General features: G+C 67.9%; 48 protein-coding genes (2 of these 48 cut by a window edge). 30 read left to right on the top strand and 18 right to left on the bottom strand.

Annotated features, from left to right (window positions below; translation table 11 throughout):
* The 10 genes from FOB72_RS31925 to FOB72_RS31880 form a co-directional block, all read left to right on the top strand.
* Positions 1–1,189 carry the 3' portion of a methyl-accepting chemotaxis protein gene (locus tag FOB72_RS31925; RefSeq protein WP_150377209.1) on the top strand. The gene continues 8 nt to the left of window position 1, outside the view, so 1,189 of the gene's 1,197 nt are visible here — the last part of the coding sequence; the start codon falls outside the window, past its left edge; it ends in the stop codon at positions 1,187–1,189.
* A 20-nt stretch (positions 1,190–1,209) separates the two neighbouring features.
* Positions 1,210–1,578, top strand: coding sequence for a response regulator (locus FOB72_RS31920; RefSeq protein WP_150377208.1), 369 nt, complete (start codon positions 1,210–1,212; stop codon positions 1,576–1,578).
* Positions 1,575–1,859 carry an STAS domain-containing protein gene (locus FOB72_RS31915; RefSeq protein ID WP_150377207.1) on the top strand — a complete coding sequence of 95 codons (285 nt, stop codon included), beginning with the start codon at positions 1,575–1,577 and terminating at the stop codon, positions 1,857–1,859. The genes FOB72_RS31920 and FOB72_RS31915 overlap by 4 nt, the downstream gene beginning before the upstream one ends.
* Positions 1,856–3,868: a chemotaxis protein CheA gene (locus FOB72_RS31910; protein ID WP_150377206.1), complete on the top strand. Its 2,013-nt coding sequence runs from the start codon at positions 1,856–1,858 to the stop codon at positions 3,866–3,868. Before FOB72_RS31915 ends, FOB72_RS31910 begins: the two co-directional genes overlap by 4 nt.
* Positions 3,853–5,508 carry a methyl-accepting chemotaxis protein gene (locus FOB72_RS31905; RefSeq protein ID WP_150377205.1) on the top strand — a complete coding sequence of 552 codons (1,656 nt, stop codon included), beginning with the start codon at positions 3,853–3,855 and terminating at the stop codon, positions 5,506–5,508. The genes FOB72_RS31910 and FOB72_RS31905 overlap by 16 nt, the downstream gene beginning before the upstream one ends.
* Before the next feature lie 17 nt (positions 5,509–5,525).
* A complete protein-coding gene (locus tag FOB72_RS31900; RefSeq protein ID WP_150377204.1) occupies positions 5,526–6,068 on the top strand; it encodes a chemotaxis protein CheW in 543 nt (180 codons plus the stop codon).
* A gap of 13 nt (positions 6,069–6,081) precedes the next feature.
* Positions 6,082–6,888 (top strand): CheR family methyltransferase, encoded by an 807-nt coding sequence (locus tag FOB72_RS31895; RefSeq protein ID WP_150377203.1) that lies wholly within the window; start codon positions 6,082–6,084, stop codon positions 6,886–6,888.
* Complete coding sequence (locus tag FOB72_RS31890; protein ID WP_150377202.1) at positions 6,885–8,012, top strand: chemotaxis response regulator protein-glutamate methylesterase; 1,128 nt, start codon at positions 6,885–6,887, stop codon at positions 8,010–8,012. Before FOB72_RS31895 ends, FOB72_RS31890 begins: the two co-directional genes overlap by 4 nt.
* A gap of 69 nt (positions 8,013–8,081) precedes the next feature.
* Entirely contained in the window at positions 8,082–8,495 is a 414-nt protein-coding gene (locus tag FOB72_RS31885; protein ID WP_150377201.1) for a PaaI family thioesterase, read from the top strand.
* Between the two features lie 68 nt (positions 8,496–8,563).
* Complete coding sequence (locus FOB72_RS31880) at positions 8,564–10,261, top strand: FAD-dependent oxidoreductase (RefSeq protein WP_150377200.1); 1,698 nt, start codon at positions 8,564–8,566, stop codon at positions 10,259–10,261.
* 6 nt (positions 10,262–10,267) lie between these two features.
* Here the strand turns inward: FOB72_RS31880 and FOB72_RS31875 are convergent, their stop codons facing one another.
* From FOB72_RS31875 to FOB72_RS31845, 7 genes are all read right to left on the bottom strand, one after another.
* Positions 10,268–10,981, bottom strand: a complete 714-nt coding sequence (locus FOB72_RS31875) for an isochorismatase family cysteine hydrolase (RefSeq protein ID WP_150377199.1) — start codon at positions 10,979–10,981, stop codon at positions 10,268–10,270.
* Positions 10,982–11,088: 107 nt separating this feature from the next.
* Complete coding sequence (locus tag FOB72_RS31870; protein WP_150377198.1) at positions 11,089–11,670, bottom strand: TetR/AcrR family transcriptional regulator; 582 nt, start codon at positions 11,668–11,670, stop codon at positions 11,089–11,091.
* 88 nt (positions 11,671–11,758) lie between these two features.
* Positions 11,759–12,589, bottom strand: a complete 831-nt coding sequence (locus tag FOB72_RS31865) for an enoyl-CoA hydratase (protein ID WP_150377197.1) — start codon at positions 12,587–12,589, stop codon at positions 11,759–11,761.
* 19 nt (positions 12,590–12,608) lie between these two features.
* Entirely contained in the window at positions 12,609–14,024 is a 1,416-nt protein-coding gene (locus tag FOB72_RS31860) for an aldehyde dehydrogenase family protein (RefSeq protein ID WP_150377196.1), read from the bottom strand.
* A gap of 9 nt (positions 14,025–14,033) precedes the next feature.
* Positions 14,034–14,819 (bottom strand): enoyl-CoA hydratase/isomerase family protein, encoded by a 786-nt coding sequence (locus FOB72_RS31855; protein WP_150377195.1) that lies wholly within the window; start codon positions 14,817–14,819, stop codon positions 14,034–14,036.
* 2 nt (positions 14,820–14,821) lie between these two features.
* On the bottom strand, positions 14,822–16,963 hold the full coding sequence (locus FOB72_RS31850) for an acetate--CoA ligase family protein (protein WP_317889550.1): 2,142 nt from the start codon (positions 16,961–16,963) through the stop codon (positions 14,822–14,824).
* Entirely contained in the window at positions 16,956–17,957 is a 1,002-nt protein-coding gene (locus FOB72_RS31845; RefSeq protein WP_150377194.1) for a Bug family tripartite tricarboxylate transporter substrate binding protein, read from the bottom strand. Before FOB72_RS31845 ends, FOB72_RS31850 begins: the two co-directional genes overlap by 8 nt.
* Positions 17,958–18,085: 128 nt before the next feature.
* On the opposite strand from FOB72_RS31845, the gene FOB72_RS31840 reads away from it, so the two are divergent.
* On the top strand, positions 18,086–18,991 hold the full coding sequence (locus tag FOB72_RS31840) for a LysR family transcriptional regulator (RefSeq protein ID WP_150377193.1): 906 nt from the start codon (positions 18,086–18,088) through the stop codon (positions 18,989–18,991).
* A 114-nt stretch (positions 18,992–19,105) separates the two neighbouring features.
* Here FOB72_RS31840 and FOB72_RS31835 read toward each other — a convergent pair whose 3' ends face one another.
* From FOB72_RS31835 to FOB72_RS31825, 3 genes are all read right to left on the bottom strand, one after another.
* Positions 19,106–20,836: a PepSY-associated TM helix domain-containing protein gene (locus FOB72_RS31835; RefSeq protein ID WP_150377192.1), complete on the bottom strand. Its 1,731-nt coding sequence runs from the start codon at positions 20,834–20,836 to the stop codon at positions 19,106–19,108.
* 70 nt (positions 20,837–20,906) lie between these two features.
* A complete protein-coding gene (locus tag FOB72_RS31830) occupies positions 20,907–21,839 on the bottom strand; it encodes a helix-turn-helix transcriptional regulator (protein ID WP_191002329.1) in 933 nt (310 codons plus the stop codon).
* A gap of 16 nt (positions 21,840–21,855) precedes the next feature.
* Positions 21,856–22,860, bottom strand: coding sequence for a Bug family tripartite tricarboxylate transporter substrate binding protein (locus tag FOB72_RS31825; protein WP_191002328.1), 1,005 nt, complete (start codon positions 22,858–22,860; stop codon positions 21,856–21,858).
* Between the two features lie 266 nt (positions 22,861–23,126).
* On the opposite strand from FOB72_RS31825, the gene FOB72_RS31820 reads away from it, so the two are divergent.
* The 9 genes from FOB72_RS31820 to FOB72_RS31780 all read left to right on the top strand — a co-directional run bounded on the left by FOB72_RS31820 (position 23,127) and on the right by FOB72_RS31780 (position 32,341).
* Positions 23,127–23,972, top strand: coding sequence for a sulfurtransferase (locus tag FOB72_RS31820; protein WP_191002327.1), 846 nt, complete (start codon positions 23,127–23,129; stop codon positions 23,970–23,972).
* Complete coding sequence (locus tag FOB72_RS31815) at positions 23,969–25,765, top strand: FAD-dependent oxidoreductase (protein ID WP_191002326.1); 1,797 nt, start codon at positions 23,969–23,971, stop codon at positions 25,763–25,765. The genes FOB72_RS31820 and FOB72_RS31815 overlap by 4 nt, the downstream gene beginning before the upstream one ends.
* Positions 25,766–25,848: 83 nt before the next feature.
* Complete coding sequence (locus FOB72_RS31810; protein ID WP_150377187.1) at positions 25,849–27,234, top strand: LLM class flavin-dependent oxidoreductase; 1,386 nt, start codon at positions 25,849–25,851, stop codon at positions 27,232–27,234.
* Between the two features lie 15 nt (positions 27,235–27,249).
* The gene (locus FOB72_RS31805; protein WP_150377186.1) at positions 27,250–27,795 is read left to right on the top strand and encodes a carboxymuconolactone decarboxylase family protein; all 546 of its coding nucleotides are present in this window, start codon (positions 27,250–27,252) and stop codon (positions 27,793–27,795) included.
* Positions 27,796–27,821: 26 nt separating this feature from the next.
* Entirely contained in the window at positions 27,822–29,066 is a 1,245-nt protein-coding gene (locus FOB72_RS31800; RefSeq protein WP_150377185.1) for an ABC transporter substrate-binding protein, read from the top strand.
* Positions 29,063–29,863 carry an ABC transporter ATP-binding protein gene (locus FOB72_RS31795; RefSeq protein WP_150377184.1) on the top strand — a complete coding sequence of 267 codons (801 nt, stop codon included), beginning with the start codon at positions 29,063–29,065 and terminating at the stop codon, positions 29,861–29,863. Before FOB72_RS31800 ends, FOB72_RS31795 begins: the two co-directional genes overlap by 4 nt.
* The gene (locus tag FOB72_RS31790) at positions 29,860–30,603 is read left to right on the top strand and encodes an ABC transporter ATP-binding protein (protein ID WP_150377183.1); all 744 of its coding nucleotides are present in this window, start codon (positions 29,860–29,862) and stop codon (positions 30,601–30,603) included. Before FOB72_RS31795 ends, FOB72_RS31790 begins: the two co-directional genes overlap by 4 nt.
* Positions 30,600–31,469, top strand: a complete 870-nt coding sequence (locus tag FOB72_RS31785; protein ID WP_150377182.1) for a branched-chain amino acid ABC transporter permease — start codon at positions 30,600–30,602, stop codon at positions 31,467–31,469. The genes FOB72_RS31790 and FOB72_RS31785 overlap by 4 nt, the downstream gene beginning before the upstream one ends.
* Entirely contained in the window at positions 31,466–32,341 is an 876-nt protein-coding gene (locus FOB72_RS31780) for a branched-chain amino acid ABC transporter permease (protein WP_150377181.1), read from the top strand. Before FOB72_RS31785 ends, FOB72_RS31780 begins: the two co-directional genes overlap by 4 nt.
* Here the strand turns inward: FOB72_RS31780 and FOB72_RS31775 are convergent.
* Positions 32,326–33,912, bottom strand: a complete 1,587-nt coding sequence (locus FOB72_RS31775; protein WP_150377180.1) for a hypothetical protein — start codon at positions 33,910–33,912, stop codon at positions 32,326–32,328. The two genes, FOB72_RS31780 and FOB72_RS31775, sit on opposite strands and share 16 nt — an antisense overlap.
* Positions 33,913–34,050: 138 nt before the next feature.
* Positions 34,051–34,434 carry a hypothetical protein gene (locus FOB72_RS31770; protein WP_150377179.1) on the bottom strand — a complete coding sequence of 128 codons (384 nt, stop codon included), beginning with the start codon at positions 34,432–34,434 and terminating at the stop codon, positions 34,051–34,053.
* Positions 34,435–34,665: 231 nt separating this feature from the next.
* Here FOB72_RS31770 and FOB72_RS31765 point away from each other — a divergent pair, with 231 nt between their 5' ends.
* Positions 34,666–34,938, top strand: coding sequence for a hypothetical protein (locus tag FOB72_RS31765; protein WP_150377178.1), 273 nt, complete (start codon positions 34,666–34,668; stop codon positions 34,936–34,938).
* 41 nt (positions 34,939–34,979) lie between these two features.
* Here the strand turns inward: FOB72_RS31765 and FOB72_RS31760 are convergent, their stop codons facing one another.
* The 4 genes from FOB72_RS31760 to FOB72_RS31745 all read right to left on the bottom strand — a co-directional run bounded on the left by FOB72_RS31760 (position 34,980) and on the right by FOB72_RS31745 (position 39,075).
* The gene (locus tag FOB72_RS31760) at positions 34,980–37,271 is read right to left on the bottom strand and encodes an IPT/TIG domain-containing protein (protein WP_191002325.1); all 2,292 of its coding nucleotides are present in this window, start codon (positions 37,269–37,271) and stop codon (positions 34,980–34,982) included.
* A 138-nt stretch (positions 37,272–37,409) separates the two neighbouring features.
* Entirely contained in the window at positions 37,410–37,694 is a 285-nt protein-coding gene (locus FOB72_RS31755; protein WP_150377176.1) for a hypothetical protein, read from the bottom strand.
* Between the two features lie 41 nt (positions 37,695–37,735).
* Positions 37,736–38,503 (bottom strand): alpha/beta fold hydrolase, encoded by a 768-nt coding sequence (locus FOB72_RS31750; protein WP_150377175.1) that lies wholly within the window; start codon positions 38,501–38,503, stop codon positions 37,736–37,738.
* Positions 38,504–38,730: 227 nt separating this feature from the next.
* Entirely contained in the window at positions 38,731–39,075 is a 345-nt protein-coding gene (locus tag FOB72_RS31745) for a DUF4148 domain-containing protein (protein ID WP_150377174.1), read from the bottom strand.
* 174 nt (positions 39,076–39,249) lie between these two features.
* Here FOB72_RS31745 and FOB72_RS31740 point away from each other — a divergent pair, with 174 nt between their 5' ends.
* The 4 genes from FOB72_RS31740 to FOB72_RS31725 all read left to right on the top strand — a co-directional run bounded on the left by FOB72_RS31740 (position 39,250) and on the right by FOB72_RS31725 (position 43,655).
* Entirely contained in the window at positions 39,250–41,082 is a 1,833-nt protein-coding gene (locus FOB72_RS31740; protein WP_150377173.1) for an ABC transporter ATP-binding protein, read from the top strand.
* Positions 41,083–41,185: 103 nt separating this feature from the next.
* Positions 41,186–42,256 carry an acyl-CoA/acyl-ACP dehydrogenase gene (locus FOB72_RS31735; RefSeq protein WP_150377172.1) on the top strand — a complete coding sequence of 357 codons (1,071 nt, stop codon included), beginning with the start codon at positions 41,186–41,188 and terminating at the stop codon, positions 42,254–42,256.
* A complete protein-coding gene (locus FOB72_RS31730; RefSeq protein ID WP_150377171.1) occupies positions 42,253–42,936 on the top strand; it encodes a class I SAM-dependent methyltransferase in 684 nt (227 codons plus the stop codon). The genes FOB72_RS31735 and FOB72_RS31730 overlap by 4 nt, the downstream gene beginning before the upstream one ends.
* Positions 42,933–43,655, top strand: coding sequence for a glycosyltransferase (locus FOB72_RS31725; RefSeq protein ID WP_150377170.1), 723 nt, complete (start codon positions 42,933–42,935; stop codon positions 43,653–43,655). Before FOB72_RS31730 ends, FOB72_RS31725 begins: the two co-directional genes overlap by 4 nt.
* An 82-nt stretch (positions 43,656–43,737) precedes the next feature.
* Here FOB72_RS31725 and FOB72_RS31720 read toward each other — a convergent pair whose 3' ends face one another.
* Positions 43,738–44,733, bottom strand: a complete 996-nt coding sequence (locus tag FOB72_RS31720) for a LacI family DNA-binding transcriptional regulator (RefSeq protein ID WP_150377169.1) — start codon at positions 44,731–44,733, stop codon at positions 43,738–43,740.
* A gap of 208 nt (positions 44,734–44,941) precedes the next feature.
* Here FOB72_RS31720 and FOB72_RS31715 point away from each other — a divergent pair, with 208 nt between their 5' ends.
* Together FOB72_RS31715 and FOB72_RS31710 are read left to right on the top strand one after the other, a co-directional pair.
* Positions 44,942–46,093 (top strand): L-talarate/galactarate dehydratase, encoded by a 1,152-nt coding sequence (locus FOB72_RS31715; RefSeq protein WP_150377168.1) that lies wholly within the window; start codon positions 44,942–44,944, stop codon positions 46,091–46,093.
* A gap of 40 nt (positions 46,094–46,133) precedes the next feature.
* Complete coding sequence (locus tag FOB72_RS31710; RefSeq protein WP_150377167.1) at positions 46,134–47,111, top strand: Bug family tripartite tricarboxylate transporter substrate binding protein; 978 nt, start codon at positions 46,134–46,136, stop codon at positions 47,109–47,111.
* A 43-nt stretch (positions 47,112–47,154) separates the two neighbouring features.
* Here the strand turns inward: FOB72_RS31710 and FOB72_RS31705 are convergent, their stop codons facing one another.
* Entirely contained in the window at positions 47,155–48,171 is a 1,017-nt protein-coding gene (locus FOB72_RS31705; RefSeq protein WP_150377166.1) for a 1-aminocyclopropane-1-carboxylate deaminase, read from the bottom strand.
* 148 nt (positions 48,172–48,319) lie between these two features.
* Here FOB72_RS31705 and FOB72_RS31700 point away from each other — a divergent pair, with 148 nt between their 5' ends.
* The 3 genes from FOB72_RS31700 to FOB72_RS31690 all read left to right on the top strand — a co-directional run.
* A complete protein-coding gene (locus FOB72_RS31700; protein ID WP_109583084.1) occupies positions 48,320–48,829 on the top strand; it encodes an Lrp/AsnC family transcriptional regulator in 510 nt (169 codons plus the stop codon).
* A 29-nt stretch (positions 48,830–48,858) separates the two neighbouring features.
* Positions 48,859–50,058, top strand: a complete 1,200-nt coding sequence (locus FOB72_RS31695; RefSeq protein ID WP_150377165.1) for an NAD(P)/FAD-dependent oxidoreductase — start codon at positions 48,859–48,861, stop codon at positions 50,056–50,058.
* 496 nt (positions 50,059–50,554) lie between these two features.
* A protein-coding gene (locus FOB72_RS31690) for an Ig-like domain-containing protein (protein ID WP_150377164.1) crosses the window boundary here: on the top strand, positions 50,555–57,671 show its 5' portion. Its footprint extends 4,007 nt past the window's final position; only the first 7,117 of its 11,124 coding nucleotides appear in the window; the start codon lies at positions 50,555–50,557; its stop codon lies off the right edge, out of view.

Raw genomic sequence — 57,671 nt, 5'->3', positions numbered from 1 at the left:
CACAGCCCGGCTGTTCCAGCCTGCGTATTTCCCCGCCGCGTTCGGCGCCTTCGGCGCGCTCGTCACGGTGGGTGCATCCGGCGGCAGCATCGCCGGCATCGTCGGCGCGTTGCCCCTCGTCGCGATCGGCACCGCCGCCACATGGCACGCACGACGTCAGCAGGCCAGCGACATGGCCACACGGCGCGCGCTGCTCGCCGACATGCACGACTTCAGTGCCGCGCTGTCGCCAGTGTGGGCCGCCCACATCGAATCCTCCCGCAGTCAGATGGAAGACGCGATTACCGCGCTGAGCGCGCGTTTCGCGGGCATCGTCACGCGCCTCGGCCAGACGCTGCAACAGTCGGGCAGCCACGACGGCGGCACCGCCGACGGTGCCGCGCAGGCCGTCTACACCGCGAGCCAGCAGCAGTTGCAGGGCGTGGTCGACTCGCTGCGCGAGGCGATGGCCGGCAAGGCGCATATGCTGACGAAGATCCAGGATCTGCAGGCCTTTATCGGCGAACTGCAGGACATGGCGGACGGCGTCTCGCGCATCGCGCACCAGACGAACCTGCTTGCGATCAACGCCACCATCGAGGCCGCGCACGCCGGCGAACTCGGCAGAGGCTTCAGCCAGGTCGCGCAGGAAGTGCGCGCGCTGTCGCGCATGTCCGGCGAAACCGGCCGGCAGATTGCCAGCAAGATCTCCGTCATCAATGCCGCGATCGAAGAAACGCGCAAGGCCGCCGACGCGTCGCGCACGCAGGAGGACCACGTCATGACGGACTCCGAGCAGCGGATTCAGGATGTGCTCAGCCGCTTCGATGGCCTGACCCACACGCTGGCCCAATCGGCGGAAATGCTGCGCGAAGAGAGCCGCGGCATCCAGGTGGAAGTCAACGAGGCCCTCGTGCAACTCCAGTTTCAGGATCGCGTGAGCCAGATCCTGAGCCATGTGCGCGACAACATCGATCGCGTGCCCGCGGTCGTGCAGGAACACGTGGCCGATTGCGAGCGCGGCGAGGATGCACCGCTGCGGGCGGACGGCCTGCTGCGGGAACTCGAGGCGACCTATGCGATGGCGAGCGAGCGCGCGGTCCATCACGGCACCAAGAATTCCGGCGGCGCGACCGCTGCCGCACCCGCATCCGCACCGGCCGCGGCCGCGGCCGCGGCCGCGCAGCACGACGACATTACTTTCTTCTGAAGCACCAAGGACCACACACCATGGCAAAGACCATCCTGATCGTTGACGACTCCTCCTCGGTTCGCCAGGTCGTGGGTATCGCACTGAAGGGCGCGGGCTACGCGGTCATCGAGGCCAGCGATGGCCGCGACGCGCTCTCCAAGCTCACGGGCCAGAAGGTGCATCTGATCATCAGCGACGTGAACATGCCGAACATGGATGGCATCACGTTCCTGAAGGCCGTCAAGGCCCTGCCTGCGTATCGCTTCACGCCGGTGATCATGCTCACCACCGAAAGCCAGGAGGCGAAGAAGCGCGAAGGCCAGCTGGCCGGCGCCAAGGCGTGGGTCGTCAAGCCGTTCCAGCCGCCCACCCTGCTCGGCGCCGTCGAGAAGCTCGTGCTGCCATGAGCGACGCCCTGCGCTTCGCCCTGGATGGCGAACTGACGATCTACCGCGCTGCCGAATTGCGCGAAGCCCTGATGGCGGCACTGCCCGCCCCGCCCGCCTCGATCGTCATCGATCTTGCCGAGGTCAGCGAGATCGACAGCTCGGGCGTCCAGCTGCTGGTTGCCACGCAACGGGCGGCCATCGCGGCAGGCGTGGCGCTCGCCTTCTCCGATGCCAGTCCGGCCGTGCGCGACGTGCTCGGTCTGTTCAATCTTTCGACGGCGCTGGGGGTCCCCGCATGAACATGGATCAGGCCCTCCAGGCCTTTATCGTCGAGAGCCGCGAGCTGCTCGAGGATATGGAATCCGCGCTGCTGCGCGTGACGCATGAAGCCGATCCCGGCGACTCGATCAACGAGATCTTTCGCGCCGCGCATACCATCAAGGGTTCGGCGGGACTCTTCGGCCTCGACTTTATCGTCGACTTCGCGCATGTCGCGGAGAGCGTGCTCGATCGGGTGCGCGATGGCGCGCTGCCGATCGACGAGGCCGTGGTATCGCTGCTGCTTGCCTGTGGCGACCATATCGCCCGCCTCGTCGGCGTTGCCGCCGAAGGCCGCACCGAATCCACGCCGGAACTCGACGCCGATGCGGCCCCGCTGCTCGCGCAACTGCATACCTACCTCGACACGCCCGCGGACGAAACCGGCAAGGCCGAGCGCGCCACGCAGGGCGCTCCCGCTGACGACGGCATGACGCACTGGCGCATCGCGCTGCGCTTCGGCCCCGACGTGCTGCGCAACGGCATGGACCCGCTGTCGTTCATACGGTATCTGGGCAAGCTCGGCACGATCGTGTCGATCGAAACGCTGACCGACGCGCTGCCGCCGCTCGCGGACATGGATGCCGAGTCGTGCTATCTCGGTTTCGAGATCGTGCTGGCCAGCGACGCGGGCCGGGCGGCGATCGAAGGCACGTTCGAGTTCGTGATCGACGATTGCGAAGTGGCGATCGAACCGGCAGGCGCGCCGGAAGCCGCCAGCGTGGCGACTGCCAATGCCTCGGCCGAGGCCGCGATCGATACCAGCGCCACGGCGTCGGCCACGATCGAACGCCCTGCCGCCCGCGCGGGCGAACGCCAGTCGGTGCGCGTCGATGCCGACAAGCTCGACCGCCTCGTCGACCTCGTCGGCGAGTTGATTACGGCGTCCGCCACCGCGATGCAGGCCGGCCGTTCGCTGCACAGCTCGGCACTGCACGAAGCGCATTCGACGCTGATCGGCCTCGTGCAGGAAGTTCGCGACAACGCGCTGCAACTGCGCATGGTCAAGATCGGCGGCACGTTCAGCCGCTTCCAGCGCGTGGTGCATGACGTATCGCGCGAGATCGGCAAGGACATCGTGCTCGAGATCAGCGGCGAGGATACCGAACTCGACAAGACGGTCGTCGAGAAGATCGGCGATCCGCTGACGCACCTCGTGCGCAACAGCATGGACCACGGCATCGAGTCCGCGGAGGTCCGCGCGGCGCGCGGCAAGCCCGCGCGCGGGACGGTGCGCCTGAATGCCTATCACGACTCCGGCAGCATCGTGATCGAGGTCGGCGACGACGGCGGCGGCCTCTCGCGCGAGAAGATCCTCGCCAAGGCCATCGACCGCGGGCTCGTGGAAGCGGGCAAGGTACTCAGCGACCAGGAAATCTACGCGCTGATCTTCGAGCCGGGCTTCTCCACGGCCGAACAGATCACGAACCTGTCGGGCCGCGGCGTCGGCATGGACGTGGTCAAGCGCAATATCACCGCGCTGCGCGGCACCGTGTCCATCGACAGCGATCCGGGCGTGGGCACCACGGTGTCCGTACGGTTGCCGCTGACGCTGGCCATCATCAACGGCTTCCAGGTGTCCGTCGGCAACTCGGTGTTCGTGCTACCGCTGGAGGCGGTGGAGGAATGCGTCGAATTCCGCGAGGACACCGGCCACGACTTCATGGAACTCCGCGGACAGGTGCTGCCGTTCGTGCGGCTGCGAACGCTGTTCGATATTCAGGACGCCGCCGCCACGCGCCAGAGCGTCGTGGTCGTACGGCATGCGGGACAGGGCTTCGGCATCATCGTCGATCGCCTGCTCGGCGAAGCGCAGACCGTGATCAAGCCGCTCGCGCGCATGTTCGCGCATCTGCAGGGCATCAGCGGCTCAAGCATTCTCGGCAGCGGCGACGTCGCGCTCATTCTCGACGTCCCCGCGCTCAACCAGATTCTCAGCGTCTCCCCTCGTACCGAAATCAACAAGGAAAGATCATGTTCACCAACATGAAACTCGCGACGAAGCTCTTCGGCTCGTTCGTCATCGTGCTTGCCCTCATGATAGGGCTCGGCACCTATGCCATCGTGCAGTTGTCCACGGTGAACGCCTCCACGGTGGATATCGCCACCAACTGGATGCCCAGCGTCAAGGACGTGCTGTTGACGCGCGGCAACCTGCACCGCGTGCGTGTGCTCGAGTTGCGCACGATCCTGACCGACGATGCCAACGAGATCCGCGACGCCATCTCGGAGTCCAGCGACCGTATCGCCTCCATGCGCAAGACGTGGGAAGAGTACGGCAAGCTCCTGTCCTCCCCTGAAGAGAAGCAGCTGTACGATCAGGCCAAGGCGGATCTGGACGGCTTTATCGCGGAACACGACAAGATCGTCACGCTGGGCGCGGCGAACAAGAACGAGGAAGCGCGTAACGTGCTGAACGGCACCTCGCTCAAGCGCTACAACGCATTCCGTACCGCCACCGACAAGCTGACCGAGATCAACGTGAACGGCGCCGACGGCGCCGCGCGCACGGCCGCCGAAGTGTTCGCCAACGCGCGCTCGTGGGTCATCGGCACGCTGATCGGCTGCTCGATCCTCGCACTGGCCATGGCCTTCCTGATCACGCGTTCGCTCGTGCGCCAGCTCGGCGGCGAGCCGGCCTACGTGGGCGAGATCGCCAACAGCGTATCCAATGGCGACCTGACGCTCGACATCCAGACGCGCGCGGGTGACAACACCAGCGTGCTGGCCGCGATGAAGAACATGGTCGGCAAGCTCTCCCATATCGTCAGCGAAGTCAACGGCGGTGCCGAAGCCCTCGCCGGCGCATCGGAGGAAGTGAGCGCCACGGCGCAGTCGCTGAGCCAGGCGTCCAGCGAGCAGGCATCGGGCGTGGAGGAAACGAGCGCATCGGTCGAACAGATGACGGCCTCGATTTCCCAGAACACCGAGAACTCGAAGGTGACCGACAGCATTGCGACCAAGGCGGCCACCGAGGCTTCCGAAGGCGGCGAGGCCGTGCGCGCCACGGTGTCCGCGATGAAGCAGATTGCCCAGAAGATCGGCATCATCGACGACATCGCATACCAGACCAACCTGCTCGCGCTGAACGCGGCGATCGAAGCCGCGCGTGCCGGCGAGCACGGCAAGGGCTTCGCGGTGGTGGCGGCGGAAGTGCGCAAGCTCGCCGAGCGCAGCCAGGTGGCCGCGCAGGAAATCGGTGACGTGGCCGGCTCCAGCGTGGAACTCGCGGAACGCGCGGGCAAGCTGCTCGACGAGATGGTGCCCAACATCCGCAAGACGTCGGACCTCGTGCAGGAAATTACCGCCGCGTCCGAGGAACAGTCGTCGGGCGTGAGCCAGATCAACGCCGCGATGACGCAGCTGAGCCAGACCACGCAGCAGAACGCATCGAGCTCGGAAGAACTCGCGGCCACGGCCGAAGAGATGAGCGGCCAGGCCGAGCAGCTGCGCAACACCATCAGCTTCTTCCGCATCTCGGGCATGGCCGATGCGCGCCGGACGCGCGCCACGGCACGCAAGCCGGCCAAGACCGCCGCCCGCAAGGCTACGCCGGTGCTGGACCTTGCGATGGCGGATGGGGACATGATGGACGGCGGCATCGACGAGCGTTCGTTCGCCCGTTACTGAGCGAGCGGAGCGGAACAATGACCAACGCGATGACCGGCGTCGTGGCATCGACCGGTGGCCTGGCCGAGACCACCCAGTATCTGACCTTCCAGCTTGGCGGGGAGATGTTCGCCATCGGCATTCTCGCCATCAAGGAGATCATCGAGTACGGCACGCCGACCGTGGTGCCGATGATGCCGCCCACCGTGCGCGGCGTGATCAACCTGCGCGGCGCGGTGGTGCCCGTCATGGACCTGCAGGCGCGCTTCGGCCAGCCGTCCAGCGCCGTGGGCAAGCGCACCTGCATCGTGATCGTCGAAGTGCCCGCCGGCGAGGAGTACCAGGTGGTGGGCGTGGTGGTGGACGCGGTGAATGAAGTCGTCGATATCGGCCCGTCCGACATCGAGCCCACACCGTCGTTCGGCGCGCGTATTCGCACGGACTTCATCGAAGGCATGGGCAAGGTCAAGGGCAGGTTCGTGATTCTGCTGAACCTCGAGCGCGTGCTGTCGCTCGAGGAAATGGCAACGCAGCTGGCAACGCAGCTGGCAACGCTCGCGCAGCAGCCGGTGGAAGCCTGATCGCGCACGCATCATGCAACAGTTCATGCTCACCGATCAGGACTTCGGCAACTTCCAGCGCTTTATCTTCGAGGCGGCGGGCATCACGCTCTCCCCCGCGAAGAAGGCGCTGGTGTGCGGCCGGCTGGCCAAGCGCGTGCATGCGCGGCAACTGGGAAGCTATGCGGCGTATTTCGACCTGCTGCGCAGCCGCCGCGACCTCAGGGAAGTCCAGGTCGCGGTGGATCTGCTGACGACCAACGAGACCTACTTCTTTCGCGAGCCCAAGCACTTCGATCTGCTGCGCGAAGTCGCCGCGGCGCACGAGGGCGGGCGGCCGTTCCGGATCTGGAGCGCCGCATGCTCGAGCGGCGAGGAAGCCTACAGCATGGCCATGGTGCTGGCCGACGGCATGACGGGCCGGCCATTCGAGGTGGTCGGCACCGATATCAGCACGCGGATGCTCGCGCGGGCGCGCACGGGGCACTATCCCGACGCGCGTGCCCGGCTGATTCCGCCCACCTACCTCAAGCGCTTTTGCCTCAAGGGCCAGGGCGAGCACGAAGGCACGATGCTCGTGGACCGCAGCGTGCGGTCCCGCGTGCAGTTCACCCATGCGAACCTCAACGATCGCCTGCCCGATGTGGGCATGTTCGACATGGTGTTCCTGCGCAACGTGATGATCTATTTCAACGGCGCGACCAAGCGCCAGGTGGTGGCGCGCGTGCTGGGTCAGTTGCGGCCGGGCGGCCATTTCTGCATCGGCCATTCCGAGACCCTCAATGACGTGAGCGACGCGGTGGAACAGATCGCGCCGTCCGTCTATCGCAAGCCGCTATGACCGCGCCCGCGACGAAGGGGCTTCCCGGGAACGCCGCGCACCCCATTCGCGTGCTGGTCGTCGACGACTCGGCCGTCGTGCGGCAGGTACTGGTCGGCCTGCTGGCCGGTGCGCCGGGTATCGAGGTCCTGCACGCGGTGGCCGACCCGCTGCTGGCGATGGAGCGCATGCGCGTGCAGTGGCCGGACGTGATCGTGCTCGATGTGGAAATGCCGCGCATGGACGGCATTACGTTCCTGCGCAAGATCATGGCGGAGCGCCCTACCCCCGTGGTCATCTGCTCCACGCTGACCGAGAAAGGCGCCAGGACGACGATGGAGGCGATGGCGGCCGGCGCGGTGTCCATCGTCACCAAGCCGAAGCTAGGGCTCAAGCAATTCCTGCAGGAAGCGGCCGACGAGCTGATCGCCACGGTGCGCGCGGCCGCGCGCGCCAATGTGCGCAGGCTGGTGCCGCGCACGGGTCCGGCGGCACCGGTCGCGCCGACGGCCAAGCATTCGGCCGATGTCATTCTGTCGGCGGGCCTGCCGCCCGGCGCGACGCGCGCGATGGCTCAGACTACCGAGCGCGTGGTGGCCATCGGCACGTCCACCGGCGGCACGCAGGCGCTCGAACAGGTGCTGACGGCCCTGCCGCGGGTCTCCCCGGGCATCGTGATCGTGCAGCATATGCCCGAGAAGTTCACGGCGGCGTTCGCGGCGCGACTCGATGCGTTGTCGGCCATCAGCGTCAGGGAGGCACAGACCAACGACCGTGTGGTGCCCGGCCGGGCGCTGATTGCGCCGGGCGGACGGCATCTGCTGCTACGCCGCAGCGGCGCGCAGTACTTCGTCGAGGTCGTCGATGGCCCGCTCGTGAACCGTCACCGGCCCTCGGTCGATGTGCTGTTCCGCTCGGTCGCCAAATGCGCCGGGGCCAACGCGCTGGGCATCATCATGACGGGCATGGGCGACGATGGCGCGGCGGGGCTGCTCGAGATGCGCACCGCGGGAGCGCGTACGGTGGCGCAGGACGAGGACAGTTGCGTGGTGTTCGGCATGCCGCGCGAGGCCATCAAGCGCGGCGGCGTGGATCGCACCGTACCGCTGTCCGGCATTGCCAGAGAGATCGGTGCGGCTGGCTAGCGGCGCGCTGCGTCGCGCGGCGCAGGCGTTTGCGTCAGAATAGCGGCCTGGGCCAGTTGCCCATTACTCATGACGACCCAAGCCGTGACCTACCCCACCGACAATCCCCTGCTCGACGACCTCGGCATCCGCCTGACCAGCGTCACCCATGGTGCCTGCACGCTCGAACTCGATATCGAACCCCGCCACCTGAACCGCCAGGGCTCGCTCCAGGGCGGCGTGAGCGCCACGCTGCTCGATGCCGCCTGCGGTTACGCCGGCCTGCAGGGCGAGGACGGCAAGATGGGCAACGCGGTCACGCTGATGCTGACCATCAGCTATCTGGGCCGCGTCAGCACCGGCCGTGTCCGCGCGACCGCGCACGTCACCCGCGCGGGCCGCAGCATCTATTTCTCGTCGGCCGAGCTCACGGCCGAGAATGGCGACCCGATCGCCACCGCGCAAGGCACGTTCAAGCGCTCCCGCGAGGCCGCCGGCACCTGACCCGGCGCTTCTCGCCTATATTGACTGAGGGCCGACGGACGGCCCCCTCAGTCGGGAGAACGCTGGCGATGCGCGAGGAAACGCAGGATGACCGACCGGACGACGAGAGCGTACGCAACCACCCGCGCTATGCCCAGATGTTTCCGGTGCTCACCGAGGCCGAGCTCGATCGCGTGCGGCGTTTCGGCACGCTGACTCACCACGCCGCCGGCGAATATCTCTATCGCGCCGGTAACCTGTGTCCGGGCGTATTCGTGTTGCTTGCGGGCAAGGTGCGCATCATCGGCCGCGATGGCCTGGGTCACGAGCGTGTGGTGCATACCTATACGCAGCGGGGCGAATTCACGTCCGACGTCACGCAGTTGTCGAGCAAACCTGCCGTGGTCGATGCGCACGTGATCGAGGACGTGCAGGCGATGCTGCTGCGCCCCGACGAACTGAGCGCGCTGATGATCGGCGAGGCCGATATCGGCGAGACGCTGATGCGCGCGCTGATCCTGCGCCGCGTGCTCGTCATCGAACGCGGGCATGGCGTGATTCTCGTAGGCTCGGGCGAGGATGCGCGGCTCCAGGCACTGCAGAATTTCCTGCGGCGCAATGCGTTTCCCTACGTCACGCTCGACGCCACGCACGAGTCCGATGCCATTGCGCTGCTGGAACGGCTGACGCCCGCGCCCGACGACTTCCCGATCGTCGTCTGCCCCGACGGCTCGGTCATGCGCAATCCCGATGCGGGCCAGCTGGCATCGTGCCTCGGCCTGATTCCGGAGTTCGATCCGAGCCATGTCTACGACGTGACCGTGGTGGGCGCCGGGCCGGCCGGACTCGCGACGGCCGTGTACGCGGCGTCCGAAGGCCTGTCGGTGGCCGTCTTCGACTGCCGCGCGCCCGGCGGGCAAGCGGGCACCAGCGCGCGTATCGAGAACTACCTTGGCTTTCCGACGGGCATTACCGGCCATGCCCTGGCCGGGCGCGCGTTCGTGCAGGCGCAGAAATTCGGCGCGCATATCGGCATCCCGTGCGAGGTCCGTGCGCTGCACTGCGACCGCTCGCCTCTTGGCATCGAATTCGACGATGGCTGCCATATCCAGTCCCGCACCGTCGTCATCGCCTGCGGCGCCGAATACCGGCGGCCCGGCGTGGCCGATCTCGAACGGTTCGAGGGCAATGGCGTCTACTACTGGGCCACGCCGATCGAGGCGCGGCTGTGCCGCACGGAGTCCGTGCTGCTGGTCGGCGGCGGCAACTCGGCCGGCCAGGCCGTCGTGTTCCTGTCCGCGCACGCCGAGCACGTGCATATGTTCATCCGCGGCGGCAACCTCGAACACAGCATGTCGCGCTACCTCGTGGAGCGCGTGCGCGCGTTGCCGAACGTCACGCTCCACATGGGCGTCGAACTCACGGCCCTCGAGGGGACGACGCGTCTCGAGCGCGTCCACTATCGCGGCGCCGGTGGCATCGAGGGCAGCATGACCACGCACCATCTGTTCGTATTCATCGGCGCCGACCCGAATACGCGCTGGCTGCGGCCAAGCGGCGTGCTGTTCGACGACAAGGGCTTTGTGCTCACGGATTACAACCTGCCCGCCACGGCATCCGCGCCCAGCGGTCCGCCGTTGCTGCTGCAGACCAGCGTGGAAGGCGTGTTCGCGATCGGCGACGTGCGCTCGGGCTCGACCAAGCGCGTGGCGTCGGCGGTCGGTGAAGGCGCGGCCGTGGTCGCGCAGCTGCACCGTTTTCTTGCCATGCAGCGCGCGCCCGGGTAGACGGGTTCAGCCTTCGAGCCGCTTCACCACCTCGTCCGTGGTCCACAGGCCGTTGGCGATAAACCGGAAGTTGATCAGCGCGGCCAGATAGCCATCGCCCTCCGGCACCTTGGGACCCGCGATCGCATCGCGCACCACGCCTACTTCGAAGCCCTGCTCGAGCAGATCGCGCAGATGCGATTCCACGCACAGGTTGGCGGCCATGCCGGTCAGGATGACCTGATCGACATGGCGCTTGCGCAGTTGCAACGTCAGATCGTTGACCTGCGGGCCATACAGCTTGTGTGTCGAGCAGATGATGGTCTTGCCGTCCTCGATATAAGGCTTGAGCTCGGGCAGGAAGTCGGCGCCCGAATCGCGAAACCCTTCCAGCGTCAGCGCACCGGGGCGATCGAACATGCCGAGCCCGTGCTGGAGCACCTCGCCCGGGCCCTGGAACGCGCCCTCGTGGTCATGCGGGTAGTAGTAGTGCGGCGACACGGCCACGGGCAGCCCGGCCTGCTTGGCGGCACGGAACAGGCGCGCGAGGTTCGGCACGAGGTTCTGCTCGGTCACGCTCTCGCCCACGAGGGGCCACGCGGCGCCCTGGGGGCTCATGAAGTCGATCTGCGGATCGATCACGACGAGCGCGGCGCGCTTCGGATCGAGTTTCATCGTGTGCTTCGGCAGCGCGGCGTTGGCGGGGTCGGCGTACTGAGGCAGCTTGGGCGTATTGCACATGGTGATTCTCCGGTGAAAAGACGGGTCAGTTTATAGATGACCAGTCGCTTTATTAAAAGGCAAAAAAAGAGACGTGCCCCAAGGCGCGTCCCGGTGGTACCTCGTCGTCAGGCCAGCAGTTTCGGCAACACCATCCGCTCGAAGCGCAGATACGGGTCGCGATTGCGCTGCACCTTTGCGCGCAGCACGGCGCCTTCCCAGGCCTCGATCAGCACGCCGGCCACATCGTGGGCGCGCTCGCCGGTACCGATATGCGACAGCGCGGCCACGCAATCGGCCAGCGCATCTTCCCAGCGCTGGAACAACTGCATCAGCCGGCGCCGGGCGTCGTCGCTTTCGGTCGCGAGTTCGAGGGACAGGTTGCCGACCAGGCAGCCCTGCGCGAAGTTATGCTGGCCGTGGTCGTCGGCCAGTGCGCGGAAAAACCGCGCCAGCCGCGCGGCGGGCGCCTGCGACGTATCGCGCAGCAGCGGGAAATGCCGGGTCTCGATGCCGAGCCAGTACTGCTCCAGCAGCTCGATGGCGAATGCCTCCTTGCTGTCGAAGTAGTTGTAGAACGAGCCCTTGGGCACACCGGCGGCGGCCGTGATGTCCTGCACGCCGGAGCCGTTGAAGCCGCGGCTGTGGACGACCTGCCCGCCGGTGGCGAGCAGCCGGGCGCGCACGTCGGGGTTGGGGGGTCTTGGCATGGGATAACCGGCGAATGGCTAACGATGGTTAGAAAGATAGTCGGTCATCTATTTATTGTCAACACCCGCGTGCAACGCCGCGCTCCGCCTATCGCCCGGTGAAGCGCGCCGGCCGCCGCTCGATAAAGTGCGCGACGCCTTCCGTGAAGTCTTCGCTCTGGATGCTCTCGAACATCTCGGCGTTGGCCACGCGCGTGGCGTCGGCCAGCGACTGGAACGGCTGCTCCCACAGCTGGCGCTTGATCACGCCTATCGACCGTGGCGACACGTTCTCGGCAAGGTCGTCCGCATAGGCGACGGTCTCGGTCATCAGCGCATCCGCGTCGTAGACACGATCGACGAGGCCCATGCGCAGCGCTTCGTCGGCCAGCACCTTGCGCGCCGAGTACAGCAGGTCGGCCGCATGGCCGGGTCCCACCACACGCGGCAGCATCCATCCGATGCCATGCTCGGCGATCAGCCCGCGTCGCGCGAACGCCGTGCTGAACGCGGCCTTCTCGCTGGCAAATCGCATATCGCTATAGAGCGCGAATACAAGGCCGAGGCCGGCCGCGGCGCCGTTGATCGCGGAGATGATGGGCTTTCGCAGCGCGGGGAAGTAACCGTAGCGCGTCTGGTAGTCCGCGCGCCGGTTCATGTCGAATGGACGCATCCAGCGCGCCGCGCGGATATCGTCGGGCGGCAGGATCTCCAGCGCGTTGATGTCCATGCCCGCGCAGAACCCCTTGCCCGCGCCCGTGAGCACGATCACGCGGACTTCCTCGTCGCGGTCGAGCGCTTCCATCGCATCGCGCAGTTCGGTCTCCATGACCTGCGTGAGCGCATTGAGCTTGTCGGGGCGGTTCATCGTGACGATGGCCACGCGGCCGCTACGGCCGGCCAGCGTGACCGTCAGTTCCTGATATGTTTTCTGGCTCATCGTTCGGTTCCTCTTTCCTTTATGGCAACTGCACCGCGCGCGGCTCGACGAACTCCTCGAGCCCAAAGACACCGCCCTCCCGGCCCATGCCGGACAGGCCAAACCCGCCGAACGGCGCCGCGGGGTTGAAGCGCGCACCGTTGACGTCCACCTGCCCCGCCCGCAGCGCATCGGCCACGCGGGCCCCCGTGGCATCGTCGGCCGCCCAGACCGTAGCGGCCAGGCCGTAAGGCGTGCCGTTGGCGAGCGCGATCGCTTCTTCGACCGTGTCATAGCACTGCACCGCGAGCACCGGGCCGAAGACTTCCTCGTTGGCCAGGCGGCTATCGGCGGGCACGTTGCCGTAGACCGTGGGCGCGACAAAGAAGCCGTGCGCGGGCACGGGCGCATCGGGACCGCCCGCGATACGGTCGAATCCCGCGCGTTCGGCTTCGGCCAGATGCGCGTGCACACGTTCGCGCTGCGTAGCCGAGAGCAATGGTCCGATGCGCGTGTTCGCGCCGGCCGGATCGCCGAGCGTCATGGCCGCTACCGCCTGCTCGAGCCATGCGCGGCATTCGGGATAGGCCTCGCGGGCGACGATCAGCCGCGTGGTCGCGCTGCATGTCTGTCCCGAATTGAGGAAGCACGATGCCACGGTAGCCTTGACCGCCTTTTGCAGATCGGCGCCGGGCAGCACGACGGCCGCGGACTTGCCGCCCAATTCCATCGACACGCGCTTCATGTCGCCGGCGGCCGTGGCGGCGACCTTGCGGCCCACGGCGGTCGAGCCCGTGAACGACACCATCCGCACGTCGGGATGCGACACCAGCGCGGCGCCGAGCGCGGCGCCGCCGGACACGATATTGAGTACGCCGGCCGGCAGTTGCGCGGCCTCGCACGCGGCAATCAGATGTTGCGTCGCGGACGGCGCGAGCTCGGACGGCTTGAGCACGACCGTGCAGCCCGCGAGCAGCGCCGGGGCGACCTTGCCCGTGATCTGGTGCAGCGGATAGTTCCACGGCGTGATGGCGGCGACCACGCCGACGGGCGCCATCGTGATGCGGGAATGGGCGACCTGCCGGACGAACGCGAAGTCGTCGGCGAGCGCGGCGGTGGCGCGCCATGCCGCGATTGGCGCGTCAACCTGAATGCGGCGCGACAGTTTCAGCGGCATGCCGACTTCACGCGAGATATCCTCCGCCAGCTCGGATGCGCGCGATTCCAGCGCATCGGCCAGCGCAAGCAGGTATTGCGCGCGCGCGCCGGGGCTCAGCGTCTGCCATGCGTGCGCGGCCTTCGTTGCGGCGCGCACGGCCGCGTCCGCGTCGGCTGCGCCGCCGAGCCGCACGTCCACGCGCGGCGCCTCGGTGGCGGCATCGAGCACGCGCACGACCTCGCCGCCTTCGATCGACCGGCGCGCGCCGTCGATATAGTGTTCCGACAATTGCTTCACATTCACTCCCTACCTGGTGTTGCGTTGTTCGAGAAACCGCGCCATGACGCGCTGCGGTTCGCCATCGGCGTAGCATTCGAGCTGGGCGCGGATACCTGCCACGGCGGCATCGTCGAAGCCCGGCTGCGTCATCGCGCGCAGGCGCTGCTTGGAGAGGCGCACCGCCGTGGGTGGCAGTGCAGCGAGCGTGCGCGCACGGGCCAATGCGGCCGGCATCAGATCCGCTTCGGCGTGCAGGGCCGTGACCAGTCCCATCTCGTAGGCGCGCTGGCCGCTGACCAGTTCGCCCGACAGCGACATCTGCACGTTGTGCGTGTGGCCGACGTGCAGCGTCATCAGGTACGACCCGACGATGCTGGCGAGGCCGGCCTTCACCTCCGGCTGTCCCCATCGGCTCTCCGGCGTGGTCAGCCGGAAGTCCGCGCAGAGTGCCACCTGGAAGCCCGCGCCGGCGGCCACGCCGCGCACGGCCACGACGGATGGCTTGTCGAGGTCGCGCACGGCCTGGTACATCGCGCGCTGGCGTTCGAGCCATGGCACGATCTGCTGCCACGAGACTTCGGCGGCCTCGTCGAGGTCCTGCCCCGCGCAGAATGCGCGCTCGCCCGCGCCGGTCAGGACCAGCGCGCGGATGCCGGTATCCGCGTTGAGCGCGCCCAGCGTGTCGATGAGCGCCTGGCGCAGCGCGCCGTTCACGGCGTTCATGCGCGTGGGACGGTTCAGTATGACGATGGCGATATCGCCGTCGCGTTCGACGCGCACCACGTCATGGCTGTCTTGCTTTGGATCGCTCACGATCAGGTCTCCTCGTGCAGTTGGACGACGGCATCGACAGCAACTACGCCCTCGCCGGCCGCCATCACCATCAGGGGATTGATATCGACCGAGCGCAGCGTGTTGCGATGGCGCAGGGCCCAGTCGCCGAGCGCCACGGCGGCGGTGGCGAGCGCATCGAGGTCGAGCGCCGGGATGTCCCGATAGCCCGCGAACAGCGGGGCCACGCGCAGCCGCGCGCAGGCCGCCCTGGCGTCGTCGACCGTGAACGGCGCGAGCAGGGTCACGATGTCCTTGCGGAGTTCCAGCAGCGTGCCGCCCTCGCCGATCATCACGAGGGGGCCGAACATCGGGTCGACGGAGACGCCGAGCGCGAATTCGTGCCGGCCCTTGACCATTTGCGCGACCACGACTTGCGGTTCTGTGACCTCCAGTGTGCGCAACGTGTCGAGACACGCGTGCGCGGCGGCTTCGACTTCTGCCGGGGTGCTCAGGCGCAGATGCACGAGGCCGTGCTCGCTCTTGTGCGGCACCGATGCCGCACAACCCTTGACCACGACGGCTCCGGCGCCATCTGCGCGCATCGCCTCGAACGCGGCGACGGCCGCATCGGCACTCGCGCAGCGGCGGTACGACACGGTCGGCACACCGGCCTCGGCCAGCAGCGCGAGACTGCGCGCCTCGTCCTGCAGACCATGGCCGTCCAGCGGCGGCGGCGCGGACGGGACGGGCTTCATGACGACCCGTGCGCTGCGCTGCCGGTGCATCGCATACTGCGCCAGCGCCGCCACCGCATCCGCCTCGGTCACGAACGTCGGCACCCCGTGCCGCGTAAATACTTCCCGCACACCCTGCTGCGGCGCGCTGGCCACCAGCGGCTTGCGGTGCGCCGCGCTGAACGCCGCCGCATCGCGCGCCAGCGCTTCCACGTCGTAGCCGGGCCCCGCCACCGGGATGCCGATCATCACCATGTCCGCCGCAGGATCCGCGCCCAGCGCGTTGAGCACCCGCGGGAACATGTCGCCCTTGCCGAGCAGCGCGGCCGTCATGTCCAGCGGATTGTTCGCGGTGCCGAACTCGGGCAGGATCTCGCCGAGCGCCCGCAGCGTGTCGTCCTGCAATGCCGTCAGCGGCAGCGCATGCCGCTCCGCCAGATCGGCCGCCATCACCCCCACCGCGCCGCTATGGCTCATCACCACCGTGCGGCCCTGCCCCGGCGCGTGGTCCTGCAGATACAGCGGCACCGCGCGCACGAGTTCGCCGATATCGCCCGCGCGCCAGATGCCATGCGCGACGAGAAACGCATCGATCGCCGCGTCGTTGCCGACCAGCGCGCCCGTATGCGAGGCGGCCGCCTGCGCCCCGCGCGCACTATTGCCGGCCTTGATCGCAACGATGCTCGCACCGCGCGCCCGCGCCGTGGCCGCCGCACGCGCCAGGGCTTCGGGATTCGAGATCGTTTCCAGATAGACGAGAATCAGCCGCACCTCGGGATCGCCCGCCACCGCCGCCGCGATCGCACACGCATCGAGGTCCGCATCGTTACCGGTGGCCACGAGGTATCGCACGCCGTGCCCGGCCTGCCGCAGCAGCGCATACGGCATCACGCTGGCCGCGCCGCTCTGGCTGATGATGGCGATGGGGCCGTCCTGCGGCGCCACCTCCATGAACATCGTCGAAAAGTTGAGCACCGCGCCACTGGCAAAGTTCGCGGTGCCCTGCGCGTTCGGGCCGACCAGACGCATGCCGCCCGCATTGGCGATGCGCACGAGTTCCTGCTGGCGCGCACGCCCGGCCGCGCCGGTCTCGGCGAAGCCCGAGGCCATGATCACGGCCGCCTTGACGCCCGCATCGGCACAAAGCTTCACCTGCTCGCGCGTGGCGTCGCCCGACACCGCGACGATGGCCGCTTCAGGCGTCTTGCCGAGCGCCACGAGGTCGGCGAGGGTCGCGTGCGCGGGCAGGCCCTGAATGACGTGACGCCCCGGATTGACCGGCAGGATCTCGCCCGTATAGCCAAACGCGCGCATGTAATGGATGGGCCGGCCGCCGACCTTGTTGGGATTGTCCGAGGCGCCGATCACGGCAACGGAGGCCGGGTGGAACAACGCCCCGAACGTGTCGTCCATCGCGTCCTCCAGCGGCGCAAGCAGGGTGTCAGTCAACGGTCGCTCCCGATTGCTTCACCACGGGGCCCCACTTGGCCGCGTCGTGCTGGATCAGCTTTGTGAAATCCGCGGGCGTGCCCGGCAGCGGACGCGCGCCGAGCGCGGCCAGCTGCGTCTGCACGTCCGACTGTCCGAGCACGGTCTGCAGCTCGGCATTGAGGCGCTTGATCGCATCGGGCGGCGTGCCCTTCGGCGCCGAAAGGCCGAACCAGATCGTCACGTCGAAACCGGGCAGCCCCGCTTCCGCGACGGTCGGCACCTTCGGCAGCGCCTCCGACCGCGTGGTGCCGGTGACGCCGAGCGGCTTGACCTTGCCGCTGCCGATGTACTGCACCTGGCTGGATACCGTGTCGAACATCATCGAGATGCGCCCGCCGAGCAGGTCCGTGAACGCCGCGGCCGAGCCCTTGTAGGGCACGTGCACGATATCGATGCCGGCCATCGACTTGAACAGTTCGCCCGACAGATGGTTGGAGCTGCCGTTGCCTGCGGAGCCGAACGTCAGCGAGCCGGGCTTCTGCTTCGCGAGCGCAATCAGCTCCTTCACATTGTTGACGGGCAGGCTGTTCGGCACCACGAGCACGTTGACCGTGGCGGCGACGGAGCCCACGGCGTCGAACGCCTTGACCGGGTCCACCTTGAGGGCGCGGTACAGCGACGGATTGATGGCCATCGTGCCCGTGGTCGAGAAGAACAGCGTGTAGCCGTCGGGGGCGGACTGGGCCACCGCTTCGGTGGCGATCGTGCCGCCCGCGCCGCCGCGGTTGTCGATGACGACGGGCTGGCCCAGTTGCTGCGACAGGTGCTGGCCGATCAGGCGCGCCATGGCGTCGGTGGGACCGCCGGCCGGGAACGGCACGACGAGGCGAATCGGTTTGCCCGGGTATGCACCGGAGGCGAAGGCGCTGCCGGCGGCCAGCGGCGCGGCAGCAATCAGCAGGGCGCAGAGCGGTCGGCGCCATGCGCGAAGCATGTGGGTAAAGCGCGGCATGTTGTCTCCATATTGTTTTTTGCCCTTCTTTGCGGTCCGAAGGGATGACGTCAGTGTATGGAGTCTCTTGGCAATGCAAAAGCGTACAATCCGCGATATCTGATATCTATTTTCTGGATGGATAGTTCATGAACCTCAAGCAGCTGGAAACGGTCGCGCTGGTGGCCGAACTCGGCTCCCTGTCGCGCGCGGCGCGGGCGCTGGGCATCGCGCAGTCGCTGGTCAGCCGCGCGATTGCGCAGATCGAGGGGGAATGGGGAGACCGGCTGTTCGAGCGGACGGGGCGCGGTGTGGTGCTCTCGGAATTCGGGCAGCGGATCGTGCCGCATGTGCGGCTGCTGCTCGATCAGTCGGCGCGATTGCAGGACGAGGTCAAGGATGCGGCGGGCATTCCGGTCGGGCTCGTCAAGATCGGGGTATTACCGTCGATGGCGCCGCGGCTGGTGCCCGCGCTGTTCGAGGATCTGCGGTCGCTGGCGCCGGGAGTGCGGCTGCACGTGGCGGAAGGGTTCAGCGGGCAGCTCGACGAGGCGCTGGAGTCGGGGCGGATCGATCTGGCACTGATCAACCGGTATAGCCCGGGGCCCCGGCAGGACGAGGATGTGCTGGCGCAGGTGCCGACCTATCTGATCTGCACGCCGGCGCATCCGTTTGCGAGGTTGTCGCAGCTGGCGTTTCGGAAGCTCGATGGCATTCCGCTGGTGTTGCCGCCGTCGCCGAACGGGTTTCGGTCGATTCTCGACCAGCATGCGCGGCGGCTCGGCATCTCGCTCGATGTGGCGCTGGAGGTGGAATCGCTGAGCACGATGAAGGAGGTGGCGCTATCGGGCTGCGCGCTGACGATTCTGCCGCGGCTGGCGGTGGCACAGGATATGGAAGCCGGCCGGCTGGCGGCCGTGGAAATCGTCGATCCCCGCATGCCACGCGATATCGCAATGGGCGTGACGCGCCACCACCCACTCTCGCGCGCGGCGCGGCTCGTGTTGTCGCGGCTGCACGACCTCGTACCGCGTGTGGCTAGCGGTGCGCTGTGACGAGGGGCGGTCCGCCAGCGGACGCGCGGCGCGAGGTCGACGCAAGCCGCGCGAGTCGCGAAGGCCATGCGCCTTGGGCCGTCGTGAGCAGTGGGCCGCTCGACTGTGGGCTCGTTATGTGGCCAGGCGGCGGGTCTGCCGCAGCATGACACCGCGGTCGAGTAGCCATACCGCGAGCATCGTGGCGCCCATCATCGGGAAGATCGCGCCAAGGAGCCCGAGGCCGATGACCCACGCGCGCATCGGCGGGACCGCGGAGGGATAGCTCGGCGCCGCGAGCGCGCGGGCGGGCCGGCGCTTCCACCACATCACGAAGCCGCTGATCGCGAGCCCCATCAGGCCGAGGGAAATCGCCGCGCATACGATCTGGTTGGCCATGCCGAAGTAGCGGCCCATATGCAGCGAGGTGCCATACGACACCGCGCGCGCGACTGGGCCGTAGTCCGCGTAAGAGATATCGCGCACGATGCGGCCGTCGTGCGGGTCGATATGCAGCGTGCGTTCGGCCTGCGGGTCGGCGGGGAAGCACGACACGGTATAGACCGCGTTGGGCCGGGTCGGCAACGCGACCTGGCAACCGCTACCGGCCCCGCGCGCGGCGGCGATCTGGACGACCTGGTCGAGTGTCAGCGTTGCGGGCTGGCCGCTGGCGTTGGGCACTTGGGTCAGGCCCGTGGCCCACGGTAGCTCGGATAGCGGCAGCGATTCCATCGTCTGCCCGGCGGCACCGGTCATGGCACTACCGCCCGCGCCTGCGGCACGCGGGCCGTTGCCATCGGCGATGGCTTGCCCGCCGGTCGTGGTGCCCGCATGGCCAGTGTGGGTCATGGCATTGCCGCCCTCGCCTGCGGCGCGCGGGCCGTTGCCATCGGCGATGGCTTGCCCGCCGGTCGTGGTGCCTGCATGGCCAGTGTGGACCATGGGGCTGGTCGTGAGGCTGGTCGTGAGGCTGGTCGTGGGGACGGTCGTGGGGCTGCTCGTGGGGACGGGCTCCGCGCCCGTGTGCGCGGCATGGCCCGTGTGCGCGGCATGGCCGGTGTGCCCGGTATGGCTCGTGTGCTCGCTATGGTTGGCCGCATGGCCGGCCGCCTGTGCCGGCCCATGTCCCTCATGCCCGCCGCCGGCAGCCGGCCGCCCCAGATTCGCCTTCGTCGCCAGCGCCTTGAACTGCTGCCCCCACGACGCCGTCCACGGCAACCCCGACAACACGAACGCCAGCGCCCCCACCGCGAGCCACGCGCCCAGCACGCTGTGCAGTTCCTTCCACCACCCGCGCTTGCCACCCGCCGGCCGCATTGCAAACGCCCCCGCCCTCCTCTCGCGCAGGCGCGGCCACCACATCGCAATCCCGGTGGCCAGCATCACCAGCACCCAGCAGCCCGCCAGCTCCATCAGCAGTTCGCCCGGCTTCCCTACCAGCAACGCGCGATGGAGCATCCGCACCTGCTTCATCAGGCGGTCCTCCACACTCAGCGTCCCAAGCCGCTCGCCTGTATAGGGATTCAGATACACGCTCTCGCTCTGCCCCGGTCCGAGCCGGAACACGAACTCCGCGCTCGCGCCCGGGTTCGCATTGACCGCATAAGTCGTGGCCACCGCCCCCGCCGGCGCGCCCGCGCGCGCACGGTCCAGCAGCGTCTGCGCAGGCAAAGGCTGCCCAGCCGGCTCCACGCGCAGCAACTGCGGATACAGCAGCGGCTCGATCTGCGGCTGAAAGCAATAAATCGTGCCCGTCACCGCAAGCACGACCAGAAACGGCATGACGAACAGGCCGGCATAGAAATGCCAGCGCCAGAGCATGCGATAGGCGGACGCCGCATTGGCGGCAGGAGCGTGGGAGGACAAGATACTCGGGACGGAAGGTCGTGAAGCGAAGGATACTCAGTTTCGCGCGGAATTTCGCCGTGCCCGAATGTCACACCCCGCGCGGCAGCGGGGCGAATGTGGACACGCTCGGACGCAGCGCATCCGGCGCCAGGGCAACCGCCCGCCGATAGCTGGACGGCGTCCACCCCGTGTTGTCGCGCATAAACCGCGTGAAATGCGGCGGTGCGTTGAACCCGAGTTCGTAAGCGATATCGGCAATCGAACGCGAGCTATCGAGCAACAGCGCAAACGCCATCTCCAGCCGGCGCATGTTGTAGAACGCGCGAGGCGGCAGTCCCGTGGCGCGACGGAACAGCGTAAAGAAGTGCCGCTCCGACACGTCGTACCGGCGCGCCGCATCGCCAATCTCGCGAAACGTGTTCAGTTCCCCAAAGACCAGCGCGTTGGCCTCGGCGCGAATGGAAGGCGCCTGCGCATCGTCGGCCGGTGCCGACGGCAACGGCCCACGTTCCATTGCGGCATGCGCCACCGCGCCAAACACCGCATCGACGCATTGCCGGACCGCCACCGCGCCGGGGTCCTGCACCGTCATCGCATCGACGAGTTCGCGCAACGCCGCGCGCGCATCGCGCGCCAGCGCGATCGGTACATTGGGTCCCGCGGTACCCGGCGCGGGCATGGCCAGGCCCGCACGCGCCGCCAGCGAGGCCGAGGCCTTGATCAGCACCGACCCCGGCAATCCCCGCGCGCCACCGCCCTCGCCCGCGCGCGGAATCGCGTAGATCTGCCGCGGCCGCAACAGGATGGCATCGTGCGGCAACAGCCGACGCGCATGGCCATCGATCAGTACATCGAGCGGCGCCTCATCGACGTTGGCCAGAACCTGCTCGCAATCGCGCGTGTGCGGCGCGAAGACGACGTCGGGCGCCAGCAGCGACACGCGGCCGAACGCACCCCCGAGGTATCCCAGATGGGCACCATGTGGCGTATCGAACGGGGCAGCGTGCTGCGGCAAGGCCATCGTCGGCATCCGCTCCCTAATCGGCCGCCACGAGCCGCCCGTCGGCGGTCAGCCGCGACCACGTCTTTTTCTCGATCTGCACGGTGCGCGCCAGTTGCGCGCTGCTGGTGTCGGGCACTTCCGCGCCCCACTGTGCGACGGTATCGCGCACGGCAGGCTCCGCCGATACCGCCTGAATCTGCGCGGAGAGTCTGGCCAGCACATCGGCCGGCACGCCCTTCGGCGCGAACAACGCGATCCACGAAGCGATGTTCGGCAGCCCGGGCACGCCCGCTTCACCGAGCGTCGGCACTTCGGGCACGGCCTTGCTGCGCGCCGTGGTGCTGACGGCCAGCGCTTCGAGCTTGCCCGAACGGATCTGCGGCAACGCCGTCACCAGCGAAATGATCGCGATATCGACATCGCCCGCGAGCACGGCCTGCAGCTGCCGCGCCCCGGTGGCATACGGCACGTGCACGACATCGACGTTCCCGTTCTGCTTGATCAGTTCGCCAAGGAAATGCATGCCGGTACCGATGCCCGGCGACGCGTAATTGAGCTTGCCCGGCCGCTCGCGCGCGGTGCCGAGGAACTTCGCGAACGTGCCGAAGCGTCCGGCCTGCGCGACGATCACGTATGGCGTGGCCGCAATCTGCCCGACCGGCTGCAATTCGCCTTCCGGATCCACATTGCCGGCGCGCGAGGCCCACGATGTCGTGATCGATGTGCCCGTGGCCAGCAACGTGTAGCCATCCTTCGGCGCCCCACGCACCTGCCGCGCCGCGATCTCGCCGCCGGCACCGGACTTGACCTCGAGCACCACGGGCTGGCCGAGCCGTTTGGAAAGTTCCTGCGAGTAGAGATGCGGCGCGTTTGCGGGAAAGCCGTCGCCCCAGGGCATGAGGATGCGGATGGGCTTGTCCGGATAGGTCTGCGCGTGGACGGCCACGCTCGCGAGCGACAGCGCGAGCGTGATCAGCGACGAGATCAGCGACGAGAGCAGATACGAGAGGCGGGCCGCATGGCGGCGGGCGATATTCACAATGACTCCTGCGGATGACTGGCACACGGGGTACCGGGTGCGAGCCATTCTATGAATCATAAGGTCGTGGCACTTACCGCCGGATGAAGCCGCTTAGACCGATTTCGCGCTTGCTTATAACAATTTCGCGGCGGATCGGCATTGCATATGCGCCTGGCGCGCATGCGCGCCCGCCGATTTCAGCCGGTGGTAACGCCTTGCGTGGCGCCCGCGCCGACAATGGCCCCGCATCGTTCCTTCGACCCACGACCATTCCTTCGCCGCTCATGACTACCTTGCACGCCCGCGCCCCATTCGCGCGAGCCGAAGACCTGCTCGCCGCGCCGCGCGACAACCGGCTGTTTATCGATGTCCGCCTCGGCGACCCCGCCACCGAACTGGAAAGCTACCGCGATGGCCATATCCACGGCGCGGTCCATGCGCAGATCCGCGACGTCTTTGCCGGCCCCCCGACCGCCGCGACCGGCAACCTGCCGCTGCCCGACCCCGTTTCGCTTGCACTCGTGCTCGAGGCCTGGGGCGTGGATGAAGACACCGAGATCGTGCTGTATGGGCCGAACCTCGCGCTGGCCGCGCGTGCATGGTGGGTGCTGCGCTGGGCGGGCCTGAGCCGCGTGCTCGTGCTCGATGGCGGCCTCAAGGCGTGGACGGCGGCGGGCGGCGCGGTCGCGCGCGGCGACGCCGTGCCCTCGCGGCGGATACCCGGCCGTCTGCCGCGGCTCTCGGCGGGCGCACTGCCCGAAGTCGGCGTGGCCGAGCTCGCGTCCACGCCTCCAGCCACGATCGTCGATGCGCGCGATGCCGCGAGCTATCAGGCCGGGCATCTTCCCGGCGCGATCCATCTTGCCGCCGCCGAACACTGGACGCCATCGGGCCTGATGCGCTCGCGCGAGATCCTCGCCACGCGCTATGCGGAGGCCGGCCTGCGGCCCGGCGGCGACATCGCGGTCTATTGCGGCGGCGGCGTGCTGTCCGCGCTGGTCTGGATGACCATGGTCGAGGCCGGCCTGTCGCCGCGGCTCTATGTGGGCTCCTGGTCGGAATGGTCCAGAGACCCTGCCCGCCTCGCGCAATCCGAAACCGGTATCGGCAAGACGGGAGCCACGGCATGACGCAGGTCGATGTGGTCATCTGCGGTGGCGGTCCGGTCGGCCTGTCCCTCGCCTATCTGCTCGGCCGCGCGGGCGTGCGTACCGTGCTGTGCGAGAAGCGCGCGGGCACCACGACCCTGCCGAAGGGGCAGTTCGTGCATGCCTCGACGGCCGAACTCTACCGGCAATGGGGCGTCTGGCAGCAGCTCGACAATGCGGGCTGGCCGATCGGCGCCTCCAATGGACAGGGCTTCTATCTGCGCGTGGCGCTCGGCACGGTGGCCGAGGTGCGCCAGTCCGCCGGCGACGATGCGTACTACGCGCGCAAATGGGCGGATCTCTCGCCCGTGTTCCCGCGCAAGATTCCCGCCTCCGACTACGAGGCCGCGCTGCGCAGGCAAGCGGAGGCATGGCCTAACGTCTCGCTACGTTTCGGTACCGAGGTCGTCGATGTCGCGCAGCACGGCGACGCGGTACAGGTGCGCGTGCGTCATGGCGACGACGAACAGGACATCCGGGCGCGCTATGTCGTCGCCTGCGACGGGGCACGCAGTTTCGTGCGCAGCCGCGTGGCCGGTGGCGAGGACCATGGACCGACGTTCGGTAACCAGATCCTGACCGAGTTCCGGGCATCGCTGGACGACACGCTCGGGCAAGACGGCTTTTTTCATTCGTTCGTGCTGGACCCCCGCTATGCGGGATGGTTCGGCAGCAGGCATCCGCGAACAGGCCTGTGGCGCTACAGCTTCCGCCACGACGAAGAGGCACTGCCCGATGCCGACGATGTGCGCCGGCGCATTCGCGGCGCGCTCGGCATGCCCGATATCGATATCGAGATCGTCGAAACCTACCGCTTCGACTACACGACGGGACTGCTGCGCCGCTGGCGCGAGAACCGTGTGCTGTTCGCGGGCGATGCCGCGCACTGGCATTCGCCATGGGGCGGCTATGGCGCGAACATCGGCGTACAGGATGCCAACAATCTCGCGTGGAAGCTTGCGCTGGTCCTGCGCGGCGCGGCGCCGGAAGCCCTGCTCGATACCTACGAGGCCGAACGCAAGCCCCGCGCGCAACTCGCCGTGAAGGCGGCGACGTACAACTCGCTGAATTTTCAGGCGATCGTCCAGGCCACGCTGCTCGGAGAACCGGATGCCGCGCGTACCGGCGCGCTGAGCCCGCAAGGGGTCGCGTTCCTGCGCGATGCGCTCGTGCGGCATGGTGCCAACAGCGTGCTGCATACGGGCTTCCAGCTTGGCACGACCTACGGCGGCGACGAGAGCGACAGGAGAGACGAGAGCGACGGACGTGTTGCCGTGCTGCGGGACGGCGCCATCGCGCCGCCAGCCTCGCTCGAGCACTACGTCGAGAGCACGGTACCCGGCACGCGTGCCCCCCACGTCTGGCTGCGGCGCGACGATGGCACGCTCCTGTCGACTGTGGACCTCTGGCATGGCCGCTTCACGCTGCTCGTGCAGCGCGGCGCGCCGGCCTGGCGTGCGGCCGCGGCACGCGCGCTGGATACCCTCGATATCGACGTGGACGTCGTCGACCTCGGACCCGACGGTCCGTACACCCCGGACGCGGAAAAATTCGACCGCCTCTATGCGCTCCATGACGGCGACGCGCTGCTCGTGCGGCCCGACGGCTTTGTCGCGCGGCGCCTGACCGCGCGGACCGCGCCGGGACCGGCGCTCGCGGAAACGCTGCGACGACTGCTCGGCCTCGCCCCTGCCGCGAAGGCGGGGGCGGCCGGAGCGGCGATGTCCGCCCAGCCCCGCGCCATAAGCCGCCCAGTGGCAGCGCCGATCGTATAACGGCATGCGAAAACCATCGTTCCGCTTTGGTGCGAGCCCCCCGACAATGGCTCGCTTTCGTGCCGTTATCGGTGTTTTCCCGTATGCCACGCCAGATTCGCCTCAATGCCTTCACGATGAACTGCGTGGTCCACCTCGCCCCCGGGCAGTGGACCGCGGAGAGCGACCGGTCAACCGGCTATCTCGACACCGGTCACTGGGTCGAGCTCGCAAGGCTGCTGGAGCGCGGTCGCTTCGATAGCCTGTTCCTCGGCGATATCACGGGTATCTACGACGTAGCAGGCGGCTCGGCCGAGATGGCACTGCGCACCGCCGCGCAGGTGCCGATGAACGACCCCGCGCCGCTTATCCCGCTCATGGCCCACGCCACCACGCATCTGGGATTCGGCGTCACGCAGTCCGTTTCCTACGAACATCCCTATCTGCTCGCGCGGCGCCTGAACACGCTCGACCATCTGAGCAAGGGCCGCGTGGCCTGGAATATCGTCACGTCGTACCTCGACAGTGGCGCGCGCAGCCTCGGCCTCGATGCGCTGGCCGCGCACGATGCGCGCTACGACCGCGCCGACGAATTCCTCGATGTCTGCTACGCGCTGTGGGAAGGCGGCTGGGAAGACGGCGCCGTGGTGCGCGACCGCGAGACCGGCGTCTATGCGGACCCCGCGCGCATTCGCCGCGTGCGGCACGCGGGCGAACATTTCCGTACCGACGGCGTATTCCAGTGCGAGCCGTCGCCGCAACGCACGCCGTTGCTGTTTCAGGCGGGCGGCTCCGACCGCGGCACGCGCTTTGCCGCGCGCCATGCCGAATGCATCTTCGTGGGCGCGCCCACGCCGGCGGGTCTGCGGCGCACGGTGCAGCGGCTGCGCGACGCGCTGCGCGAGGCCGGCCGCGATCCCGCGTCGGTGCGCATCTTCGCGATGTTCACGGCCATCGTCGATGAGACCGAAGCCCTCGCCAAGGCCCGCCACGACGCCTATCGCGCGCGCGTGAGCTACGACGGCGCGCTGGCGCTGCTGTCGGGCTGGACGGGCATCGACCTGAGCCGCTACGCACCCGACGACACGCTCGAGTATGTCGATACCAACGCCGGACAGTCCGCGCTCGCGTCGTTCAGCAAGCTGGACCCGAGCCGCACGTGGACCGTGCGCGATGCCGTCGAGTTCGTAGGTATCGGCGGGCGCGGCGGTGTGGCCGTCGGCGACGCGCGGCAGGTGGCCGACACGCTCGCGGCGTGGATGGACGAAACGGGCATCGACGGCTTCAACCTCGCGTCGGTCGAGATGCCGCGCACGTTCGAGGACATCGTCACGTACCTCGTGCCCGAATTGCAGCGGCGCGGCGTCTACAAGACCGAATATGCGCCGGGCACGCTGCGCGAGAAGCTCACCGGCACCGATGACCGGCCCTCTTCCGCCACGCTTCAGGCGCCGCATATCGGCGCGACGTTCCGACACCCTGCTTCCTGATTCTCCGGAGTTCCCATGCCCCGCGTTACCGAGTTGTCCCCCGATACGTTCGACAGCAGCCGCCGCGCGCTGTTCGAGGCCTTCACAGGCAATGGCCATCATTTTGCCGATCAGTTCTCGGTGCTCGCGCACGTCGGGCCCGCCGTCGATCATCTGCCGCAGATGCTACTGGAGCTCAAGGCCCGCAACGCGGTGCCCCATCGCTTTATCGAGATCGCCATCGTGGTCGTGTCGCTGCTCAACGACTGCGAGTATTGCGTGCGTAACCACGCGCCGCGGCTGGCCGTGGAAGGCGTGAGCGAAGACGGCGCGCGACGCCTGCTCGACTATGCGGACCACCCCGAACTGTCCGAGGCGGACAAGCTCGTGGTCGAGTATGCGATCGCCGTCACGCAGCAGCCGCAGCGCATCCGCGACAACGTGTTCGAGCGCCTGCGTACCCATTTCTCGGAAGCCCAGATCGTCGAGCTGACGTTGCGCATCGCCTTGTGCGGGTTCTTCAATCGATTCAATCAGGCATTGCAGATCGGCGAAGACGCCACTGCCGTGCATCCTCTCTAAGCCCTTCAGCGATTCAAAGACCGTCCATGTCCCGTCTTCCCTCGGCCCAGCGCCGGGCCCTGCTGCGCGCGCTCGGCGCCGGCACGGCCGCCGCCTCCCTGTCCCAGTTCTCGTCCCTTGCCTTTGCACAGGACAGCGGCCCCATCCGCATCGGCATCCTGGCCCCGCTGAGCGGCGGCGGCGGTGCCTATGGCGCCGGCATGGTGAATGCCGCCCGCAAGGCGGCGGAGTTCATCAATTCGCAGGCGGGCGGCGTGCTCGGTGGCCGCAAGATCGAAATCCTCGTCGAGGACGACGAAAGCAATCCGACCGCCGGCGTGGCGGCCGCGCGCAAGCTGCTGGACGTGTCGAAGGTAAGCGCGATCGTCGGCGTATGGAGCAGCGCGGTAGCGATGGCCGTCAAGCCGCTGACCGTCGAGCGCGGTATTCCGTTGCTCGTGACGGGTTCCGGCGACGAAGTCACGCAGGGCGACAACAAGGGCCTCGTCTGGCGTTTCCAGGCGCGGGGCAGCGACTGGGGCGCGGTGTTCGCGCACGCGGCGCTCAAGGATGGCGCGCGCAAGGCGTCGCTGCTCGTGTTGCAGACGCCGTTTACGCTGAGCATGGTCGATCCGTTCGTCAATGCGTTCAGGAAAGGCGGCGGCGAGGTGCTGGACACCGTCTACTACAACCCCAACCAGCCGTCGTATCGCGCGGAAGTCGAGAAGGTCTTCGGCCGCAAGCCCGATGCCGTGTTCGTGCCCAGCTATCTGCCCGACCTGTCCGCGATCGCGCGCGAGGTCTACCGCGGCGGGTTCAGCGACACGCGCCTGTATGCGAACTCGTCGTCGGCCGATGCGGAAGGCGCGTTTATCAAGAACGTCGGCAAGCAGGTGGCCGAAGGGATTCACCATATCCAGTCGATCCCGCCCGCCACGTCCACCGCCTATCGCACGTTTGCGAAGGAAGCGGGCATCGCGCCGGGTACGCTGGCCATTTTCCCGTCGAACGTCTGGGACGAGATTTCGGTGCTGGCATTGGCGATCGAGCGCGCGGGCAGCGCCGATCCGAAGGTCTTCGCCAAGGCGATTCCGACCGTGGTCAACGGTCCGGGCACGGCCGTGGAGAACCCCGTCGATGGGCTCAAGGCCCTGCGGGCGAAGCAGGCGATTGCCTATAGCGGCGCCGGTTCGCAGTTCCGCTTCACGCCGACCGGCGACCAGCTCAATCGCGAGTACGGGCATTTCGTGATCCGCAACGGCGCGAATCAGCTCGTCGATACACTGCGGTGAGGCCGGACCCGCTCGCCTGGCCGGCCGGAGGGCTGCGCGCCGACGCGGTACGCGTATCGTTCGGCGGCCTTGTCGCGCTCGACGGCGTCTCGCTGCAACTCGCGCCGGGCCGCATCACTGGCCTCATCGGCCCCAACGGCGCGGGCAAGTCCACGCTGTTCAGCGTGCTCGCGGGCACGCAGCGGCCCGATAGCGGCCGCGTGCTGCTGGGGGCCGACGATATCACCACGCTGCCCGTGCATCGCCGCGCGCGTCGCGGCGTCGCCCGCACGTTCCAGCTCGCGCGCGAGCTGGACAGCCTGACCGTGCTCGAGAACCTGCTGCTGGCCACGCCCGATCATCCCGGCGAACGCCTGTGGCCGCTGGCCTTCGCGCGTGGCCGCGTGCGGCGGGCGGAGCGCGAGGCAACCGATCGCGCGATGGCGCTGCTCGAACGCGCCCGGCTGCAACGGCTGGCCGACGCGCCGGCGGGCGCGCTGTCGGGCGGGCAGAAGAAACTGCTGGAACTCTGCCGCGCGCTGATGGCCGATCCCGATATCGTGCTGCTCGACGAACCCGCCGCGGGCGTGAACCCCGTGCTCGTCGAATCGCTGGGCCAATTCATCCTCGATCTGCGCGACGAAGGCAAGACCTTTGCACTGGTCGAACACAACATGGACCTCATCGCGGCGCTGAGCGATCACGTCGTGGTCCTGGCACAGGGTGCGATGCTGGCCGAAGGCTCCTTTGCATCCGTCACCGACGACCCGCGCGTCCGCGCCGCGTATCTGGGCGCGGAGTTCGGAGCCGCCGCATGACCGCTCCCCTGATCCTCGACGGCGTCACCGCCGGCTATCACGGCAAGGCGATCGTGCATGGCGTGTCGCTCGATATCCCCGCTGGCGGCGCGCTGACCGTGATCGGCCCCAACGGGTCGGGCAAATCGACGCTGCTGAAGAGCGTGGTCGGCCTCGTGCCGCTGATGTCGGGGAGCATCGGGCTCGGCGAGCGCGAGATCGGTACGCTCGACGCGCCCGCGCGCACGCGGCTCGGCCTTGCCTATGTGCCGCAGGAGCGGAATGTGTTCCCGAATCTCAGCGTCGCCGACAACCTGCGGCTCGGCTGGGAAGCACTGCATGGTCGTGCCGGCCGCCATGCGCGCGCACTGGAACGCGCACGGCGCGACGAGGTACTCGCACTGTTCCCGGAAATCGCGGACCGCCTCGCCACGCCCGCGGGCCTGCTCAGTGGCGGCCAGCGGCAGATGGCCGCGATGGCCTCGGCGCTGATGCAGAACCCGTCGCTGCTCGTCCTCGACGAACCCTCCGCCGGCCTCTCGCCACGCAATGCATCGCTGCTGTTCGATCGCATCGCCGATATCCGCGCCACCGGCATCACGCTGCTGATGATCGAGCAGAACGTGCGGCTCGGCCTGCGCGTGGCCGACCATGGCGTCGTGCTCGTCAATGGGGAGATTCGCCTCCGCGCGAGCGCCGCGCATCTGCTGCATGACGCCGATCTGTCGGCATTGTTCTTTGGTCACGCCCTGCCTACATGATCGATACGCTTCAAATCCTGTTCAACGGCGTGGTGTCCGGCCTGCTCGTCGCCCTGCCCGCGCTGGCGCTCGCCCTGACCTTCAGCGTGCTGCGCTTCGCCAATTTCGCGATCGGCGCGATGCTGACCGCCGGTGCCTATGCCATCTACGCCTTCAACGCGGGCCTCGGCTGGCCGCTGTGGGCGGCGGCGCTCGCGGGCATCGTGCTCGGCGGCGGCCTCGCCATGCTGGTCGATCGGCTCGTCTATCGTCCGTTGCGCGAGCGCTCGCCCGTGACGCTGCTCGTCGCCAGCATGGGCGTCGCATTCGTGCTGGAGAACCTCGTGCGCTTTGTCGCCGGCAACGCGCCGGTGGGCTACGCGGTGGATCCCGCGCGGCCGCTGCGGCTTGCCGGCCTGCGCGTGAATCACGAGCAACTGCTGATCGTCGCCATCGGCGTGGCAAGCCTTGCGCTGGTGTGGGGCGTGTTCCGCTTTACCGCGCTGGGCCGCGCCATGCGCGCGGTGGCCGACAATGCTCCGCTCGCGGCCGCGCGCGGCATCGTCGCGAATCGCGTGATCGGCGCCACCTGGTTTATCGCGGGCGGGCTCGCCACGACCGCCGGCATGCTGATCGGACTCGATTCGACGCTCGACCCGCAGATGGGCTGGAATTATGTGATCCAGGTCTTCGCGGCGGCCATCCTCGGCGGCATTGCGCATCCCATGGCCGCGGTGGCCGGCGCGCTCGTGCTCGGTGTCAGCGCCGAGCTCTCGACCCTCGTCATCGCGCCGCACTACCGTCCGCTCGTCGCCTTCGCCGTGCTGACCCTTCTGCTGCTGATTCGCCCCTGGGGCATCTTCGGCACCGCCCGCCTCGCCAAATGACCAGCTACCTGATTTCCCTCCTCGTCCTGGTGTCCATCGCCGGCATCGCCGCGCTCGCGCTGAACCTGCAATGGGGCCTGACCGGCATGGTCAACTTCGGGCTGTTCGGGTTCTATATGCTGGCCGCCTATGTCTATGCGCAGGTCGCTGCCAGCGGCGCATCGCCGTGGCTCGCGCTCGGCGCGGCCATCGCGCTGACCGGCGTCGCCGGCGCGCTCACCAGTCTGATCTCGCTGCGGCTGGCCGACGACTATCTGGCGATCGTCACGCTCGGCTTTGCGGAATGCCTGCGGCTGGTCGCCATCCACGAGGAGTGGCTCACGCGCGGCAGCCTCGGCATTGCCAATATCGCGCGGCCGGTCGCGGGCGATGGCGCGTTTCTCGCGCTCTGCCTCGCGGCGCTGCTGCTGAGCTTCGGCTTGCTGGAGACGATCGCCCGGTCCCCGCTCGGGCGTGCCGCGCGGGCGCTACGCGACGACCCGCTCGTCGCCGCGACGGCGGGCAAGGACGTGCTGTGGCTGCGTGTGAAGCTGTTCGGCATCGGCGCGGCCATCACGGGCGTCGCCGGCGCGCTGCATGCCGGCTACTACCAGTACATCGACCCCACGCAGTTCGGGCCGATCATCACCGCCTATGCGTTCATGGGCGTGATCATCGGCGGGCGCGGCAGCAACCGCGGCGTGATCCTGAGCGCGTTCACGGTGATCCTGCTGCTCGAGGGCACGCGCTTTCTCAACGACCATATCGGCTGGCTCGCGCCGGCGCAGCTCGCGGCCCTGCGCCTGATGCTGATCGGCGTGGGCCTGATTCTCGCGCTGATCTACCGGCCGCAGGGGCTGGTGCCCGAGTACCGCCGTCAGCTCGCGAGCTGAGCGGCGCTCGCGCGCAGCAGCACGCTGTCATGCATGCGCGACAGGATGTCGTCGCGCTGCAGATCGTCGTCCACGCGGTGCATGGTGTCGTTGCGCACCGCCTCCTGGATCATCCCGAGGACATCGAACGTGCGCGACTTCGACGAGGGGTCCGTGACGTCCGACTCCAGATGCCCGAGCTCGTACTTCTGCACGCGGCGCGACTGGTCGGCGGCCTGCGTGACCGTCGCCTCGACGAGCGCGCCATCGGCATAGGCAAGCCGCATGTCGCTGCTGGCCGTGTCGTGAATCTGCTCGTAGATGTAGTTCTGCGAGTAACGGCTCTCCGACAGCATCAGCGGCGTGTCGTTGAACAGCGAACGGTGGAAGCTCGCGTCAAGCTTCGACGTCTGACGCTGATGCACGTTGCGGTCGTCGCTGGAGCTACCCATGATCTGCGTGTGCTGCGACGCCTGATACGCGAACGAATCGACCTCGTCCGAACGCATCGGGTTGCTGGCCACGGCCGCCTGCGTGATCGACGCGTCGAAATCGCCGAGACCCGTCATCATGCCGCGATCGGCCACGCTCAGCTGAATGTTCGAGCCGGCCGCGCGGATGCCTCCCGCGCCGGACGCGCCGCTGCCGTCGCGATGGCCGTGCAGGGTCGCGAAGGCGTCCTTGAACATCGCCATCAGCGCCGGATCGGCCTGCCCGCGGGATTTCGCCGCATCGAACTGCCTGAGGTAGTGCTGGATCGCGGAAGCCTGCTGCGCGGCGCTGCCGAGGGTTGCGGCGTTGGCCATATCGACCTTGACGTCGATATCGCCGGCCGGTCCCCGGACCGTGACGGTGCGTTGCCGGTCGTCTGCGGCAAAGTCGATCGACTGCGTCTTGTTCTGACCCGCGTCGATCGTCGCATGCAGGTTCACGGATGCGATCACCTTGGGATCGGTATCGAGCAGGTTGCCGAGGTCGAGGCGTGGCGGTACTTCCCCGAGCGCGTCGAGGGCGGTCTGGAACGCATTCGACAAGCCGGCCAGCGCTTCGCGGTCCGCGGCGGTCAGCGTACCGTCCGTGACCGCCACGCGCACGGCCAGCCGGTCCCGGTCGCTGCCGAGCGTGACGGTCACCGTCGCCCCGCTGCGAAGGTTTAGCGTCAGCCCCACCTCGTTGGTAGCGGGCGCCTGAAAACGCGAATCGCCAATGTCGCTCGTCCCACTGGCCTCCCCGGCCGCTGCATTCGGCCCGACGGCAATGACCGACTGCGAATAGTCGCTTGCGTCCGTGCGGAATCGCTCGAGCATGGCCGCGCCGAGCCCGGCGAACCGGCTGCCGAGCGAAGTCGTCAGGACATTGCCCGCCAGATGGGACGAAATCGCGTCGCTCGAGGCGCGCTGCCATGCGTAGCTCGGAGAGAGTTGCGCAAGCGTGTAGACCGGCGATGCGCCGGTCTGACCCAGCGTCACGGATCCGCTCCGGTTCGTCGGGGCGGCGTTGCTGGCGGGGGCGGGCCGGCTGCCAGCCGGCGCGGCGGAGGCCGCGCCAGTCTGATTCAGGCTCGCGCTGAGGGAGGAAGCGATAGCGACCATGTCCGATCATCGAATAAGGAGCATTCGTGATCTATCGGCAACTTTCGCGGAAACCTGAGCAGTCTGCCGGGCCCGGTGATGCGGACGCGGCCGCGTCTTGGCGGTTAATTGAGTAAATTGGCGTTTTTACGATGCAACTCAGCGCGCGGTGCCGGGCTTGCAATCCTCCACGCGGCCGACCACGCGACCCGTGCTCATCATCGGATGCCATTCGTCGGCACTGCGCACCTCGACGGTCGTGCCGTCGCGCGCCTGCCGCAGGCTCACCACATGGAAGTACTTCGACTCGGCCTGGCCGCCGTCCGCGATGCGGATATCGACCTTGCCCGGTTCCGGATACGCGATCACCGTGGCGTCTTCCTTCAGCCAGCCCTTGAGGCACAGCACGAGGTCGCTCACGCTCGCCTTGGACTGGATCACCCTGGGATCGCGCGCTTCGATGGCCGAAGGCCCGCTGCTTGCGCAGGCCACGAGCATGGGGGTGGCCAGGGTGGCGATGAAGAATGCACGGATGCCGTTCATGAAGTCTCCCGTAGAGAAGTGCGATCGGGCGACATGATATGACATCGATGTATCGAAATGTAAGCGTCACACTCGCCGGCGACATTTTCATACAAGGCGATACGTTCCGAGAAATACCGGCGATACAGGTTGGCAGTCAAATGGAACCCAACGCAAGCGATGCCGCAACGCATGGAATAGATGGCATCTCGCAGACGTCCTACTGCACACAACCTGTTGAAGGAACCGATCATGAAACGCCTTGCCCTCTCCACCCTCGCCGCCACGCTGCTCTTCTCCGCGTTTGCCGTGACGGCGCAAGCCAGCACGCCCGTCGATGCCGCGCAGAACACCTCGCGCGCCTATATCGACGCCGATCTGGACGCTTATGTGAAGTCCGGCCTCTCGGCCCTGAACCGCGGCGACGGTTCGCCGTTCGTGTTCGGCACCGAATACCAGCGCCGTCAGGCGCTGTACCGGGAGCTTCGCGCGGAGAACTTCGCGAGGCTGCAACAGCAGCAGTAACGGGAAACGACGGCTCCCCGCGCGCAGGGAGCCGATGCATGCTATCGCGCGATGCGATGCACCTCGCTGTTGAGGCCATCGCTCAGCGTGACGATGAACGCCGTCGCGCTGGCATCGATCTCCGACGCGAACGTCCCACCGCTTTCCGCCACCGCGACCGGTACCGTCCGGCCTTCGACACGCGCCCACGCACTGAGCCAGGGGTAGCGCCGCGCATCCCACCGCAGGTTCAGCGTGCGTCCGTCGATGCGATAGCTACCCCAGCCCGTACGCACGGCTCCGGCGGCCGCCTTGTCCGGCGCGAACGCGTCGGTGCCCGCGTCCGGCGTCGCCAGCGCCGTGACAACGGGCTTCCCATCGCGAACGACGTAGATCGATTCGATACCGCGCATGGCGGGAACGGTGACACTGAACACCGTTGCCGGTGGGGATGCCCGGCGTTCGATCACGGCAAGTTCCAGCGGGAACCGGAACGTGCCGGCGGCGGTGCGTACCTCGAGTTCGGCGGGCCCGCGCGGCGCGGACGCCTCCAATGCCACCGTCTCCGACGTCACGGGAATCGCCACCACCGGATTCAGCTGCGCGGTAGCGCCGTCATCCTTCAGGACACCCGACACGTGCAGAGACATCGCCGCATCGTCGCCACAGCCCAAGCCGTCGCACGGCTCGCCCGCCGCTCCCGCTTCGGCCAGATCCGTGCCCACGCGCCGCCTGGTATCGCTTGGCATCTGCGAGAGGATGTTTGCGTAGGTGAAATCCGAAATGGAACTCGGCTCGTTGTACGACATGATGTCCGAGAACGCCGTGGGACTGAACATGCGTCCCTCGTAGTAGCGCCATGGACCGCCGGCAAGCGCGCCCTCCTGGAACGCGTTCTTCGCGCGGACACCATTGCGCCAGTATGGAAACCGGCGGTCCTCCCAGGTGTGATCCCGCCCAAAGTTGTGGCCCAGTTCATGCAACATGACGCTGCTGACGGGGTCTGCCCCGGTCCAGGTCGCGGGCAATACCGATACGCGGCCCGGTGCATAGGCCAGCCCGCTTCCAATGACCGGCGAGAAGCCGACAAAGAAATCGCTGGATCCTCCGCGACTCGCCACACGCTCTCGCTCCAGCGCATCCAGCCACGCTTCCTCGTTGCCCGGGAACCGCTTGCCACGGAGCCTGACCTGCCTGGGATGCTTGAAGAGCCTGACATCCGACAGCGGGAACTGCTCGCGCAGCGCGCGCTCCAGCACCGCGAAGCTGGGGGCGGCAGGCTTGGTGCCATCGGGCACCAGGTTCACGACATGCACGCGCATGAACGTCCGCCGCGGAACACTGGCACCGGTCGTGTAGGAGACGCGGCTGATGCTGGCCGGCGAGCGCTTGTCGTGCGCTTCGACGCGAATCCGGAATCCGCGCTGCATCCACGAGGGATCGAGCGTCAGCGTGTAGCTGTTGGCGAGATCGTCCTGCGCCACGGCGCCGGCGCCGAGTTCGGCGGGGCCTTTCATGTCGAACCAGGTCGCGCCGCGGGCGCTGTTCGCAGCCATGAGTCGCACCGTGGGCAACGCCTTTCCCGCATCGGGGGCCGGCTTCAGCCGGACCTTCACCATGGTCGGCTTGTTGGCCACGAACCGCATGTACGGATGCTTCTGCCCGCGGCCAACGGCGTAAAGGTGCGTCTGGCCGATCTGCACGTCTTCGATCGTCACGGGCAGAGGCGCGCTGCCCGTCTTCTTCAGGTATCCGACCGCATAGCTGCGCTTCTGCCCGTCCCACAGTTCGACGGTGCCGTCGCTCCCCCCTTCGGGCACCTCGACGTCGAGCCATGACCCATCGCTCGCGGTGTCGATGACGTTCGCCGTGTCGCCATTCATGTCCACCTGGACGACCCTGTGCAGCCCGCTTCCGGTAATCCGTACGATCTCGCCGGCCTGCGCGTCGGTCTTCTCGAGCGACGCCCGCACGGGCAGCGCCTCCAGCGTCAGCGAAGCCGGGGACACCGCCCTGGCGCCATCCTCGCGAACGGCTTCCACGACGTGCGTCACGTCGGCATCGGTGGCCGTGCCGGGCAGCGTGACGGCGATCTGGGTGGCCGACTGAAACTCGGTGTGCAGCAACGTATCGCCCCACCGGACCCTGGTCCCCCGCGTAAAGCCGTTGCCGCGCAGCGCGATGGACGCGCCCTCCGGCCCCGCCGTCGGCTCGATGGTGTCAAGCTTCAGGGCGACGGCCTCGGGCACCGCGGTCAATGCGGTTGCGGAAATCGGCGCCGGACTCGACGGCGGCGCGACGGCATGGCTGGCGGATGGGCCGTCGTCCCCGCCGCACCCCTGCAACAGGACCATGACAAGTGCGACGGAACAGTGATGTCCGCGCGCGATGCTTCTGGAAGTTCTCATGAACGCCCTTCATAAGGAATGAGCGCCCATGATGAAGTTCGGTGCCGGCCCGCGTGCCGGCGTTGACACAACTTGCGAATCGCCTTACTTCTTCTGTTTCGGCTCCGTCAGCGTGCCGCCTTCCTTCAGGCACGTCGAGGCGGGCTTGACGACTACGCCTTTTCCCTTGCAATCGTTGAGGCCGGCGCAATCGTTGCTCGCCGTCGCGCACAGGCTTTCGCCCTTGCAGGCATTGACGCCATAGCAGCGGCCCGGCGCGTCCTTCTTGTCGGCGGCATGGGCCGGCGCGGCAACGGTGGACAGCGAGGCCAGCGCGACGAGCGCGGCGGCGGTGGCGAGGGTGGCGCGGGTGGTCTTGGTGATGGACATGTCAGGACTCCTTGGTTTCGGACAAGTGGTTCGAGGGGGTGTTAGTTCGCGGCGCGCGCGGCGTCTTCGATGACCTGCGCGACGGCTTCCGGCTGCGAAACGTGTACCGCGTGGCTGGCCTTGATCTCGGTGATCCGGGCGCCCGCGCGCTGGTACATCCAGCGCTGCAGATCCGGGCTCACGATGCGATCTTCGGTCGCGACGATGCCGTAGCTCGGCTTGTCGCGCCATGCGGCCGTCCACACGTTCGCGTTGTAGGCGGCCGTGGTGATCGGCACCTGCGACGCGGCCATGAAGTCCGTGCGGTTCGTGGTCAGGTCGGCCGCGTAGTCCGCATGGAAGGCGGCCGGATCGATCGACAGATGACCGTCGCGCGTCGATGCGAACGCGGCGCCCGCGCCGGGCTTCGATGCCACGAGCTGGGCCATGCCCTCGCCCACGTCCGGCTGCAGCGCGGCCACGTAGACGAGCGCCCTGACCTTGTCGCGCGCACCGGCTTCGGTAATGACCTCGCCGCCGTAGCCGTGGCCTACGAGCACCACGGGACCGCGTTGCAGGCTCACCCGCTCGCGCACGAGCGTGATGTCCTCGCCCAGCGTGGCGTGCGGCAGTTGCACGACGCTGACGTTGTAGCCTTTGTGGATCAGGATATCGTGCACCACGCGCCAGCCGGAACCGTCAACGAACGCGTCGTGCACGAGCACGATGTTCGTGGCGCCGGGCGGCACGGGCGCCGCCGATGTCGCGGCATGACCGAGTGTGGGAATGACCAGTGCCGCCGCGGTGGCGAGCAAAGGAATGAATCGCATCAGGTTGTCTCCAGCAGTTACCAATGAAAGTCGGAAAGCGTGCGGGAGGTATTTGAGGCGATGAATGTGTCGAGCGCGTAGCGGAAATGCACGCGTTCTGTCATGGCATGTATCCGGACCGGAGGCCGATACAGTGGGTTACCAGGAGAAGGGAACCGGAGGGCATTCGCGCCGCGCGCGCGGCACCTGACGTGCGCGCGCGACGTGGATGCGGGCGGGGTCAGACATCAGGCCCCATCGGTGTAGACGCTACGGGGATCGTCGATGCGGTAGTGCTGGTGACCCGTGTTGGCGGCGACGAGCGTGAAGCCCGACCGTTGCGGCTGTACCGACGACTGGCCCAGCGAGGCGACCTGCTGCGCGGCGATCTTGGCTTCGGCGCGCTGGATATCCACCGGATAGTTGGCGTCCTGGCCCGGGCCGACATGGTAGCCGGCCTTTTCCACACGGACCAGGTCCGCGCGGACTTCGGCGCGCGTCAGCGGGCCGTTCTGATCGACCGATTGAGCGAACGAGATGGCCGGGACGGCCAGGGTGCAGGCGACGAGCAGTGTGCGTGCAAGGGTTTTCATGATGCGTACCTCTCTCTGAGTTTGGTTGGCCTTCGCTTCGAAGGTGCATTCATCGTGCGATGAACTTGTACGCAGTATTGGCGCCGGGCACTGACCCGAGACTGACCGAATCATTACAAAATCGTCAGTAACGCGCGAGGCGTATCATCCTCGGGAGCCAACGAGGACCGCCGCATGCCACTCCGCCGACTGGAACGCCTGATCGATCCGTTCCGCTACCTGCCCGACTCCCAGCCGCCAGACCGAATCTGGCCGTTCTACCTGCATTTCCTGCGCGAAGTGCGCGGCGTGTTCACCGCCCTGCTCTTTGTCGGACTGATCGGCGCATTGGTCGAGGTCGCGCTGTTCAGCTTTCTCGGCCGCCTCGTCGATCTGGCGCGCGAAGCCCCCGACGGCACGTTCTTCTCGCGCCATCGCGGCGAGCTGCTGTGGATGGCGTTCGTCGCGCTGATCTTTCGCCCGCTGATGATCTGGCTGCACGACCTGCTCGTGCATCAGGTCATCAACCCGAACCTGGCCAATATGGTGCGATGGCAGAACCATCGCTACGTGCTCAAGCAGAGCCTGTCGTTCTTCCAGAACGACTTTGCGGGACGCGTCGCGCAGCGGATCATGCAAACCGGTTTCTCGCTGCGGGATTCTTCGGTGCAGGCCGTGGATGCGCTCTGGCACGTGCTCATCTACGCGGTCAGCTCGCTGCTGCTGTTCGCGGAAGCCGACTGGCGGCTCATGATTCCGCTCACGCTGTGGATGTTCGGCTTTGTGTTCGCGCTCGCGTGGTTCACGCCGCGCGTCAAGGAACGTTCGGCCATGGCGACAGAATCGCGCTCGCGGCTGATGGGACGAATCGTCGATGGCTATACCAACATCACGACGCTCAAGCTCTTTGCGCATACCCGCCACGAGGAAGGCTACGCGCGCGACGCGATGGCGGACCAAACCGACAAGAGCCGCATGGCCGGCCGCGTGGTCAGCGCGATGGACGTCACCATCGCCATCATGAATGGCGCGCTGATCACGGGCACGACGGGCATTGCGCTGTGGCTGTGGAATCAGGGCGCCGTCAGCACGGGCGCCATTGCGCTGACCACGGGGCTCGTCATTCGCATCAACAACATGGCCGGCTGGATCATGTGGGTGGTCAACGGGATCTTCGAGAACATCGGCTCGGTGCAGGACGGCATGAAGACGATTGCCGTGCCGCGGCGCGTGGTGGACCGTCCCGATGCGACGCCGCTCGCGATTTCGCACGGCGAGGTGCGATTCGAGAACGTGGGTTTCCACTACGGCAAGGGCGGCGGCGTGATCGACGACGTGACGCTCGTCGTGCGGCCCGGCGAGAAGATCGGGCTGGTGGGGCCATCGGGCGCGGGCAAGTCGACGCTCGTCAATCTGCTGCTGCGGCTCCATGACGTGGAGTCCGGCCGCATCCTGATCGACGATCAGGACATCGCGACGGTCACGCAGGAATCTCTGCGCGCGCAGGTGGGCATGGTCACGCAGGACACGTCGCTGCTGCATCGCTCGATTCGCGACAACCTGCGCTACGGCAAGCCCGACAGCACCGAGGCCGAGTTGCGGGAAGCGCTGGTACGCGCGCGGGCGGCCGACTTTATCGACGACCTCGTCGATGGCAGTGGCCATCGCGGCCTCGATGCGCTCGTCGGCGAACGCGGCGTCAAGCTGTCGGGCGGACAACGGCAGCGCATCGCGATTGCCCGCGTGCTGCTCAAGGACGCCCCGATCCTGATCCTCGACGAAGCCACGTCGGCGCTGGACTCCGAAGTGGAGGCCGCGATCCAGGAAAGCCTGGAGACGCTGATGCAGGGCAAGACCGTGATCGCGATCGCGCACCGGCTGTCCACCATCGCGCGCATGGACCGGCTCGTGGTGCTCGATGGCGGGCATATCGTCGAGACGGGTTCGCATGCGGAACTGCTGGCGCGGGGTGGGCTCTATGCGCGGTTGTGGGCGCATCAGACCGGGGGCTTCGTAGGGGTGGACTGAAGCACGTGGGATTTCGCTGACATCACCTCGCGGCGCGCCGCTGGTGCCTGCGAAGACGCAAGGCTCCTATGCTGAACTTGAATGCATAGACCGAGCCCGCATCATGGATATCCGCGCGGAACACCCCGCAACACCCGCTGCGCTGCGCGAACTGATCGATCGTTACGCGCCGGCCGCAGATGCCCCATTACCCGCCGCGGGACGCACGCTCGAGCGCTGGCGCCTGCTGGCGCGCGTGGCGCATACACACGGCACGGTCGCGATCAAGCTGTTCGAATCGCACCTCGATGCGCTGGCGATCCTCGCGGAGCTTGCCGGCGCACGGCCCGCTGCGTCGACGCAGTGGGCCGTATGGGCTGCGGAGCCGCCGTTTGCCACGGTCGATGCACGACCGGGCCCCGATATCGGCGCTGACACCCTGGACGCCCTGCGTCGGGACGCTGGGCTGGCCGCTTCGCAGACAGGGCCGATGCGCGCCATGCGCACGGTGCCCGTCCGCCTTTCCGGCCGCAAGGCATGGTGCTCGGGCGCCCGCGAAGTGTCGCACGCGCTCATGACCTGCCGCGACGATGCGGGCGCACGCCGCCTTGCCATCGTGCCCATCGCGCCCGGTATGGGCGCGATAGCCACCGACGAAGGCTGGAACGCGGTCGGCATGGCGCGCACATATAGCGGTGACGTGCTGTTCCACGACACCCCGGCCCTGCTGCTCGGCGGCGCCGACGCCTACCTCGATCGTCCCGGGTTCTGGCACGGCGGCGCCGGCATCGCCGCGTGCTGGTACGGCGCGGTACTGCCCTTTGCCGATGCACTCCGCGCATCGCTCGCGCGCCGTGCCGATCCGCATGTAGCCGCGCATCTCGGCAGCATCGACGGCCAGTTGCATGCCGCCGCGGCATTGCTGCGCGAGACCGCGGCATGGATCGACGCCCATCCCGGGGAAGACGCGATGGCCCACGCCCTGCGCGCACGCACGGTGATCGAGGCCGCGGTCGCGCACACGCTGCAGCATGCGGGCAATGCGCTCGGGGCCGGGCCGCTATGCCGCGATGCGCGACTTGCCGCGCTTTACGCGGATCTGCCGGTATTCGTGCGCCAGAGCCATGCCGAGCGTGACCTCGCCGCGCTCGGGACGCGCATTGCCGCCGATGACAACACGGGCTGGGCCCTATGACCTCGATCAAGCACGCCGACCGTCATGCGTCCAATGACGCGCCGAAGGACGCAACAAAGGACGCACCAAAGCATGCGCCAAAGCACGCGCCAAAGAACACCGAGTTCGAGGCCATCTTCGCGCGCCCCGACCCATGGGGTTTCGAATCGCTCTGGTACGAAGCGCGCAAGCGCGAACTGCTGCTCGCGAGCCTGCCCCATCGCCGCTATCCGCGGGTATTCGAGCCCGCCTGCGCCAACGGCCTGCTGACGGGCGCCCTCGCGCGCCGCGCCAGCCATGTGCTCGCCATGGATACCGTGCCGCAGGCCATCGCGCTCGCCAAGCAACGGCTTGCCGCCCATCGAAACATCACGCTGCGGGTCGGCACGCTGCCGCGCGACTGGCCCGCACAGACGTTCGACCTCGTCGTGCTAAGCGAATTCGGCTACTACCTGTCCGCCGACCAGTGGCAGCACGTGGTCACGCGCGCCGCCGCGTGCCTGAGCGACGACGGCGCGATCGTCGCGTGCCACTGGGCCCGCGACTTCGAAGGCCGCACGCTGTCCACGCGCGTCCTGCACGCCTGCATTGGCCGCCAGCCCCGGCTGCATCGCCATGCGCATCACCTCGAACCCGATTTTCAACTCGACGTCTGGTCCCCCAATCCGCGTCCGCTCCGCAGCCGCGAGGAGGCCCCATGATCGGCATCGTTGTTCCGGTTCATAACGAAGAAGCGCATCTGGAAGCGTGCCTGCACGCGCTGCGCGAGGCATCGCTGCATCCCGCGCTCGACGGAGAGCCCGTCACCATCGTCGCGGTGCTCGACGCCTGCGGCGACGGTTCCGCGCAAATCGTCGAGCGGCACCTCGGCCCGTGGCTTGCCTGCCTGACGATCGACGCACGCAACGTCGGCGTGGCGCGGCATGCGGGCGCCGAATACCTGCTGGCCGCCCGCGCCCGCTGGCTCGCGTTCACCGACGCCGACAGCCGCGTCGCGCCGGACTGGCTCGTCGCACAACTGAACGAGCGCGCGGACGCGGTCTGCGGGCTTGTCACCGTGGACGACTGGAGCCACCACCCGTCGTCGGTGGCCCGACGCTTTGCCGCGCACTACCAGCGCCGGCGCGACCACCGGCATGTGCACGGCGCCAACTTCGGGCTGACGGCCGACGCCTACGTGAAGGCCGGCGGTTTTCCGGCCATTGCCACGAGCGAAGACGTCGCACTGGTGGAACGCCTGCAGGCCATCGACGCCCACATCGCCTGGAGCGCGGCGCCCGAGGTCGTCACGAGCAGCCGCGCCACGAGCCGCTGCCGCGGCGGCTTCGCGGACTTCCTGTGCCGGTTGCGCGGAGAGGCGGCAGACGCGGTGCCTGTGGTCAGCGGACTGCTCGATGAATCGCCGGATCTGCGGCCCTGAAGCGCTGCATGAACGCCTGCCGGAAGGCATCCATGCGTTGCCGCACGCGGACAGGAAGTGGGCTAATCAGCCACGCTTCGCCTCAAGTCGTTCCCCGCTCCACGATCCTGAAGCCCACGTCCACCACCGGCTCGGCCACGGTCGCGCCGTTGCAGCGGTCTAGCAGCAGCTTTGCCGCCATCGCGCCGATACCGGCGCCGTCTACCTGTACCGTTGTCAGCGGCGGATTCATATGGGCGGCGAAGTCGGCGTCGCCGAAGCCGCAGATGGCCAGGTCCTCGGGCATGCGCAGGCCGCGGGACTGGGCTTCGACCATGACGCCCTGCGCGAGCTGGTCGGAGCTGCAGAAGATGGCCTCGATCTCCGGGTCCCGCTCCAGCAGTTGCGTCAGCGCGCGGCGGCCAAGTTCGAGGCTGCTGGGCGCCGGGACGATCGCGGTGGGGACGTCGTGGCCGACCGTGGCGACAAAGCCTTCTCGGCGGACCGCGGCGCGCTGGTCGTCGCCGGTGGCGATGCCGAGTCTACGGCGGCCCTGATTGAGGAAGAAGCCCGCGACGGCGCTGCCTACCTTCACATGCGAGAACCCCACCGCCATGTCCACGGGGCGGTCGCTGAGGTCCCAGGTCTCGACGACGGGAATGCCCGCGCGCCGCAGGCGGTCGCGCGAGACCTGCGAGTGGATCAGCCCCGTCACCACGATGCCATCGGGACGGCGGCTGATCATCGTGTTGAGCAGCGCTTCTTCGCGCGCATGGTCGTAGCCCGTCTGGCCGAGGATCAGCTGGTAGCCCGCGGCATCGAGCGCGTCGGTCAGCGCCTTGACCGTCGGCAGGAACTGCGCCACCGCGATGTTCGGGACCAGCGCGCCGATCATCAGGCTTTTGCGGGACTTGAGCCCGCCCGCCATCAGGTTCGGGAAGTAACCGGTGGCCTCCACGGCCTTCCGCACGCGCGCGATCGTCTTCTCCGACACCATGCCCGGGTTGCCCAGCGCGCGCGACGCGGTGATCAGGGAAACGCCCGCCTCGCGCGCCACGTCGTGCAGCGTCACCGATTTGGGGGCCTTGTTATTGCTCATGGCTTGGCAATTCGACTCAGGGTAATTCTCTACGGATACCGGGCCGGAACCGGTTGACCGGCGGAAATGACAACGTTAGCATTCAGACCGTTGTCACCAGGAAGTACCGCCGATTATACGCGGATAGCGTGACGGCGCAGAGATTCACCCCGCGTTACGCCTCAAAATGACAACGTTGTCATTCAGAACATCAGAGAGTTTGCCGACCATGACCGTATCGCCCGCCACCGCCAGCCAGGACGCCATCCGCTGGATTCGCCTGTCCTCCTGCTACCTGCCGCTCGCCACCCCGATCAGCGATGCCAAGGTGCTGACCGGCCGCCAGAAGCCGATGACCGAAGTGGCCATCCTGTTCGCGGAGATCCGCACCGCCAATGGCCATGAAGGCATCGGCTTCAGCTACTCGAAGCGCGCCGGCGGCCCCGGCCAGTACGCACATGCCTGCGAGATCGCCCCCGCCCTGCTCGGCGAAGACCCGAGCGATATCGCGCGCCTGTGGGACAAGCTGTGCTGGGCCGGCGCCTCCGTGGGCCGCAGCGGCCTTTCCACGCAGGCCATCGGCGCGTTCGACGTCGCGCTGTGGGATCTGAAGGCCAGGCGCGCGGGATTGTCGCTGGCCAAGCTGCTGGGGTCGCATCGCGACGCGGTGCGCTGCTACAACACGTCCGGCGGCTTCCTCCACACGCCGCTCGACCAGTTGCTGGTCAATGCGGCGGCATCGGTCGAGCGCGGCATCGGCGGCATCAAGCTCAAGGTGGGCCAGCCCGACGGCGCGCTCGATATCAAGCGCGTGTCGGCCGTGCGCGAGCACCTGGGCGACGCGGTGCCGATCATGGTCGATGCCAACCAGCAGTGGGACCGGCCCACCGCGCAGCGCATGTGCCGCACGTTCGAGGCATTCAACCTCGTGTGGATCGAGGAACCGCTCGACGCCTACGACCACGAAGGCCATGCCGCGCTCGCCACCGCGTTCGATACCCCGATTGCCACGGGCGAGATGCTGACCAGCGCCGCCGAGCACTGGGACCTGATCCGTCATCGCGCCGCCGATTACCTGATGCCCGATGCGCCGCGCGTGGGCGGGATTACCCCGTTCCTCAAGGTGGCCTCGCTGGCCGAGCATGCGGGACTCATGATCGCGCCGCACTTTGCGATGGAGCTGCATATCCATCTGGCCGCGGCGTATCCGCGCGAACCGTGGGTCGAGCATTTCGACTGGCTCGAGCCGCTGTTCAACGAGCGTCTCGATATCCGCGACGGCCGCATCGTGGTGCCGACGCGCCCCGGCATCGGCGTGAGCATCAGCGAACAGGCGCGGGCCTGGACGCGCGAACACGCGGAGTTCGGCGAACGTAGCTGACCCCACCCGAACGACATCACAACAACACTGGAGACAAACGATGAACAAGCTGCTTGCCACCTTCTGCGCGGGCCTCGCGCTGTGTACCTCGCTGGCCGCGTCGGCCGCCAATGCGGCGGCGTGGCCCGAGAAACCCGTGACCATGCTGGTGCCGTTCCCGCCCGGCGGTTCCACCGACAACGTGGCGCGCATTCTCAGCGCGAAGTTCGCGCAGCAGTTCGGGGGCAGCTTCGTCATCGACAATCGCCCGGGCGCGGCGGGGATGATCGGCGCCGCGATGGCCAAGCGCGCGCCGGCCGATGGCTACACGCTGTTCGTCTCGTCGCTCGGGCCCTTCGTCATTGGACCGCATCTGACGAAGACCGCGGGCTACGACCCGCTGAAGGACTTCGACTACATCAGCGTGGCGGTGCAGGCGCCCAACGTATTGGCCGTGCCCGTGAATTCGCCGCACAAGACGATTCAGGACGTGATCGCGTACGAGAAAGCGCATCCGAACAAGATGACGTTCGCGTCGGCCGGCAACGGCACGAGCGACCATCTGACCGCCGAACTGTTCTGGCAGCAGACGAACACCAATGGCATTCATGTGCCCTACAAGGGCGGCGCGCCGGCACTCAACGACCTGATTGGTGGACAGGTGGACGCGACCTTCATGAACATCAACACCGCGGTGCCGCATATCAAGGCGGGCAAGATTCGCGCGCTGGCCATCACGAGCACGGCACGGTCGCCGATTCTGCCGGATGTGCCGACGATGGACGAGGCGGGGATCAAGGGGGTGACGGTCTACTCGTGGCAGGCGATTGCCGCGCCGAAGGGGATTCCGGCGGACCTGAAGACGAAGCTGCAGGCGGCGGTGGTATCGGCGCTGAACGATCCGTCGGTCAAGCCCAGGCTGCTGGAACTCGGATTCGAGATCGTGGCCAACACGCCGGAGCAGTTTGCGGCGTTTCAGGCCAACGAGTATGCGCGCTGGAAGAAGGTGATCGAGGTGGGGAAGATTACGGCGGATTGATTCAGGATGCCCTCTCCCCCCGCAAGGAGAGGGCAAACCATTCTTAGCCGTCCTTGAACAGGAAGCTATACGCGTTCAGCGCCGGCGCGCCGCCCAGGTGGGCATACAGCACCTTCGAGCCTTCCGGGAATTCGCCGAGCCGCACCTTGTCGATCATCCCCTGCATCGACTTGCCCTCGTACACCGGATCCGTCATCACCCCCTCCAGCCGCGCGCACAGGCGAATCGCTTCGAGCGTGCCGTCCGACGGCAGGCCGTACTCGGGACCGCCATAGCGCGTGTCCAGCACCACGTCGGCCTCGGTGATATCGCGGCCCAGGTCCACCAGATGCGCGGTGTTCTGTGCAATCCGAAGGATCTGGTCACGCGTCTGTTGCGGCTTGGCCGATGCGTCGATGCCGATCACGCGGTCCGCGCGGCCGTCTGCGGCGAAGCCCACCACCATGCCGGCCTGCGTGCTGCCCGTCACCGAACACACGACGATGTAGTCGAACTTGAAGCCGAGCTCCTTCTCCTGCGCGCGGACTTCCTCGGCAAAGCCGACGAAGCCCAGACCGCCCAGCGGATGCTCCGAGCAGCCGGCCGGAATCGGGTACGGCTTGCCGCCGGCGTCGCGCACGCTCTGCATCGCGTCTTCCCAGCTCGGACGAATACCGATGTCGAAGCCGTCGGCCACCAGACGCACGTCCGCGCCCATCATGCGCGACATCTGGATATTGCCGACGCGGTCGTACACGGCGTCCGAGTAGTTGACCCAGTTCTCCTGCACCAGCACGCACTTGAGGCCGAGGTGCGCGGCCACCGCTGCCACCTGGCGCGTCTGGTTCGACTGGATACCGCCGATGGACACCAGCGTATCGGCGCCCTGCGCCAGTGCATCGGGAATCAGGTACTCGAGCTTGCGCGTCTTGTTGCCGCCGAACGCCAGGCCGCTGTTGCAGTCCTCACGCTTGGCATATAGCTCGACCTTGCCGCCGAGGTGTTTGCTCAGGCGCTCGAGCGGCTGAATGGGGCTGGGTCCGAACGTCAGCGGATGACGCGGGAAACGCTTGAGATTCATGGCAATGCTCCGTGGGGGTGACAGGCTCGTTGAAGAGGAATTCCGACAGGGGAAATAGTAGGCATTTGTCGGCGAAACGTGCTTGCAAAGATTGCCGGATAGACCGAACATTACATGTCACCCTTTCCAAGACTCCTTCCAAAATTCCATGGCAACGACTTCACGCGGAACAAAATTTCGTGCCCCGCCCGCCGAGCGGCCCGAGCTCGATCGTACCGACAAGGCCATCCTCCGCGCGCTGCAGAAAGATGCGTCGATCTCCAACGTGGCGCTCGCGGACAAGGTGAACCTGAGCCCGCCCGCATGCCTGCGAAGGGTCGAGCGGCTCAAGGCTGGCGGCTTTATTCGCGGTATCGTCGCGTTGCTGGAGCCGCGCATGCTCGATGTGGGCATGCTCGTGATCATCGGCGTGGTGCTGGACCGCTCCACGCCCGACTCGTTCGCCGCGTTCGAGAAGGCGGCGCAGAAGATCACGGGCTGCATGGAATGCCACGAGGTCACGGGCGAGTTCGACTACTTCATGATGATCCGCACGCGCGATAACGACAGCTTCAACAAGCTCCACGCGGAGCAGCTGCTGTATCTGCCCGGCGTGCGCCAGATCCGGACCTTCATGGTGCTCAAGCAGGTGCTGTCGAATACCCAGCTGACGGTGTAGCGGCGATCGTGTTGGTACACTCTGTCGCCATGCATCCCACCTCTCCCTCCATTACCGTCGTCGGCGCCGGCATCGTCGGCTGCTGCATCGCGCTGGCGCTGCGCAAGCGCGGCGCCACGGTCACGCTGATCGATCGCGAAGGCCCGGCATCGGGCTGCAGCTATGGCAACTCGGGCGCCATCAGCGAAAGCTCGGTCGCCCCGCTCGCGATGCCCGGCGTGCTCGCCTCCGTGCCGAAGATGCTGCGCGACAAGGACGGCCCGCTCCATTTGCCGCTCGCGTACCTGCCCACCGCCGCGCCATGGCTTGCGCGCTTCGTGCTGTCCGCCACCCCGCGCCGCGTCGAACGCGCGGCGACGGCCCTCGCGGCCATGCACAAGGGCGCCATCGACAAGCATGCCGCGCTCACGCGCGAGGTCGGCGTGCCCGAGCTGTTCCTGCAACGCGGCCACCTGCATCTCTATCGCGATGCCTCCGCGCTCGACGACGATGCCGCGGCGTGGCGGATGCGCGAGCGCTTCGGCTTCCGCTTCGAACGGCTCGATCGCGCCGGCATCGAAGCGCTGGAGCCCAATATCGCCGCGCACTACACGTCCGCGATGTACCTGACCGACCACGCGACGATCCTGAACCCCGCGCGCTATACGCAGGCCATTGCCGATGCATTCGTCGCGCGCGGCGGCGTGCTCGCGCGCGACGAGATTCGCGGCATCGCTCATCGCGGCGCGCAGTGGACGCTCAGCGGCACACAGGACAAGTACGCCGCCGACCATGTGATCGTGGCCGCGGGCGCATGGTCGCGCAAGTTGCTGGACCCGCTCGGCATCGCGCTGCCGCTGGAAAGCCAGCGCGGCTATCACGTGCAGTTCAACGGCACGCGCGGCGTGGTGTCGCGCACGGTCGTGCTGACCGACCGCAAGATCTTCGTCACGCCGATGGAAGAAGGCCTGCGCGTGGGCGGCACGGTGGAGATCGCGGGCCTCACGCGCGCGCCGGACATGCGCCGCTTCGACGGCCTGGCCGCCATCGCGCGCGACACGTTCGAGGGCCTGTCGAGCGCGACGACCACGTCGTGGATGTGCCATCGCCCGTGCATGCCGGACTCCGTGCCGGTCGTCGGCGCCGCCAAGGGCCACCCGGGCCTGTGGCTCGCCGTGGGCCACGGCCACCTCGGCCTCACCGATTCGGTCAATACCGCGGACCAGATCGCGGACGCGCTGCTGTCCTAGCCCATCCCCCAAGGGGCGTGCCGAATTCAAACGCCCTTTCGTTTTACTTCCCTCCTCAAATACGGCAATGTCAAAAACACGCCGTTTACGCTAAAGTCATTCAGCACAATTATCTCGCGCCGCATGGTTCACTTAATTGTTATTTAATTCAAAATTAAATAATTTTTTATGGACCTCGATTCAAGCCATCATGCCACGCGGAATGTCCTCGGACATGGCATCTGGCTTGGGTTTCCAACGCTCTCACTTTTCTAGCGAGCGTTTGAAACACGTGAAATTACGTGCAGTGTTATTTCAAAAGACGTGCAAGCTTTATCGACCCTTGTAATAAAGCAATCAAAATGCACCCGAATTTTGCAATTTCTTCCTCTTGCTGCGGGGTACGGTTTGTCTGACCGGTGGATGGCGGACGGCACCACGCACGCTTCACAAGTTCGGTTCGCCGCGCCCGCCCCCGCCATAGCGCCTGCACGCTGACACAACAAGGAGAACGAGCATGGCCTCGCCCGCCGCATTGAATGAGCATACGGACTTCGCTGTTGCCGCAGGGACCCGTACGGTCACCGCGCCAGACGGCAAAACGAACTTCCTCGTGGCCGCCAGCAAGGAGAACGTTGCCAACTACGCGCGCGAGGGCAACGATCTCGTGATCAGCTTCAAGAATGGGCAGACGCTCCGGATCGACGGCTTCTTCACGAACGGCGCGCAGTACAACAACCTCGTGTTCGTGCAGGAAGACGGGCGCTGGCTGGCATCGTTCGATCAGGCGATGGTGCCCGGCGGCGATGGCATCGCGGAAGGCGCGGTGGCATACCAGGCGATCGGCATGAGCACATCGACGAAGGCGTTGCTCGGATTGCTCGGCCTCGCCGCGGGTGTAGGCATCGGTGCGGCCGCTGCCGGCGGCGGTGGCGGGGGCGACGGTGGCAACACCGGCGGGGGCGGAGGGGGTGGCGGCACGCCGCCCGGCGAAGGCACGCCCGGTACGCCCGGTACACCCGGTACGCCGCCGAGTCCGCCCTCGGTCGCGCCGGTCGGCAACGTGATACCCGGTTCCGGCCTGCAGTACACGCGCGACGCCGCGCCCACGCTCAGCGGCACGATCTCCCCGCCGAACGGCAGCATCCTGATCTCGATCGACGGCCAGCCGCCGGTCACCGTCACCCCCGACGCCAACGGCAACTGGACCTATATGGTGCCGCGGCTCGCCGAAGGCGCGCACCAGATCGTCGTCACGAACGTGAATGCCGACGGTACGCCCAGCACGCCGACCGAACTCAATGTCGTGGTCGATACCACCGTGCCGGCCACGCCGACAATCAATCCGACAGCCGGCGCGGAACTCTCGGGCACGGCCGAGGCCGGCAGTCTCGTCAGCATCGATCTCAATGGCGACGGGCGGCCCGACGCGACGGTCACCGCCGACGCCAACGGCAACTGGCACTATGCCCCCGCCACGCCGCTCGCGAATGGCACCGTGGTCTCCGTGACCGCGACCGATGCGGCCGGCAATGCGAGCCCCGCCGCGCTGGCAACGGTCGATGCGGTCGCGCCGGGCGCGCCGACGATCCTGCAGAGCGACACGTCCGCGCTGACCGGCACCGCCGAAGCGGGCAGCACGATTCGCATCGATCTGAATGGCGACGGCGCGCCGGACGCCACCGTCGTCGCCGATGCCAACGGTAACTGGTCCTATACGATCACGACGCCCGTGGCACCGGGCGCCGTGGTCAGCGTGACGGCCAGCGACGCGGCGGGCAATACGAGCCTGCCGGCCACCTCGACGCTGGCCGACGTCACGCCGCCGGGGCTGCCGACCATCGCCCCGACCAACGGCACCACGCTGAGCGGCACCGCGGAAGCGGGCGCCACGGTGGGCATCGACCTCGACGGCGACGGCAATATGGATGTGACCGTCACCGCCACCAACGCCGGCACCTGGACCTACACACCCGCGACGCAGATTCCCAACGGCACGGTCGTCACCGTGACCGCGATGGACACCGCGGGTAACGCAAGCGAGCCCGCGCGCGTTACCGTCGATGCCGCCGCGCCCAATGCGCCGGTACTCGGCAGCGTGACCGACGATGCCACGCCCGTGACCGGTCCGCTTTCGAGCGGGGCGAGCACCAATGACGGCACGCCCACGCTGACAGGCACCGCCGAAGCCAACAGCACGATCGACATCTACAACGGCACCGCGCTGATCGGCACCGTCACGGCGGACGCCAATGGCAACTGGTCCTTCACGCCCGGCACCGCGCTGCCCGACGGCACCTACGCGCTGACCATCACCGCGACCGATGCGGTCGGCAACGTCAGCAATCCGAGCGCGCCGTTCACGCTCACCATCGACACGGCCGCGCCCGCCGCGCCGACGATTGCCGCAACCAATGGCGGCACGCTGTCCGGTACCGCTGTCGCGGGCAGCGTGGTGGCCATCGACCTCAATGGCGACGGCGTGCCCGAAGCCACGGTCACCGCCACGCCCGGCGGTACGTGGACGTACACCCCCGCGCCCCCGCTCGCCAATGGCACCGTCGTCACCGTGACCGCCGTCGATGCGGCCGGCAACGCGAGCGCGCCGGCCACCACGACCGTCGATGCGGCCCCGCCCCCGGGACCGCTGTTCGGCACGGTCACGGACAACGTCGCACCGGGCACCGATCCCGTCGCGAGCGGCGGCAGCACCAACGACCCCACGCCCACGTTCACCGGTACCGGCGAGCCCGGCAGCACCGTCAACGTCTATAACGGCACCACGCTCGTCGGGACGGCGCTCGTCGACGTCGACGGCAACTGGCGCATCACGCCCGCGGCGGACCTGCCCGACGGCACCTATTCGTTTACGGCCACGGCCACCGATCCGCTCGGCAATGTCAGCCAGGCCGGCGGGCCGTTCGCGCTGACCATCGACACCGCGCCGCCGGCCACGCCGGTCATTACACAGAGCAGCGCCAGCACGCTCGCGGGGACGGCCCTCGCGGGCAGCATCGTGGCGATCGATCTGAACAACGACGGCACGCCCGACGTCACCGTGACGGCCACACCCGGCGGCACGTGGTCCTACACGCCCGCCACGCCGTTTGCCGATGGGGCGACGGTCAACGTGACGGCCGTCGACGCCGCGGGCAACAGCAGCCCGCCCGCCACCGTGACGATCGATGCCGCGCCGCCCGCGCCGCCGGTCATCGCCTCCGTCACCGACAATGTCGCGCCGGTCACCGGTCCCGTGGGCAACGGTGGCAGCACCAACGACAACACGCCGACCATTGCAGGCACCGCCGAGGCCGGCAGCACGATCCAGATCTTCAACGGCACCACGCTGCTCGGCACCGTCGTGGCAACGGGCGGCAACTGGACCTTCACGCCACCGGCCGGCCTGCCCGACGGCACGTACAACGTCACCGTCACCGCGACCGATGCGGCCGGCAACACGAGCACGCCCAGCGCGCCCTATACGATCGTCATCGACACCGCCGCGCCCGCCGCGCCGGTCGTCACGGGCGCGACCGACGATCAGTTGCCGGGCCTCGGTGCGATCGTCAACGGCGGCGCGACCAACGACACCACGCCCACGCTGACAGGCACCGCCGCGGCGGGCGCCGTCATCAACCTGTACAACGGCACCACGCTCATCGGCACCGCCACCGCCGATATCGACGGCAACTGGAGCGTGACCCCGACCACGGCGCTGACCGCCAATGCGACGTATGGCCTGACCGTGACGGCCACGGACGCGGCGGGCAACGAAAGCGCGCCGAGCGCCGTCTACACGATTGCCGTCGACACGACGCCGCCGCCGGTGCCAAGCGTGGCCGCGACCAATGGCACCACGCTCACGGGCACGGCGGAAGCCGGCGCGACCATCAACATCGACCTCGACAACGACGGCACGCCGGACGCCACCGTCGTCGCGAACAGCGGCGGCAACTGGTCGTACCTGCCCGGCACGCCGCTGCCCAACGGCACGGTCGTCAGCGTCACCGCGACCGATGCCGCCGGCAATACGAGCGGCGCGGCCACGACCACGGTCGACGGCAGCATCGTCGATACGACGCCGCCCGCGGCGCCGACCATCGCGGCAACCAACGGCACCGTGCTGACGGGCACCGCCGAGGCAGGGAGCACCGTCAATCTCGATCTCGATGGCGATGGCACCGCCGACGTCACGGTCCAGGCCGACAGCGCGGGCAACTGGACCTATACGCCCGCCACGCGTCTGCCGGACGGCACCGTGGTGAGCGCCACCGCCACCGACACGGCCGGCAATACGGGCCTGGCGGGCACGGCCACCGTCGATGGCGCACCACCCGCGCAACCCGTCATCGTGGTTGCCACCGATCCGCGCGGACCGGTCCTCAGCGGCGGCAGCACCAACGACACCACGCCCACGCTGTCGGGCACGGCCGAAGCCGGCAGCACGGTCAGCGTGTATGAAGGCACGACACTGCTCGGCACGGCCGTGGCCACGGGGGGGACGTGGACGTTCACGCTGCCGACTGGCGCGAACGACGGCAGCCATACGTACACGGTCACCGCCACCGATGCCGTCGGCAATATCAGCGTGCCGAGCACGGGCTATACCGTCGTCGTCGACACCGCCGCCCCGGCCGTGCCGACCATCGCGCCGACCAACGGCAGCACGCTGACCGGTACCGCGGAAGCCGGCAGCACGGTCAATCTCGATCTCGACGGGAATGGCACCGTCGACGTGACCGTTACGGCCACGCCGGGCGGCACGTGGAGCTATACGCCCGCATTGCCGCTGGGCAACGGTACGGTGGTCAACGTGACCGCCACCGACCCCGCGGGCAACATGAGCGGCGCCGCGACGCTCACGGTCGATCGTGCCGCGCCTGCCGCGCCCGCGATCACAAGTGTGACCGACAACGCGGCACCGGTCACCGGCCCGATCCTGTCGGGCGGCGCGACCAACGACAATACGCCGACGCTGTCCGGTACGGCCGAGGCCAACAGCACCATCAGTATCTTCAACGGCGCTACGCCGATCGGCACCGCCAATGCCGACGCCAACGGCAACTGGAGCTTTACGCCCGCCGCGGGGCTGACGGACGGCACCTACACGCTGACCGCCACGGCGACCGATGCCGTCGGCAACGTCAGCGCGCCGACACCGGCGTTCACGGTCACCATCGACACGGTGCCGCCCGGCGCGCCGACCGTTGCACCGACGAACGGTACCGCGCTGTCGGGTACCGCCGATGCGGGCACGCTCGTGCGCATCGACTTCAATGGCGACGGCGTGGCCGACGTGACGGTCACCGCCACGCCAGGCGGCACCTGGTCGTTCTCGCCCGCGCCGCCGCTCGCCAACGGCACCGTCATCACCGTGACGGCCGTCGATGCGGCCGGCAACGTGAGCGCGCCGGCCAGCACGGCGATCGACTCGGCACCGCCGGCACCGCCCGTGTTCACGGGCGCGTTCGATGACGTGGGCCCCGTCACCGGTCCGATTTCCGCCGGGGGCGCCACCAACGATCCCACGCCCACGCTGACCGGCACGGCCGAAGCCAACAGCACCATCAACCTGTACAACGGCACCGTGCTGCTCGGCACGGTCACGGCCAACGGCTCGGGCGTCTGGACCTTTACGCCCACGACCGCTCTGCCCGACGGCACATACACGGTCACCGCCACGGCCACCGACGCGCTCGGCAACGTGGGCGCGCCCGGCGCGGCCTTCACGTTCACCGTCGACACCGCACCCCCGCCGCCGCCGGTCATCGCGCCGAGCAACGGCAACGTGATCTCGGGTACCGCCGTCGCCGGGAGCACCATCGCGATCGATATCAACGGCGACGGCGCCGCCGACGCGCAGGTCGTTGCGAACGCAAGCGGCAACTGGACCTACACGCCCGCCACGCCGCTGCTCAACGGCGTCACGGTGGTCGCGGTCGCCGTCGATGCGGCCGGCAATGCCAGCACGCCCGCCACCACGGTCATCGACCGCGCCGCGCCGTCGGCGCCGGTCATTCTCGGCGCCACCGACGATGCCGCACCGATCGTCGGACCCATCCTGTCGGGTGGCGTCACCAACGACACCACGCCCACGCTCACCGGCACGGCCGAAGCCGGCAGCACCGTCCAGCTGTTCAACGGCACCACGCTCGTGGGCACGGCCGTGGCCAACGGTCTCGGCGTCTGGACCATCACGCCCTCGCCCGCGCTGCTCGACGGCAACTACTCGCTGACGGCCACCGCCACCGATCCCGCCGGCAACGTCAGCGGCGCGAGCGCCGCGTTCAACGTGGTCATCGACACCACGCCGCCCGCCGTGCCGACGGTCAACCCGAGCAATGGCGCGATCCTCTCTCAACTGACCGGTACCGCGGTTGCCGGCAGCACGGTCAATATCGACCTCGACGGCAACGGCACCGCGGACGTGAGCGTCACGGCCACTCCGGCGGGTACATGGAGCTACACGCTCGTGCTGCCGATCGCCAGCGGTACCGTGGTGGGCGTCACCGCCACCGACCCCGCGGGCAACACGAGCGCGGCGGCCAGCGTGACGATCGATGGCGTCGCGCCAGCGGCGCCGGTCATCGTCAGCGTGACCGACAACGTCGGCCCGGTGGTCGGCCCCGTGCTCACGGGCGGCAGCACCAACGACAACACGCCCACGCTATCGGGTACCGCCGAAGCCGGCAGCACGATCAACGTCTTCAACGGCGCCGCGCTTATCGGCACGGTTACCGCCGATGCGAACGGCAACTGGACCTTCACGCCCGCCACCGGGCTGATCGACGGCACCTATGCGCTGACCGCCACCGCGACCGACGCGTCCGGCAACGTCAGCACGCCGACCGCCACCTTCACGCTGACCGTCGATACGGTCGCGCCGCCCCCGCCGGTCATCGCCGCGAGCAACGGCACGTCGATCACGGGTACGGCCGCCGCCAACAGCACCATTGCCCTAGACCTCAATGGCGACGGCACCGCCGACGCCACGGTCACCGCCAACGGTGCCGGCGTCTGGACCTATACGCCCGCACCGGCGCTGGCCAACGGGACCACGGTCAGCGTGGTCGCGATCGATGCCGCGGGTAACGCGAGCACGCCGTCCACGACCGTCATCGATGCGGCCCCGCCGCCCGCGCCGGTCATCTCCGGCGTGACCGACAACGTCACCCCGGTCACGGGGCCGGTGCTGTCGGGCGGCAGCACCAACGACACGACGCCGACGCTGACCGGCACCGCCGAAGCCAACAGCACGGTCAATATCTTCAACGGCACCGCGCTGGTCGGCACCACCACCGCCGACATCAATGGCAACTGGACCTTTACGCCGACGGCGGGACTGCCCGAAGGCACCTATACGCTGACCGCGACGGCGACCGATGCCGTGGGCAATATCGGCGCGCCGAGCGCCGTGTTCACGGTGACGATCGACACGACGCCGCCCACGGTGCCCGTCATCGTCCTGAATACCGCCGCCACGCTGAGCGGTACCGCCGACGCGGGCACCACGATCGGGCTGGATCTCAACAACGACGGCACCGTCGATACCACGGTCATCGCCGACACGGCGGGCAACTGGACCTACACGCCCGCGACCCCGCTGGCGAACGGCGCGGTCGTCAACGTGACCG

This window comes from Cupriavidus pauculus, from assembly GCF_008693385.1.
Classification (GTDB): Bacteria; Pseudomonadota; Gammaproteobacteria; order Burkholderiales; family Burkholderiaceae; genus Cupriavidus; species Cupriavidus pauculus_D.
The sequence above is the reverse complement of the archived record's forward strand: the minus strand, read 5'-3'. Positions and strand labels throughout refer to the sequence as shown.

What these genes read in the sequence shown, in the direction of transcription:
- FOB72_RS31920 (WP_150377208.1), top strand. Translation starts at nt 1,210, where the DNA reads ATGGCAAAGACCATCCTGATCGTTGACGACTCCTCCTCGGTTCGCCAG.
- FOB72_RS31915 (WP_150377207.1), top strand. Translation starts at nt 1,575, where the DNA reads ATGAGCGACGCCCTGCGCTTCGCCCTGGATGGCGAACTGACGATCTAC.
- FOB72_RS31910 (WP_150377206.1), top strand. Translation starts at nt 1,856, where the DNA reads ATGAACATGGATCAGGCCCTCCAGGCCTTTATCGTCGAGAGCCGCGAG.
- FOB72_RS31905 (WP_150377205.1), top strand. Translation starts at nt 3,853, where the DNA reads ATGTTCACCAACATGAAACTCGCGACGAAGCTCTTCGGCTCGTTCGTC.
- FOB72_RS31900 (WP_150377204.1), top strand. Translation starts at nt 5,526, where the DNA reads ATGACCAACGCGATGACCGGCGTCGTGGCATCGACCGGTGGCCTGGCC.
- FOB72_RS31895 (WP_150377203.1), top strand. Translation starts at nt 6,082, where the DNA reads ATGCAACAGTTCATGCTCACCGATCAGGACTTCGGCAACTTCCAGCGC.
- FOB72_RS31890 (WP_150377202.1), top strand. Translation starts at nt 6,885, where the DNA reads ATGACCGCGCCCGCGACGAAGGGGCTTCCCGGGAACGCCGCGCACCCC.
- FOB72_RS31885 (WP_150377201.1), top strand. Translation starts at nt 8,082, where the DNA reads ATGACGACCCAAGCCGTGACCTACCCCACCGACAATCCCCTGCTCGAC.
- FOB72_RS31880 (WP_150377200.1), top strand. Translation starts at nt 8,564, where the DNA reads ATGCGCGAGGAAACGCAGGATGACCGACCGGACGACGAGAGCGTACGC.
- FOB72_RS31875 (WP_150377199.1), bottom strand. Translation starts at nt 10,981, where the DNA reads ATGTGCAATACGCCCAAGCTGCCTCAGTACGCCGACCCCGCCAACGCC.
- FOB72_RS31870 (WP_150377198.1), bottom strand. Translation starts at nt 11,670, where the DNA reads ATGCCAAGACCCCCCAACCCCGACGTGCGCGCCCGGCTGCTCGCCACC.
- FOB72_RS31865 (WP_150377197.1), bottom strand. Translation starts at nt 12,589, where the DNA reads ATGAGCCAGAAAACATATCAGGAACTGACGGTCACGCTGGCCGGCCGT.
- FOB72_RS31845 (WP_150377194.1), bottom strand. Translation starts at nt 17,957, where the DNA reads ATGCCGCGCTTTACCCACATGCTTCGCGCATGGCGCCGACCGCTCTGC.
- FOB72_RS31840 (WP_150377193.1), top strand. Translation starts at nt 18,086, where the DNA reads ATGAACCTCAAGCAGCTGGAAACGGTCGCGCTGGTGGCCGAACTCGGC.
- FOB72_RS31830 (WP_191002329.1), bottom strand. Translation starts at nt 21,839, where the DNA reads ATGGCCTTGCCGCAGCACGCTGCCCCGTTCGATACGCCACATGGTGCC.
- FOB72_RS31820 (WP_191002327.1), top strand. Translation starts at nt 23,127, where the DNA reads ATGACTACCTTGCACGCCCGCGCCCCATTCGCGCGAGCCGAAGACCTG.
- FOB72_RS31815 (WP_191002326.1), top strand. Translation starts at nt 23,969, where the DNA reads ATGACGCAGGTCGATGTGGTCATCTGCGGTGGCGGTCCGGTCGGCCTG.
- FOB72_RS31810 (WP_150377187.1), top strand. Translation starts at nt 25,849, where the DNA reads ATGCCACGCCAGATTCGCCTCAATGCCTTCACGATGAACTGCGTGGTC.
- FOB72_RS31805 (WP_150377186.1), top strand. Translation starts at nt 27,250, where the DNA reads ATGCCCCGCGTTACCGAGTTGTCCCCCGATACGTTCGACAGCAGCCGC.
- FOB72_RS31800 (WP_150377185.1), top strand. Translation starts at nt 27,822, where the DNA reads ATGTCCCGTCTTCCCTCGGCCCAGCGCCGGGCCCTGCTGCGCGCGCTC.
- FOB72_RS31790 (WP_150377183.1), top strand. Translation starts at nt 29,860, where the DNA reads ATGACCGCTCCCCTGATCCTCGACGGCGTCACCGCCGGCTATCACGGC.
- FOB72_RS31785 (WP_150377182.1), top strand. Translation starts at nt 30,600, where the DNA reads ATGATCGATACGCTTCAAATCCTGTTCAACGGCGTGGTGTCCGGCCTG.
- FOB72_RS31780 (WP_150377181.1), top strand. Translation starts at nt 31,466, where the DNA reads ATGACCAGCTACCTGATTTCCCTCCTCGTCCTGGTGTCCATCGCCGGC.
- FOB72_RS31775 (WP_150377180.1), bottom strand. Translation starts at nt 33,912, where the DNA reads ATGGTCGCTATCGCTTCCTCCCTCAGCGCGAGCCTGAATCAGACTGGC.
- FOB72_RS31770 (WP_150377179.1), bottom strand. Translation starts at nt 34,434, where the DNA reads ATGAACGGCATCCGTGCATTCTTCATCGCCACCCTGGCCACCCCCATG.
- FOB72_RS31765 (WP_150377178.1), top strand. Translation starts at nt 34,666, where the DNA reads ATGAAACGCCTTGCCCTCTCCACCCTCGCCGCCACGCTGCTCTTCTCC.
- FOB72_RS31760 (WP_191002325.1), bottom strand. Translation starts at nt 37,271, where the DNA reads ATGGTCCTGTTGCAGGGGTGCGGCGGGGACGACGGCCCATCCGCCAGC.
- FOB72_RS31755 (WP_150377176.1), bottom strand. Translation starts at nt 37,694, where the DNA reads ATGTCCATCACCAAGACCACCCGCGCCACCCTCGCCACCGCCGCCGCG.
- FOB72_RS31750 (WP_150377175.1), bottom strand. Translation starts at nt 38,503, where the DNA reads ATGCGATTCATTCCTTTGCTCGCCACCGCGGCGGCACTGGTCATTCCC.
- FOB72_RS31745 (WP_150377174.1), bottom strand. Translation starts at nt 39,075, where the DNA reads ATGAAAACCCTTGCACGCACACTGCTCGTCGCCTGCACCCTGGCCGTC.
- FOB72_RS31740 (WP_150377173.1), top strand. Translation starts at nt 39,250, where the DNA reads ATGCCACTCCGCCGACTGGAACGCCTGATCGATCCGTTCCGCTACCTG.
- FOB72_RS31735 (WP_150377172.1), top strand. Translation starts at nt 41,186, where the DNA reads ATGGATATCCGCGCGGAACACCCCGCAACACCCGCTGCGCTGCGCGAA.
- FOB72_RS31730 (WP_150377171.1), top strand. Translation starts at nt 42,253, where the DNA reads ATGACCTCGATCAAGCACGCCGACCGTCATGCGTCCAATGACGCGCCG.
- FOB72_RS31725 (WP_150377170.1), top strand. Translation starts at nt 42,933, where the DNA reads ATGATCGGCATCGTTGTTCCGGTTCATAACGAAGAAGCGCATCTGGAA.
- FOB72_RS31720 (WP_150377169.1), bottom strand. Translation starts at nt 44,733, where the DNA reads ATGAGCAATAACAAGGCCCCCAAATCGGTGACGCTGCACGACGTGGCG.
- FOB72_RS31715 (WP_150377168.1), top strand. Translation starts at nt 44,942, where the DNA reads ATGACCGTATCGCCCGCCACCGCCAGCCAGGACGCCATCCGCTGGATT.
- FOB72_RS31710 (WP_150377167.1), top strand. Translation starts at nt 46,134, where the DNA reads ATGAACAAGCTGCTTGCCACCTTCTGCGCGGGCCTCGCGCTGTGTACC.
- FOB72_RS31705 (WP_150377166.1), bottom strand. Translation starts at nt 48,171, where the DNA reads ATGAATCTCAAGCGTTTCCCGCGTCATCCGCTGACGTTCGGACCCAGC.
- FOB72_RS31700 (WP_109583084.1), top strand. Translation starts at nt 48,320, where the DNA reads ATGGCAACGACTTCACGCGGAACAAAATTTCGTGCCCCGCCCGCCGAG.
- FOB72_RS31695 (WP_150377165.1), top strand. Translation starts at nt 48,859, where the DNA reads ATGCATCCCACCTCTCCCTCCATTACCGTCGTCGGCGCCGGCATCGTC.